This is a genomic window from uncultured Stenotrophomonas sp. (genome assembly GCF_913778665.1).
GTDB lineage: Bacteria > Pseudomonadota > Gammaproteobacteria > Xanthomonadales > Xanthomonadaceae > Stenotrophomonas.
This window is the reverse complement of sequence record NZ_CAJYVQ010000011.1, coordinates 393,353-451,023: the sequence shown is the minus strand read 5'-3', so window position 1 is coordinate 451,023 and position 57,671 is coordinate 393,353. Positions and strand designations below refer to the sequence as shown.

Sequence of the window (57,671 nt, the reverse complement as noted above, 5' to 3'; positions counted from 1 at the left end):
GGTGCGCTTCCGTAACTCGCTGTCCCTGGGGTTCCCGGCCACCGAACTGGCGGCCGACGGCGAGGTGTACTCGCTCAAGGGCGAGCGCCTGCAGGGCCACGAGGCGATCGAGCAGGCGCTGCACGGCGAGGAGCTGGCCGAAGTCCATCTGACCCCGCAGTTCATGGGCCTGCTGGGTACCGCCGGTGCATTGCCGCTGCACTACACCGAAACCCTGCAGCTGCGTGAGCTGTACCAGCGCGACCGCACCGCACGCGCCTTCCTGGACATCTTCTCGACCCGCGCGGTGTCGTTGCACTACGCCGCATGGAAGAAGCACCGCCTGGCGCTGCAGTACGAGCTGGATCGTCGCGAGCGCTTCCTGCCGCTGGTGCTGTCGCTGCTCGGCATGGGCATGAGCGAGCTGCGCGATCGCCTGCACGAGGGCGAGGGAGAGATCTTCGATCAGGCCGTGGCCTACTACGCCGGCGCGGTGCGCCAGCGTCCGGTCTCGGCCATGCTGATGCAGCGGGTGCTTTCCGATTACTTCCAGGTTCCGCTGCATCTGGAGCAGTTCGTCGGTGCGTGGTATCGCGTTCCCACGGGGCAGGCGACCCGCCTGGGCCAGGCCAACGCCGTACTGGGCGCCAGCGCGCTGGCCGGTGACAGGGTCTGGCAGCGCGACCTGCGCCTGCGCCTGCGCATCGGACCGCTGCGCCGCGATCAGTTCGATGCGTTCCTGCCCGGTGGCAGTGCCGCCGAGGCGCTTGCCAAATGGCTGTCGCTGTTGACCGGCGGCATCCTTGAATACGAAGTGCGCCTGGTCCTGCGCGCCGAAGATGTGCAGGGCAGCGCACTTGGCGGCGGTGGCGGCGTCCGCCTCGGCTGGGACAGCTACCTGTGCACCCAGGCGCAGACCACCTCGCGTGAGGACACCACCTATGGCATCCACACGTTGCAATGACACAGCGCCGATGGCGTCCGCGCCGCCGGCCCCCGAACGGTTCCAGCAAGGAGTGCGCGTTTCCGCATGAGCATCAACCTCAAGACCCTGATCAGCAAACTGGACGACACCTGCCGGCTGGCCGCCGAACGGGCAGCGAACCTGTGCATGGCGCGTGGCAACTACGAGGTGGACCTGGAGCACCTGTTCCTGGCCCTGCTTGAGCAGCCGCAGAGTGATTTCGTGCTGATCGCGCGGCGCAGCGGGATCCTGCCCGAATCGCTGGAGCGCGACCTCAACGACGAGATCAGCCAGTTCAAGACCGGCAACAGCCGCACGCCGGTGTTCTCCCAGCACATTCCCAAGCTGTTCGAGCATGCCTGGCTGATCGCCTCGCTGGATTCGGAGACCACCCGCATCCGCAGTGGTCACCTGCTGCTGGCGCTGCTGACCGAACCAGACCTGTCGCAGCTGGCGTATCGCGGGTCGAAGCTGTTCGTGCGCTTCAAGCGCGACGAGCTCAAGCACGACTTCGCCAAGCTCACCGAGGGCTCGCAGGAAGCGGTGCAGACCGTGCGCTTCGCCGACGCATCGGCGTCGGGCGAGGGCGATCAGGAGCAGGGCGCGGTGCCCGGTGAGGCCAAGGGCGGCCTGTCGAAGACGCCGGCGCTGGACCAGTTCACCACCAACCTGACCCAGCGGGCACGCGACGGCAAGATCGACCCGGTGATCGGCCGCGATGGCGAGATCCGCCAGGTGATCGACATCCTGATGCGTCGCCGCCAGAACAATCCGATCCTCACCGGCGAGGCCGGCGTCGGCAAGACCGCCGTGGTCGAAGGGCTTGCCCGCCGAATCGCCGACAAGGATGTCCCCGACGTGCTGCAGGGCGTCGAGCTGCACACCCTGGACATGGGGCTGCTGCAGGCCGGTGCCAGCGTCAAGGGCGAATTCGAGAATCGCCTGAAGAACGTGATCGACGAGGTCAAGAAGAGCCCGCATCCGATCATCCTGTTCATCGATGAGGCGCACACGATGATCGGCGCCGGCGGCACCGCCGGCCAGAACGATGCGGCCAACCTGCTGAAGCCGGCGCTGGCGCGCGGCGAGCTGCGCACCATCGCCGCCACTACCTGGGGTGAGTACAAGAAGTACTTCGAGAAGGACGCGGCGCTGGCCCGGCGCTTCCAGGTCGTCAAGGTCGAAGAGCCCAGCGAAGCGCTGGCCGCAGCGATGCTGCGCGGCATGGTCGGGCTGATGGAATCGCACTTCAACATCCGCGTGCTGGATGAGGCGGTGACCGAGGCGGTGCGTCTGTCGCACCGCTACATCAGCGGTCGCCAGCTGCCGGACAAGGCGGTGAGCGTGCTCGATACCGCGTGCGCCAAGGTGGCATTGGGGCAGAGTGCGACGCCGGCCATCATCGAAGACACCCGCAAGCACCTGGATCGCCTGCAGGCGGAGATCGGTGCACTGCAGCGCGAGACCGCTGGCGGCAGTGACCAGCATGGGGAACGCCTGGCCGAACTGCATGCGCAGCAGGCCGAAGCGCAGGCCGTGCTGGCCAGCAACGAAGAGCGCCTGGGCCGCGAACGTGACCTGGCCAGCCGCATCGCCACCCTGCGCCAGCAGATGGAGCAAGGCGAAGCCGTGCCGGGCGAGGCCGAGCCGGCCAGTGACGAAGGCGATGGTGATGTCGCCGTGGCCAAGCCGGCCGCCAAGCGTGGCAAGGCGAAACCGGAACTGTCGCCGCAGCACGCCGAACTGGCGCGGTTGCAGGCCGAGCTGCGCGAGCTGCAGGGCGAGACACCGATGGTGCCGCTGCAGGTGGATGGCACCGTCGTGGCCGAGATCGTTTCGGCCTGGACCGGCGTGCCGCTGGGCCGCATGGTCAAGGACGAAATCCGCACCGTGCGCACCCTGGGTACGCTGCTGGTCGAACGCGTGATCGGCCAGGACTATGCGCTCGACGCGATCGCCCAGCGCGTGCGCACCGCGACCGCCAAGCTGGAAGACCCGAACAAGCCGCGCGGCGTGTTCATGTTCGTCGGCCCGTCCGGCGTCGGCAAGACCGAGACCGCGCTGGCGCTGGCCGACATCCTGTACGGCGGCGAGCGCAAGCTGGTCACCATCAACATGAGCGAGTACCAGGAAGCGCACAGCGTGTCGGGCTTGAAGGGCTCGCCGCCGGGTTATGTAGGCTACGGCGAAGGTGGCGTGCTGACCGAAGCGGTGCGCCGCAACCCGTACAGCGTGGTGCTGCTGGACGAGGTCGAGAAGGCCCATCCGGACGTGCTGGAGATGTTCTTCCAGGTGTTCGACAAGGGCATGATGGATGACGCCGAAGGCCGTGAGATCGACTTCCGCAACACGCTGATCATCCTCACCTCCAACATCGGCTCCTCGCAGATCATGCAGGCCTGCCTGAACAAGCCGGCCGATGAAATTCCCGGTGCCGAGGCGCTGTCCGAAGCGCTGCGCCCGGTGCTGATGCGCACCTTCAAGCCGGCCTTCCTCGGCCGCCTGAAAGTGGTGCCGTACTACCCCATCAACGATGACGTGCTGGCGCAGATCATCATGCTCAAGCTCGGCCGCATCCGCGACCGCGTCATCGCCAACCACAAGGCCACCTTCAGCTGGGACGACAGCCTGGTGGAGGCCGTGCTTGCACGTTGCACCGAAGTGGACTCGGGTGCGCGCAACGTTGACCACATCCTCAATGGAACCCTGCTGCCGGAAATCGCCGAGAGCGTGCTGGCGGCAATGGCCGAAGGGAATCGGATCAACGCCATCAAGGTCACCGCCGGCAAGAAGGGTGACTTCAAATACAAAGTGTCATGACACTGAGCAGAAGGAGAACGCTGATGGAATTCTATGGATTTGACCGCGACGCGGCCCTCAACCACTGCGACAGCCTGGAACTGGGCCTGGGTCGCGAACTGGACCGCGTGCGTGCCTGGAACCGGCTGCGCCCGGAGCATGTGATCGAACTGCTGGATACCGCCGTACCGGCGGCCCGCCAGGACGCCCGCAACATCGCCGCACAGATCAGCCGCGGTTCCTGGCGCATCCACATGGACGCCCCGGTGGTCGGCAAGCCGCAGCTGGTGAGCAACGTGCGCGAACTGCAGATCACGGCCGGTGGTCGCGACTACCGCCTGAAGATCAGCGAGGGCGTGCGCCTGCAGCTGGAAGAGATCGTCCAGGCCGCCTGATGGCCGTGCGTGCCTGTCGCCCCTGCCGGGGCGCAGGCCGCGTGGAAGCGGGAAGCGGAGGCAACCGATGCGCACGTCGCATGCAGACCACCTTGAAGTAGGGGACGTCGGGAAAACACCATGGACCTGGTAAACAACCTGCGGGCAGCCTTGGCCGGCCCCTCGCACGCACAGCGCTTCCTGCGGCTGCACACGTCGCTGGGAAGCGACGTGCTGGTCGCCGAAACCCTCGATGGCGTCGAGCAGATCGACGGCCCCGGATTCCAGTGGACGATCACCGCCCTGTCGCTGGACGCCGGCCTGCAGCTGGCACCGCTGATCGGGCAGGGCGCGCTGCTGCAACTGCAGCAGGCCGATGGCAGCGTGCGCCCGCTGCATGGCCGCATCACCGCCGCCGAGCGGCTGGGCAGCAATGGCGGCCTGGCCCGCTACCGGCTGCGCCTGCAACCGTGGCTGGCGTTCCTGTCACAGCGGGTGGACAGCTACGTCTTCCACGACAAGACCGTGGTCGAGATCGTCGAGGACCTGTTCGCCGACTACAGCGGGCTGGCCCCGGCCTGGCGGTGGTCGCTGGGGGACGCCAGCCAGTACGCACGACGCAGCCTGACCACCCAGTACCAGGAGAGCGACCTGGCCTTCGTCCAGCGCCTGCTGGCTGAAGAGGGCATCTATTACTGGTTCGAGCATGCCGGCGAGCCCGGTGGCACGGACTTCGGCGCGCACACGCTGGTGCTGGCCGACCACAGCCACGACACCGCCGAGCTGGGCAGCGTGCGCTTCCATCGCCGCGACGAAAGCGAGCGCAGCGACAGCGTGCAGCAGTGGTCCACCTCGCACCGCTGGCGACCGGGCAAGGTCGAGCGTGCGACCTGGGATTACCGCACCCTGGAGCGGCGCCAGGCCAGCGCCGAGGCCGCGCAGAACAACGACCTGGGCATCGTCGACCGCGACACCTGCGGGCCCTATGGCTGGCAGGACAACGCCCGCGGCCAGCGCCGCGCGCAGCAGCACCTGGATGCGCTGCGCGTGCGCGCGCATACCATCGACGGTGCCGGCCAATGGCGGGCACTGGCGCCGGGCGCGCGCTTCGGCCTGTCGCAGCATCCGCAGGTGGGCGAGGACGCGCAGTTCCTGTGCCTGTCGGTACACCACCAGGCACGCAACAACCTCGATGCCGACGTGTTCGATGCCTTGGAGCAGGCCCTGGGTCCGTCCAGCGTGACCGCGCCGGACCTGCCGGGCGCGCTGTCCGGTCTGGCCAATGGGCAGGCGTCGGGCGAAGTATCCACCGCGTTCTACGACAACCGCTTCGTCGCCATTCCGGCCGAGGTGAGCTATCGCCCGCAGACCGAAGACGGCCACGGCGCGCACCTGCATCCGCGCCCGACCATCACCGGCACGCTCAGCGCGATCGTGGTCAGCGACGGCGAGCCGCTGCTGTCCGACCGCGACCACCGCATCAAGGTGCAGTTCCCGTGGCAGCGCGGCGGCAACGCCAGCAGCGGCCTGGCCCATCCCGGTGGCGACGACAACGCCCCTGCCAACGGCGGCGCCTGGACCTGGGTGCGGGTGATGACCCCCTGGGCCGGCGACAACTGGGGCGGCGTGGTGCTGCCGCGGCGCGGGCAGGAAGTGCTGGTGGCGTTTCTGGAAGGCGACATCGACCGCCCGGTGGTGGTCGGTGCGGTCTACAACGGCCGTGGCCAGCAGGACGCGCAGCACAACCAGATCAACGGCGGCGGCGCCAGCGCCACCGGCAACGCCGCGGCCTGGTTCGAGGGCAATGACCACGCCGCGGTGTATACCGGCTTCAAGAGCCAGGCGCTGGCCGACAGCCAGGGTGGCACCGGCGGCTACCAGCAGCTGCGCTTTGATGACACGCCCGGACAAGGCCGCGCGCAGCTGTCCACCACCCAGCACGAGACCACGCTGACCCTGGGCCATCTGAAGGGCGGCCAGGACAACGTGCGCGAGGGCGAGCGGGGCTTTGGCGTGGAACTGTCCACCCAGGCCCAGGGCGCACTGCGCGCCGGCCGCGGCCTGCTGCTGACCACCGAGCAGGGCACGCCGCAGATGGCCGCGCCGCAGGCACTGAGCCAGCTGCAGGAAAGCCAGCAGCTGCTGCAGCAGCTGGCAGAATCGGCCGCCAACCAGCAGGCGCAGTTGCCTGATGACCCGACCGAACTGCCGGTGGATGCCACGCTGACCGAGTTGCAGGAGGCGCTGCGCGCCACCCACAGCGGCAGTGCCGCCGGCAGCATCGCCGGCGGCGACGGCGAAGCGCCCGGCTGGAGCGCGCCGGTGCTGCTGGGCAGTGGCGTGGCCGGCGTGCTGAGCCTGACCCCGGCCGACCAGGTCTGGGTAAGCGGCACCCACACCACGCTGGCCAGCGGTGTGGCGCTGAACTGGATGACGCAGGGCTCACTGACGATGGCGGTGGCCGGCGGACTGGTGCTCTATACCGCCGGCGTGCAGCCCAGCGGTGAAAGCCCGAACCAGGAGCGCGGCATCGCGCTGCATGCCGCGCAGGGCAAGGTGAGTGCACGGGCGCACAAGAACCAGATGATCGTGGCGGCCAAGACCCAGGTGCGTATCGCCAGTACTGAAGCGGATGTGCAGCTGTCGGCACCGAGCAAGCATCTGCTGGCGACGGCGGCGGGTGCCTATATCCGGATCGAGGGCGACAACATCGAGCTGGGCGCGCCCGGCAAGGTGGAGTTCAAGGCGAGCCAGCGGGACTGGGTGGGGCCGGCGAGTGTGGCGGGGGAGGCGAAGGTGCCGAGTGCCACCCTCGACAAGTGCAACGAGGCAAGCGTAGACGCGGCAAAGGCAGGGGCTGCAAATGTCGCGCTATGACGACCGGTTCGACGTTCTGGTGGCGCTGCGTGACCAAATTGCAGCATCCGCGCAGCCGTGGTTTGTCTTGATCGACCCAATGTCGCGTACTGATCTGAGTTGCATTGACCAATTCAATAGGCAGAAGCACCTGGTCGATTTGACGAGCTATGGCCTTGACAGGGCACTCTGCCCCTATGTCGTCAGAGTTCTGGGAAGTCGAGACGAGCTCCTTGAAGAGACCGTGTCGCTGGCATGGGAGCGACGCCAGGATTGGCAGGAGCCGCAGCCCGTCTGCGGCTGGTTGTCTTCAGAGCTGTCTCCGGGTTCGATCGCTCTTTCCATCAAACAGATGGCCGTTACGCGCACGAGGGATGGGAATAGGAATCTGAAAAGATTCTACGATCCGAGAGTAGTCCAGCATGCATCTTTCTCAAAGTGCCCCGTCTATGCGCCAGATGGTTGGTTGCAATGGTTTCAGCTAGGCTTCGATGGAAACGCGCGCCTCGTTCCGCACAGGATGCCGGCTGCTGCTGATCGAGAGGGCATCATTTCAAGCGATTCAATCCATGAAGGGTGGGTGGTCCCCGCCGTTGCGGCGATCGCGCAACTGCAGCGTTTTGGTGAACGTCCATCTGCGTATGAACAACAACTGCAATTGGCAGTTCACTGTGGGATCGAGCTGGGGCTCCCGCCGGAGAATACGGCGGATGCCGTCAGTTTTCTCCTGCATAAAGTGCTGGTACATCCGGAAATTGAGCGGCATCCGACGGTTTGTATGTGGCTGAAGCAGGCAGCATCAGGAGAAGCGTCTTACGCGGATCAGAGCGCTGAAGCCTCGTCAAGTTGGTGGCGCGACGTGGAAAGCGGACAGTGGCAGAAGAACATCAAGGACGAATCGAGGGAGACGGGATATGGCTGATGGCGCCGCGATTGCGGGAAGTGTCAAGCGTTCGGTACAGAACACGGCACCCTTTGGCGACTGCAAGAAGTGCGACAAGGCAGGTTTTCCGATCCTGCCAATGCGCTTTGCCTACACACCGAAAGAAACGGTAGCCCAGACCCAGGCGGCGAGCCTCGATGGTCAAGACTACAGTCTGAGTGCTGGGGTGCTTGCATTACGCATGCTGAGCCAAGGCTACCTTTACATGCTGGATGAGCGTGGTGCGGGTACCTGGAGGTCGTTCGTAGTGGGCGCCGACGGCTCACTTTCTGAAATGACGTCGACAACAACCGCGGAACCAACCGAAGCGCAATGTGGAAGGACTGACCACAATGTGCGTTCGGCCGCATTCTCGATTCGGGATCCGAAGCAGGCTAAGCGAATCTGGCTGGCCTACTTCAGTGTCGTGCAGACCGAGCATCAGCTCGCAGTGTACGAAGCTGGGTTGCTAGGAAAGGCGATGCCTGAGCGAAGCTCGGAAGATCCCGACATCGATCCCACCTACGTGGAAAGGCGCTTTCAGGTCTACTCGGTTCCTGACTTGATGTCCGCCGCAAAAGCCGGATCGCTTGCGCATCCTCAGGCATGCCTTTTTGGAAAGGGCCTGGGAAAGTTGAGCGAGTATGCTGCTGAATTCACAGGGAAGCACCAGGTGTATGCCGAGAGCATTACGCCCGGAGCCGATTATTCTGGGCGAGCTTCAGCTATTGCCTCGCGAATGGCGGGAATGCACGAAGGTGGCGGTGTTGCGGTTTACCTGCACGATCCGATGGGTATTGCCATGGAAATTCGGCATTTTGCAAGCCTGCGGCGCCTGAGTATCGAAAGAATCAATCAGAAATACAGCAGGCAGATCGCAGTCAAGCGTTTGATCGAGCAGATTGGGGCCTCTTGGAAAGCTGGTGGCGCCGAAAAGGCCGAAGAGTGGGTCGAGGACTATCTGGACAAAATAGACTCGTCGAAGATTGAAAGCTTCGAGTCAAGTTTCAAGGCGGAGATTGGAAACCTTCCGGAACTGCTGGACGCACATGTCGAGGATTGCAGCTCCTTCGCGAACGGCTGGGCTTTGCAGACGTGCGTAAAGCATGACTTCGACGTGGCTGAACCCGAGAGCGTTCTGGAGATGGTCTGTCAGACTGCAGCTGTACTGGGCGGTGGCGCACTCTGCGAAGCCGATCGCAAGAACATGGTCAAGGAATTTGAGAAGCCCGCTGAAAATAATCTCTGGTATTGGGTGATCACTGGCGGTCAGAAGAGCTTGCTTGCAAATATTGCAGAGAACAAGGCTGCTGATGTTCAGGGCATCATTAAATCAAGTTATAGCGTATATCAGTCGTGGCTTGACGAGCACGCAGCATTCACCGCGCAACTTCAGTCCCACTTGGCAGGGAACCCGCCGGACCCGAAGTGGAAGCCCGGCCCGGTGCGTGTCGCGGCCTATCGAAATGCATTGGCAACGGATGAAGCAATTCGAAACATGATTACCGGTGCGCAGGGAATGCTCACTGATATCAAGTTTGCTGGGTTCAAGAATCTGCGGGTTTTTTCCATCGCGGGTGCTCTGTGGTTCCGTACTGCAGTGCAGCCTGTTCTGGAAGTGGTCACCGTTGCGGATTTCATTCGCGATAACAAGGAGAGTGCATGGGGGCACAAGCTAGAGGCCAGGTTGCAGCGATCGGTGGACCCAGAAGGTGTGCGCCGATCCTCAATCAACCTTGCCGATGTCACGGATGAACTGGGGGAGGCTGGGCGGAAGAAGATTCCACTACTGCGGATACAGTGGGGTGACGTCATTGAGCTGGAATCTCTAACTGGACAGCAAGCGCGTGAAGTGAGTCGTCAGGTCAATCGCAGGGTGCGCGCTCAGAGTAAAGCAGCCGCGGCAGCGAGTCGTGGGCGAAAGTTCACAAGAACGCCGCTCAGTTCGAGTATGGAGAAAATATATGAGCAACTTCGTAAGCAGGGGCTGATTGAGCAAGCCGCCCAGCGCGCTCAGCGCGAGCTGGCTGATGAAGCCGCCCGTGTGACGGCTGCTCGCGCAAGAAATGCATCCGTATCTGTGGTTGCCGCGCCTGCTGCTATGCAGTCACTGCCCCGAGCAACGTCAGGAGGATGGAGCACCCGTGCAATTGCCCTGCTGAAGAATGGTGGCGCAGCTGGGAGCTTGGCAGTGTGGGCCGCCGGATTTCAAACTGTTGCCTTTATGGCCTCGTTGAAGGAAGTGGAGGACAAGCCCTCGGTTGAAGCATATGCAAAGATGGCCGCGTCGATCCTTGGTTTTAGTGGGGCTGCTCTGGAAGTGGCTGGTGCGATGCTTACTCTGCGTGCGTACTTGGCATCGAGAGTCGCAGGGGTTGTCGCCGTGCGGGCAACTGCGATCGGCGGTGTCCTTGGAGGTGCGGCGGGCATCATCGCGGGCGTGATGACTCTATCTGATGCCGCCGGTCTGATTGGGGACAAGGACTACGATGCAGGCAGCCGAATGATGGCTGCAGGTATTTTGCTGACTGTCAGTGGTGCTGCGACGATCGGTGGTGGCGCGGTGAGTTTGGGCCTTATTTCGCTAGGAGGTCCAATTGTATGGGCTATCATCGCTGTGGGCGCCGCAATTGCAGGTCTTTACTTTCTGGTGTCAGCTGAGGACAAGCGTGACAATCCGTTGCAGGTTTGGTTGAGGTCTTGTGTCTTTGGCATAAAGACCAAATATCAGAATGCTGAGGAGGAGCGGGCTGTTCTTGAGAAATTATTCGTTATACCGTTCTCCGTAACTGCGGTTTGGCGGCACGGACAATCCATCATGGGCTTCCGATTTGGAGGGACCGTGGACGTGGTCATTGATGCTCCCGATGTGGTGCCTGGAAAGGGTTGGCTGAGCTATAGCATTTCGCTTGAGATGGAAGATGGGCGTCTGTTGGAGGCATCCTCTAATCGGCCCATTGGCTCGGATTTGCGCCAGGGTTTGGTCGATATGTATCGCATTTCGGAAGGGCTTGAGGCTCAGAATAGAGGTTTGGCATCGCCGACAACCGGCGGAGCTACGCTTAGGAGGAGCGAGGCAAATGGCGTGATGTGGAGGGTGGTTTACGTCACGAATCAATTGAAGAGAGTGCGAGTTACTGCTCGGATGTGGCCGGATAAAAATAATAGCCCAGAGATCGTGTTACCAAGCGCTGCAGGAATAGTTGAATCAGTTGTTGCTGCAGATTGAGGTTGAGAAAAAGAAATGCGGATTGGTGACTGAATGAAGATTGACGTGATGGATATGAATGGCGCCGTGCAGGGGCGTGGCGGAAAGATGTATCCGCTGCTCTTGCGTCGCACCGAGGATGGCGGTCCTGATTTTATCCTCGACGTAAACGAGGATGCTTTAGTTGTTGTTCCGGACGTCAATTCAATTTCAGCTGGTAAAGGCATCGCGGTCATTTTGTTGTTCGCGATTGTTCTGATAATTGGCGTTGTTCTTGGATTTTTGCCGATGCTCTTGGAGGATGCATCGAAGTTGGTTTTTCCTTTAATTATGGTTTTTCTGGTTGCCGTCCTGGGTGCTGCGGCGGCCGTATTTGTTTTCAGGGCGGTGCGCAATGGTGATCGCCTGGAACCGATTCTTTTTAATAGGCTGGACCAGACCGTTACCCATTACAGTGGCTCTGAAGGCGAGGTCTACAATTGGAGTTCGCTAAAACCATTTATTCGTATCATTCAGGTTGTGCATGCTGCGGGTGGCTCGGTTACGTACCAGTTGATACTGGCGGACGTTGAGGATGATACCGGTAAAGTGCGCTCGGAATTTGTCGCGGGCAAGGGTGATCTGATAGGCGCGGGTGCTCATAGATTTGGGTTCTTTCAGGTTTTCATGGAGGGTTCCCTTTCCGATCTTCCCAGGTTCCAGTTGGTTTCGTCGCGCATGGGCTGGCTTAAGCGGATGGCGGTGAGTATCTGGACCTTAGGTGCGACTCGTAAGTGCTTGCTGGGTCAGCAGCCTTGGACGCCCGCTATCACGTTAGTAAGTTTGCTTTGGACCGTGTTGCTGATGCCATTTCAGCTGTCAGAGCTGATCGCCGCTTGGATTTCCAAGGGGCCATTCGGAGTTAAGGAAACGGGCCCTTGGCCGTCGCGATTTGATGCGTTGAAGGACGACTCTGTCCTGAAGTCGAAGGCGGATCGCTATGGCGACGTTACCCCTATTTCAAGGATAATAATTGTTATTGCGCTCGCCTTGGGGGTCTTCGTCTGGATACTTCTCTTCGGTCTCTTCTATTTCGCCATCCAGCGTTGAGTTACTCGATGATATGGATGGTGGGAGTCAATTGGCGCGGCGGCAGGAGTCTGGGTGGTTGTCTGCCCGGGCAGGCTCAGCGCAATAGTTGCGAGCAAGATGGCCCGCTGCTTTTCGCTCGCGACTGCGCCGCGTCGAGCGTGGCGGCCCTGCTATCAGGAGAGGCGGGCGGTAATGGTTGAATTGGGAGATTGCGTTTCGCCGCAAGTCGAAGTTCTGGATATGAGCAGGCCCGTCCAAGGGCAGGGCGGGGCAATGTATCCGCTGCTTCTGAACAGGGTGGAGGCGGGTGGTCCCGATTTCGTTCTGGATATAAATGATGAAGTGTTGATTGCTGCGCCCGATGTCGCCTCGGTTTCCGCTGGTAAGGGGGTGGCGATAATTTTTCTTTTCTCGCTTGTTCCCATAGATGCTGCAATCCTAAAATTAATTCCGAAAATGGCTGCGGCAGGGCAGGCGAACTCGATCCCGGTGGCTGTAATGGTCTTGGCATTGCTGCTAAGTGTCGCTGTCGGTATTAATGTGTTTAACGCAGTTCGAAGTGGTAACCGGGCCGAGCCACTTTTGATGGATAGGATCGAGAGGATTGTCACGGTTTTCAGTAAGGCAGGCGCAAATACATACGACTGGCGTGCTCTCAAGCCATTCATTCGCATTGTTCAGATTGTCCATGCTGCGGGTGGTGCAGTCACATATCAGCTAATCCTCGCGGATGTTGACGAAGATACAGGCGTTGTCCGATCAGAATTCATCGCGGCGAAGGGTGACCTCATTGGCGCAGGAGCTCAGCGCTACGGCTTCTTCAAGCAATTTATGGATGGGCCGCATGATGGGCTTCCTAAGTTCCAAATTGTCTCGCCTCGTATGTGCTGGGCGAAGCAACTAGCGGTGAGCATATGGACGGGTGAAATGCTCCGCCAGCGATGGATGGGGGAAAAGTCATGGACGCCCTGGCTGGTTATTTGCAACATGCTGTGGATCATGTTGATTACGCCATTGCAAGTCACAGAGCTGATTGGGGCTTGGATATCCAAGGGGCCATTGGGCTTGAAGGAAACAGGACCATGGCCGGGCAGGTTCGAGAGTATGGAGAGCAACTCCCCGCTGAAAGCAAAAGGCCGGCGCTATGCCGAGGTCACGAACAAGAGTAAGAGTCTTTTGCAGGTTTCCATGACGCTTGGCGTAATCGCTTGGATGGTGCCCATTGGTCTTTTTCTTAAAGTCGCGTTCCTATAGCAGGATGCTGTCAAGTCTGGCTGAGATCAGGAGTATTGATGATCCAGTGCAATTGACCGTTTCAGGCGACGCCGGAGTTGGGATTGGCGGGACAATCCCAGACTTGGCTTCCTGGAGAAACCATGGCCGCTGATCTGTACCGCGCTTGGCGTTGGGGCGGGCCTCTACATCATCTACTCGATCGAGCGCTCGTTGGGATGAATGTTCATCAACACGGGATTGCTCACCGGGTACCGGCCCGGTGCAAGGTTGCTTTCACGAACATGGGAGATGGGCGATGAGCCAGTTCGCCGGCTGGCTGGCCCAGCGCTACCGCAACAATCGCCCCCTGTCCAAGTATGAAGAAGGCGCCGATATGCGCCAGTTCGACTCCTCCACGTTTACACCAATCGATAAGGGCATCATCGGAATGGATGCCGACTGCATGGAGTACGTGGATCGGCATTTCTTGTACCGGGGGTGGGCTCTGATGGGCGGCAGCGTCTTTGTGAGCCTGGGTGCGATCTTCATCATTGCGATGCTGCATGCGGCGATCACTACCGAGAACAAAGCGCAGTCACTTGATGCTATCTATGTCGCCGCCGGCGTGATTGCGCTTGTTCTCGCGTTTTTGGGATTTGTCTTCTGGATGCTGATACTGCGGGATGTTTTCAGGTATCAGTACTACCCGATCCGCTTTGATCGAACCGCGCGTCAGGTGCATGTCTTCACAGGCGGACGCAACAAGGTGATCTCTGCACCCTGGTCGGATGTCCGCTTCATCATTGGCAGGGACAAACCGATGGGGCCCGACGAGGGTTACACCTACGACCTGAGAGGCATGGTGATGCGCGGCGATCAGGTCGTGCACACCTTTGCAGTAGGCTCGGATTGCGGTTCGAACCCCGCCGTTGTGCTCGCACACTGGGAAATGATCCGGCGTTTCATGGAAGAGGGGCGTTTCGCGCTTCCGTTTCCGCCATTGCAGCTCTATACATCGGTAGTGCCGAGCTTCCGCAATGCGTTCATCATTCATGTCTCTTCTGCGGGCGCAGGGCTGATGTGGATTGCACTGCCGCTCACCTTGCCCTGGGCGCTGTTCCGCTTCCTGGCGATGAAGTTGTGCCGAAGGCCCGTCTGGCCGGCGGCCGTGGTCCGTCGCGGAGCATCTGAGGCCTCCAGTGTGCCGCCGCTCCGCGCGCCGGCGGTGTACGGGCGGGTCGATCATGCAGGAGGGCGTGCAGATGAGATGGAGCGCTTCTGGAAAGAATCGATAGCCGCATCGATGGCTCGCAATGATGAGGTGCGGCAACTGTTGAAGAAACGCACGGACGAGGCACGGTGACGGCGATGGCTGGATTCCAGGTGCTTCCAGAGCGGAATGGTTACTGGGGCCATTTCCTGGCGGACGCGGGTCTGCCGGGATGCGCACGTGTGGGCCCTGGTCGCGCGGTTCAGTGGATCGATGAGAACTGCCTGGTGTTTTCGACCTGGAGGCGGTCCTCGAACCGGGGCTTTCTATTTGTGCTCTCGCTGATGGCGCTGCTACCGCTGTTCAGCATGGCGATGAACGTGATGCTGAGCATCAAAGGCGGGGCGCAAGGCTGGCCGCATCTGATAGTGCTGGCAGCGCTGTTTTTTGCCGGCATGATCGGCTGCCTCGCGTTGGCCCTTCATCTCTATCGCAAACCTGCGGAGCCGCCGGTGGTGCTCAGTCGGCGGCTTCGAAAGTTCTACGCTTGGTTGGGCCCAAGCAGGGGCTGGCAAAGTCTGGACTACGATACCGTGGTGCCCATCAGCAGATCGGATTCGGTCCGCGGCAAGCATGTGTCCATGCCAGTTCAAGTGCTTGCCGTCGTTGCGCTGGCGCCAGGCGGTCGCCAGATCGATACGTTCCTGCCCCTGTCTGAGCCTGCGCTCAACGATGCCGGTCCCGAAGATCTATGGGAATTTCTTCGGCACTACATGAACGGCGACATGAGCACACTTCCTGCGAGCGCGGCCCCTCCGCCATGGGACGGGGTCCAGGCCGACCTGGTGCAGTTGGAGCGGCTCGTGTTCGATCCTCGGATTGATCGTGACCACCGCGTCAGCGGGCTTTCCGGATGGCTTCATATCCTGTTTCCGGGCAGCCTCGTGTTCTGGTTCGAACTGGCGGGATTCTGGCTGCTGCGCCGTGCCCCACGTGTTGCCTGGCCCGATGCGTTGGCCGGTGAGGTGGATGCTCTGACGATGAAGGCATCGCCCAACCCAGCGGCGCACCCGCAGCAGTGGACAGGCGCGCTATGGGTTCGCTGGTTGCTGCCGGCCCTGTTCAATGCAGTGATCGTGCTTGCGCCGATGGTTCTGCTGGCGCTTCTGCCGTGGACCACCGGCGGCTCCTGAGCCCCAGTCGGTGGGGACTGGATCGTGTGCTCGCCCTGCTAATGCGTCGTGACGTAGTACACGGTAAAAACGATCAGCGCCATGGAGCCCAGTAATGGGCTGATGGCGAGCCAGCGCTTGGACTTCGACTGCCAGCGTGAAAAGCGTGCGAGATAGTGGTACATCGAGTGCGAGGTCACGCAGAACACGCCAAGCACCAGCGCAATGTAGACGAGCCTGATCGGTTCGATCTTCACGGGTATCCGTCCCCGCAGCGTCGAGCACGGCTCGACCCCACAAAAGCAGTTCACATCGCCGGGCAGGCCGGGTCCTTGCCGCTCACCGCTGCACAGATCCTGCGGCGGCAATCGACGCCCTTCAACGATGCCGGGCTCGGGCAGGCGCGCAGCTGGGCCTGGATGTTCGATTCGGTCGAGGCGGACCTCTTGCTGGCCACGCGCTCGAAGGCGGCACGCTCGTCCTCGGTGCGCTTGCGCTGGTCGGCTTCGATCTGCGCGATCAGGTCATCCATGCTTTGCGGCTGGGTGCTGGCCTTCGCCTTGCCCTTGGCCTTGTCCTCTTCCTTGATGATGCCGAGCAGGGTGCCGAGCAGGTTCTCGTCCTGCTTGCCCTTGCTGCCGGCTGACGAAGCGGCAGGGGCACGGCTGCTGCGCGATGCCTGCGCGGCGCCGCGTGAAGACGCACCCGTCGCCGCCGCAGTACCGGCGGCAGCTGCTGCAGCGGTGGCCGCCGAAGCAGTTTCGGCCGGGGCCGCCGCAGTTTCCATCGGTGCCGGCGCGGGCGCGGGCAGGGCCGGTTCGCCCGTGGTAGCCGGCGCATCGACAATCATCGCTGCACCATCGCGCGGAGCGCTGGCCGGAAGATCCGGATGGCCGGTGGCGTGCACGGGTTCCGGCGCCAGTGAGTACTCACCGGGCTCGCGATAATCGCCGCTGCCGGACAGGCCCCACACGGTCAGGCCGGCAATGACCACCACGGTGCCCGCGATCGCGAGCCACAGGCCGAGGCGACGGTTGCCGCCGGAGGAAACGCGCGCAGCACGAGGCGACGCGGTTGCCTGCCGGCCCTCCATGTCTGCCAGAATACGGCCCGAACTCGGGGCCTGGCCCTTCGCCTGCGCTCCCCCTGAGAGCAGACTTGGCCGATTGATTCCGCCATTATTCAAGTGCATCCAGCCCTTGGTTTGAGTCGGCATCTGCCGAAGCGAATTTCCGCATTCTTAGTGAAAGGCGGTGGGGCGTCAACCAGATTACGTGTCAGGGAGGACCGGTGTTGCCAATCGTGGTTGCTGCCATTGCGGCGGTAGTGCTTGTAGCCGTGGTGTGCTGGGTGTTGTTGTTTCCCGAAACGGTGGAATCGCTGCGTGAAGCGCTGGCGCGCCGGCTGGGTGGATTCCGTCGCAGGGCGGGCCGGGTCGGCGATAAAGTCGGCCACGGTGTGACGCGGGTGCGCAGTGGGGTTCGTGAAGAAGCCGGCGCCGCGCACAGTGCGCTGCGGCGGCATTGGCCGATCATGGCGATTGCGGCCGCGGCGCTGTTGATTCCCCCAACTGTGATATTGGTCACACGTCAGACGGTGGTGCTCGACGATTTTCGCGGCGATGATCTTGCCGAGTCGAGTTCCATGGTCGCCCAGCTGTTGCGGGGCGAGCGCCTGGCCCCGCCGCCGCCGCCGCCACCGGAGGTGTTCACCACCGCCGAGGTGCGTCGCCTGCGGCCTGAAATCGTGACGGCGGACCGCAAGTGGGGTCAGATCGATGCTGATCTGCAGCAGCGCGTGCTGGCCATCTATGAAGTGATGCGCCGCCAGTACGGCTATGAAATGGTGCTGATTGAAGGCTATCGCAGCCCCGAGCGGCAGGCGGAGTTGATGGCCGGGGGCAAGGCGACACGCGCCGGCGCCTGGCAGAGCTGTCACCAGTACGGGCTGGGCGTGGACAGTGCGCCGATCCGCGACGGCAAGCTGCAGTGGGACATGAACGATGAGTGGACCAAGCGCGGTTATTTCCTCTACGGCGAGCTGGCTGAGCAGGCGGGCCTGGACTGGGGCGGAAACTGGCGCAGCATCAAGGATTATGTTCACGTGGAAATGACATCGCGTTGCCGCGCGGCCCGTGCAGCCAAGCGTGAAGAGCTGTCACGCCAAGGGTGATAACCCCATGGCGGTGCTGGTATGGTTAACACTGATGATCTGGGTCGCCACGGAACGGGCGATGGAGTGCCAGATCACACAGGATCAAGGAGCATGATGGATGGCACGACCGTTTATCGTTGTCGGTGACAAGCTCAGCCACGGCGGCAGCGTGGTGGCAGGCACCGGCCAGACCGACATCAATGGCAAGGCGGTGGCCCGGGTGGGCGACCGTGCCGTGTGCGCGGTGCATGGCGCCACCACGATCGTCAGTGGCGACGCCACGGTAATGGTCGATGGCCAGCCGGTAGCGCGCGACGGCGACCGCACGGCCTGCGGGGCGACATTGATGGCCTCGCAGGCCATCACTGGCCTGCGCTGAACGACGCGGTCGACGGGAGCAGCGCATGGAGCAGGGCAACTGATGGCAGGATGGCTGGGCAAGGCAGCGTCGGTGGTGATGGTGTTCATCGCCACCTGGGGCGCGACGATTCTCTATTGGCGCAACAGCGGCACGGTACCGACCGGCATGCAGATGCTGGCCTACTTGGGCCTGCTGCCTGTTGGGCTGAGCAGCGCAGGCTTCATGCTGCGCGGTGCTGTGCGCCGTGGCGCGGAATCGGCACTGGACAAGGCCACGTCTGATGACGGCAAGGCGGGAGCTGCAAAGCAGGATGCGGCCGATCCGCAGTCCGCTGCGCCGCCTTCGGTCGCGCTGCTTGCCGGCACCCTCCGGTTGGGCGTCGATCTGGATGCGCCGGCGCTGCTGGCGACGGCTGCTGCGCCACCGCGACCTTCGCTGGATGGGCGCTTCCGTGACAATTACAACCTGCCGGTGCGGATGAGCGCGGCCCAGGGCCTGGACGAGTTCGAGGTCGTGCAGGCGCGCCAGGATGGCATCGACACGGCGGCGCATGAACGCCGCGCGTTGGCGTTGCTGCGACCGGTGCTGGAAGAGCTGCTGGAAACCGTGTTCACGGCGCTGCCGGAGATCGTGGCCTCTGAGGAGGTGGTGGTGGCTGGGCTGCGTCGTCGCGACGAACAGCGCGTGGAGAACGTACTCAGCATCGACCTTCTAGTGCCCGGCAGCTGGTCCGATCCGCTGCGCCACTGGGCACAGGACTGGCTGCTTGAGCAGGCGCGACTGGCAGGCCTGGATGCGCGCCGCTTCGATGTGCGCGTCACCACGCTCGATGGCGCCCGCGAAGTCTGGCCGCATCTGCAGCGGGTGATCGATGCGCTGCACGCGTCGTCCACGCCGCGCTGGCACTTGCTGCTGGCTTCGTCGTCGAGCATTGATGCCAACATCATTTCGGCGTGGCAGACGGCCGGCGTGCTGGCCACGGCCAAGGACCCCGACGGCCGCGTGCCGGGCGAGGGCGCGGCGGGCGTGCTGCTGGCCAGCGCGAGTGCGGCGCGTGAAGGCGCCGGTCGTGTGTGGCGCCCGCAGCTGGTGCGCGCCGAACAGATTGAAGGCCAACGCCCGGCCGAGCAGCGTCGTCAACTGGCCGCGCTGGCCACGCAGTGGCATGCTGCGCTGGGCGCTGACAGCGGCCAGGCCCAGTTCGTGCTGCACGACGCCGATCATCGGGGCGACCTGATGGTGGACGCCGCCGCCATCGCGGCGACGCTCGCCCCCGATCTCGACTTCAGTCCGCAGAGCCTGGCGCTGGCGGTCAGCGCCGGCGAGCTGGGCCCGGTGCTGCCGGTGGCCCAGCTGGCGCTGGCCCACGTACAACTGCAACGCCAGAGTGAACCGGTACTGCTGCTCGGCGTCGCCGACAACCAGCAGCGCCTGTTCGGCCTGGTTGACCCGCTTCCTTCCCCGACGCTGGCGGCCGATGCGCCGTCGGCCTCCTGACCCCTTGGATCCCTGCATGAGTTTGAGCAATTTCAGCTACTACCTGCGCGATTACCGCCTGTGGATGGTGATCGGCCTGGTCGGTGCCGCTGCGCTGGCCCACTACGGTGAGGCAGAGGCGCGGCAGATCGGCATCTGGGTGGCCGTTGTGCTGGCCGGCCTGCTGGTGCTGGCGCTGCTGGTCTGGATCATCAAGCGGATCCTGGCCCGGCGCGCGGCCAAGCGCGTGGAAGCGATGGTCAAGGACGAGGCGGACAAGGCGGTGGCCGGGGCGCAGCCGGCGCAGCGTGCCGACACCGAGGCGCTGCGCTCGCGGATGATGGATGCAGTCAAGCAGATCAAGTCGTCGCGGATGGGCGTGCTGAAGGGCAATGCCGCGCTCTATGAACTGCCGTGGTACGTGATCATCGGCAACCCGGCGGCGGGCAAGAGCACCGCGATCCTCAATTCCGGGCTGCAGTTCCCGTTCGAGGACAACCGCGGCAACGTGGTGCAGGGCATCGGCGGCACCCGCAACTGCGACTGGTACTTCACCACCAACGGCATCGTGCTCGACACCGCAGGCCGCTACTCGGTCAGCGTCGAGGACCGCATGGAGTGGCTGACCTTCCTCGGCCTGCTGAAGAAGAACCGCCCGCGTGCACCGATCAACGGCGTGATCATCGCCGCCAGCCTGGCCGAACTGTCCGGCAGCAAGCCGGAATTCGCCATCGAGCTGGCCAAGAACCTGCGCCAGCGCGTGCAGGAGATAACCGAGCGCCTGGAAGTGTTCGCGCCGGTGTATGTGCTGTTCACCAAGGCCGACCTGATCGCCGGTTTCAGCGAGTTCTTCCGCAACCTCGACCCGGGCGAGCGCGAGCATGTGTGGGGTGCCACGCTGCCGTTCGACGTGCAGCAGCAGGGTGACGCACTGGCCGCGTTCGACAGCCATTTCGATGAGCTGGCCGAAGGCATCAAGGAAATGAGCCTGACCCACATGGCGATGCAGCGCGGGCGCGAAGTGTCGCCGGGGCTGCTGTCGCTGCCGCTGGAGTTCGTCGGCATCAAGCCGGCGCTGCGCACCTTCATCGCCACCCTGTTCGAAGACAACCCCTACCAGTTCAAGCCGGTGTTCCGTGGCTTCTACTTCTCCAGCGCGCTGCAGGAAGGGCGCTCGGTGCATCACGCCTCCGAGCGCGTCGGCCGCCAGTTCAACCTGGAACGCGGCTCGAACGTGGACGAGGCACCGACCGGGCATACCGCGTTCTTCCTGAAGGACCTGTTCCGCAAGGTGATCTTCGCCGACAAGGAACTGGTGCGGCAGTACTCCAGCCCGCACCAGAACCGCCTGCGCTATGGCGTTTTCCTTGGCGCGGTCGGCGTGCTGGCGCTGGCGCTGGGCCTGTGGACGTGGTCCTACACCACCAACGCGCAGCTGGTGGCCAATGCCACCAAGGATCTGGACCAGGCCGTGCGCGTGCAGAAGGACCGCATGGACCTGAAATCACGCATCGATGCGTTGCTGCTGCTTCAGGACCGCATGGAACAGCTGGACCGCTATGGCCAGGACGGTGGCATCACGACCCGGCTGGGCCTGTACCAGGGTACGGCGATCCGCGAGAAGCTGCTGCGCGAGTACAACCACGGCATGCAGCAGGTGATGCTGGCGCCGACCGTGGCCAACCTGGAGAACTACCTGGGCCAGGTGGTGGCCGAGCGTGACAAGCTGGGCCAGGGCAACAGTGCTGCCGCCGAGAGCGAAGTGCTGTACCAGAATGCCTCGCCGACCAGCACCAACGACGCCTACAACGCGCTCAAGACCTACCTGATGCTGGGCAACCCCAAGTACGTGGAGGGCGCGCACCTGTCGCAGCAGCTGACGCTGTTCTGGCGGACCTGGCTGGAGGCCAACCGTGGCCAGATGAGCCGCGAGGAAATGGTCCGCGCTGCCGAGAAGCTGATGACCTTCTACGTGGCGCAGGCCGGCGCTCCGAGCTGGCCGCAGGTGCAGAACAAGGTGACCCTGGTCTCCGACACGCGCCAGGCACTGGGCCAGGTGATGAAGGGGCAGCCGGCGATGGAGCGCGTGTATGCGCAGATCAAGGCGCGCGCCGGTGCCCGCTTTGGCACGACCACGGTCGACAACCTGGTCGGCGTGGAGCGCAACGGGCGCATGATCAATGGCAGCTACGCGATCTCCGGCGCGTTCTCGCGCAAGGCGTGGGAAGACTACGTGCAGGACGCGATCAAGGAAGCGGCCAACACCCAGCTCAGCACCACCGACTGGGTGCTGGGCACCACCGAGCAGAGCGATCTGTCGCTGGCCGGCAGCCCGGAGCATGTCTCGCGCGAGCTGGTCAACCTGTACAAGAACGACTACGCGCGCGAGTGGAGCAAGTTCGTGCAGGGCCTGAGCGTGGCCGAGTTCAGCACGTTCGATGAAGCCGTGGCACGCATCAACAAGCTGGGCGATGCCAGCAATTCGCCGCTGCGCATCCTGCTGGAGCGTATCAACGAAGAGACGGTGTGGGACAACCCGCCGGCACTGGCGCGCTCGAGCAAGGCACGCAAGGGCTTCGTGGCCTGGTTCCAGCGCACCATCCTGCGCAAGGACCCGGCGGCGACGGCCGCAGCGCAGGGCGTTGGCCCGATCGGCAAGGCCTTTGAAGGCATTGCCCGACTGACCACCGAGCGCGGTGACCAGCCGGCCGTCATCACGGCCTACTTCGAAACGCTGGCCAAGCTGCGCGCGCGCCTGAACGCGATCAAGAGCCAGGGCGAGATCGGCGTGGGCACCCGCAAGCTGATGCAGGACACCTTCAGCAATGAAGGCTCCGAGCTGAGCGTGGGCCTGGCGCTGGTCGACGAGCAGGTGCTGACCGGGCTGGACGAGAAGCAGCGCGAGGCCCTGCGTCCACTACTGCTGCGCCCGCTGACCCAGACCTTCAGTGCGCTGATTCCGCCCACCGAGGAGGAGGTCAACAAGACCTGGAAGGCGCAGGTCTACGACCCGTTCAAGGCGCGCATCGGCCAGCAGTATCCGTTCAACCTGAACTCCGACGTTGATGCCGCACCGAGTGACATCGCCGGCATCTTCGGCGCCAGCGGCAGCATCGCCGCCTTCAACAAGGAGGCACTGGGCACGCTGGTCATCCAGCGCGGTCCGCTGCTGGAGACCCGTCGCTGGGCCGGGCAGGGCGTGAACCTGTCGGCTGACCTGGTCGCCAACTACGGCAACTGGGTGAGCGGCTCGGCAGCCGGTGCGGCGCAGGACACCACGATCTTCGAGATCCTGCCGGCGCCGGCGGCCGGTGCCCTGGAATACACCATCGAGATTGATGGCCAGGTGCTGCGTTATCGCAATACGCCGCCGCAATGGACGACCATGCAGTACCCGAATGTGGGCCAGGTGCCCGGTGTGAAGATCACCGCCGTGACTGGCGACGGTCGCACCGTGGAGGTGTTCAGTGCGCCCGGCTCCAATGGCTTCAATCGCCTGATGGCCGAGGGTGAGTACGAGCGCCTGGATGATTCCAGCCGCATCACCTGGAATGGCAATGGCGTCGGGGTGACCGTGGAGATGCGTATCGTGCGCCGCGCCGGCGGGGGCGGAGGCGAAGGTGGTGGTGACTGGCAGCGCGGGCTGCAGCTGCCTGAGCGTGTGGCCGGTGGAACGCCGGTTACGCCGGTCGCGCCGGCGACAGGCACGACGGCTGCACCGGCACCGGCGGCAGGAGGTGCACGATGAGCCGGGTGGTCAGTGCAGGCGTGTCGTACTTCGGCAAGGTGCCCTCACGCGGAGATTTCGTCCGCGCCGCCGACAACCACCAGTTGCTGGGCTGGCTCGATCGCTGGGCCGGCGAGAGCCTGGAGTTGCTGAGCCAGAGTCCGGACTGGAAGCAGCGTTACGACGAAGCGCCGGAGATCCACTACGCCTTCCTCGGCTCACGCAGCAAGATGGTGCTGTGCGGCCACTTCCTGGCCAGCCGTGATGCGTCCGAACGACGCTTCCCGCTGCTGTCGGCGCTGCGCCTGGATGCACCGGAACCGCTGACGTTCATTGGCCGCAGCCCGTTGGCCATGTCCAACGCCTGGTCGGGCCTGGCCCGGCTGGCGCGCCAGGCCTACCAGGCCGGCGACGCGGCGCAGGCGCTGGCCCAGCTGGCCGACGCGCGCTTCACCATCAGCACCGACCCGGGCGATTACAACGGCAGCTTCCAGGACTTCCTGGAAAGCACCACGGTGGCCGACCTCGAACAGCGCCTGCGCGATTCCGGGCATGGCGACGTGGCGCTGCGTCAGGTGCTGCCGGCATTGGGCCTGCTGCTGCAGCCGGTGCTCGGCGGCGGCGACGTCAACATCGACAAGGCGCTGGTGTTCCCGCTGGTGCGAGATCCGGCCTACCGGCCGTTGGTGGCGGCGTTCTGGCTCGACCTGCTGTCCAGCTTCGTCGCCCGCGGTGATTTCGAACTGGCGGTGCTGATCCGCAACGATGCCGCGCCGAGCATGATCGTCGGCTTCAACGGCGCCGATCGTCAGGTGTTGCGTGCGGTGCTGGACCCGGCCGAAGCCGGTGACTTCCTGATCCGCATCCAGCACTCGGAGTGGGTGGACGACTACCTGCGCGGCGACTACAACCTCAACCGCTTCGGCAGCTTCCTCGACCGTGACGACCTGGCGCTGGCCACCGCACGCAAGCTGTTCGGCGAGACTTTCCTGGGAACCTGACGATGCGCCTGTGCAATCCTTTCCATCTCATGTGGCCGCTGCTGCTGGCGGCCGCACCGCTTGCCGCGCAGAATGGGCCGGCTGCGGCCGCCGGTGAACGGCCGGTGGTCATCGAAGGCGTGGTGCCCGATCAGGCCACCAAGGCCAAGCTGCTCAACAATCTGCGCGCGGTGTACGGCGCCGAGCGCGTGGTTGACCGCATCCAGGTGGAAACCATCGCGACGCCACCGAACTGGGGAGACTATGTCGCGGGCATGATCAATCCGGGCTTGAAGCGGGTGTCACCGGGCAAGCTGGAGGTGAATGGCCAGGCCGTGCGCATCACGGGTGAGGTGGGCAACGAGGCGCTGCGCCAGCAGGTTGCCAGTGACCTCAGTCTGGCCAGCAACACCAGTTATACGGTCACCAATGCACTGAAGGTCGGCTCGCAGCAGAACGTGCTGGACCAGACCCTGGCCAACCGCATCATCGAGTTCCAGAGTGGCAGCGCACGCCTGACGCCCTTCGGCATGAGCATCCTCGACGAGATGGTGGCCAAGATGGCGCAGATGCCGGACAGCCGCTTCCTGGTCATCGGCCATACCGACAATGTGGGCCAGCGCGAATCCAACCTGACGCTGAGCCATGCGCGCGCGTTGGCGGTCAAGAACTACATGATGTCCAAGGGCATCCCGGGCAGTCACATGGACGTGCTGGGCAAGGGGCCTGACGAGCCGGTGGCGGACAATACCAGCGACGAGGGCCGCGCGCGCAACCGTCGTATCGAGTTCAAGATCCAGTAGGTGCAAGGGAGAGCGGGCCGGGCCCGCTCTCCCTGCTGAAGCGACAGCCGGTTCAATCTTCCGGATTGACGTCCAGCATTTCTTCCATCTGCTCCAGCGTGCTGTTGTCCTTGATGACCCGCTTGAGCCAGACATGCAGCGGCATCTCGCCCCAGCGTGCCGCCTTCTCGGCCAGATAGGCCACCGGGCTGTGCGGCTCGGTGCGACGGAAGAACTCGGCGACCTGGCGCAGTTGCTGCAGTGCTTCCTTGCGCGAGCCCGGAGCACCGGCCGGCCCACGCGGGGCGGCGCTGACCGGCGCCGGGTCGAATGCCGGGGCATCCGCGGCGAAGTCAGTGCCGCTGAACGTGTCCTCTGCCGGCCCGGTCTCGCCATCGAGCAGCACGCCCGCCTCGCGCGCGAAGCGCAGCACGGTGCGCTGCAGGTGTTCCAGCTGCTCTCGCACCGCACTGAAACTCGGGCCATCCAGGCCGAGCCGGTTGTCGACCGCAGCCTGCAGTTCGGCCAGGGCCTGGCTGCACTCGGGCAGGTCATCGGCCAGTTGCCGGTAGAACCCGTGCTGGGTATCGCGACGGGCTGCATTGAGCATCTCCAGTCCTGGCCGACCGTCATCTTCCTCGCCACTGGCCGCGCGGGCATGGGCGTGTTCGAAATCGGCCAGGCTGAAGCGGCCCTGCGGTGCGACGATGATCGGCACCGAACGCAACCATTGCAGTGAATTGGTCAGCAGCCAGCTCAGGTTGCCGATGCGTTCCTCGAAGTCGCCATCCGGCGCCTGCGGGTGAACCTCGTCCCAGTAGCGGTCACACAGGCCGGCAGTGACCCGGTAGCCGCTGGCCAGGCCCTGGAACCCGTCCAGCTGGGTGGCCGCTTCGGTGAGCCAGCCGGCGACGCGCAGGTCCTTGGTGCGTGACTGCAGCAGGTCGTTGGATTCGCGCAGCACGCTGGTCCAATCGGCATACTTGATGTCGGTCTGCCACGCACCCTGGTCCAGGGTGGGGTCGTCGGCACGACGGTTTTCGATGATCCGATCAAACTCCGCCGAGAACGACAGGTCTTCACCGGTCGGGGCGTGGTCCGAAATCGGGGCCAGCAGGGCTTCCTGATCCAGCATGGCAGGTCTCGTTGGGGACTGCGGTCGATTCTAGCGGTTGAATGTGAACGCGGTTGCGGGAAGTGAGAAAGTCGCCAAGACTGAATGCGCCATTCCGCCAATTATGTGACGGAGAGCGCAGTTCATCGCCACATTCTGCGCCGTGATTTTGACGAACACCACAATCTGGTAGATTCAAAGGCTGGAAACCGGCGCCGTACAGACTCGATCTGGCGCCTTCACTCTGGAAATGGCATGGATCAGCTGAATTACCTGATGACGCAGGCCGCCGGTCTTGGCGATGCCCAGCGTCTCTATCGTCTGCAGTCCGAGGCATTCACGGCATGCACCGTGGAGCGCTGGCGTGGGCGCGACGCGCTGGGCGAAGATGCGTGGACCGAGGTCGATGTACTCACCACCGACGCTGGTATTGAACTGGCATCGTTGCCGGCCACGCGCGCGACCTTGATCACGCAGCTTGCCGACGGCGGGCAATGGCAACGCAGTGGCCTGGTTGCCGATGCCGCCAGGCTCGGAGGCGATGGCGGGCTGGTGCGCTACCGGCTGCGGCTGGTGTCGTGGACCTGGTGGTTGCAGCATGCGCGCCACAGCCGCGTTTTCCAGGAACAGGGCCTTCGTGCCATCGTCGATGCGGTCCTCGCTGGACACGGCGACATCGCACGCTGGCGTTGGGCCGAGGGCGTCGATGCCTTCCTGGGCGCGCGCGTACGCAGTTACTGCGTGCAGTACCGCGAGAGTGACGCTGATTTCCTGCAGCGGCTGCTGGCCGAAGAGGGGTTGGGCTGGCGGCTGTACGCCGACGAGGAAGCGCCCTGCGGCAACGGCATGGAGATCTTTGCCGACAGTGTCGCGCTGCCGGAAGATGCCACCAGTGCCGGCACCGGCGTGCGCTTCCATCGCAGCGATGCCACCGAAGCCAGTGACAGCGTGCAGGCCATCGGCCTGTGCCGGCGTCTGGCCAGCACGACGGTCAGCCTGCAGAGTGATGATTACCGTCAGGTGCGTGCGCTGGCGGGCCAGTCGCCGATGGACGGCGGTGGCAGTGCGTCGGCGCGCGAAGATTTCGATGCCGTGGGCGCCTATGCCTTCAGTGACAGTGCTGCCGCGTCGCGCCAGGCCCGGCTGCTGGCACAGGCGCGCGAAGCGCACAGCCGCCGCTGGCAGGGGCACGGTACGGTGCGTGGCCTGCACTCGGGCAACTGGCTGCGACTGCAGCAGGCTCCCGGCACGACGCCGCCCGAGCTGCTGCTGGTGGCCGTCGACCATGCGGGCATCAACAACCTGCCCACCGACCTGCGGCGCAGTCTCGAGGATGCGCTGGGTGTTGCACCCGGCGTGTCCGAGGACGCAGCACTGTGGCAACAGGCGGACGCGGTCGGCTACGGCAATCGCTTCGACGCGGTGCCGCGCGCCACGCCCTGGCGCCCGCTGCTGGTGGATGGCACCGGTGCGCGGCTCAATCCCCGCCCGACCGTGCCCGGCTATCAGACCGCGGTGGTGGTGGCCGGCCAGGGCAGCACCGGCAAGGACCTGCATGCCGACAGTCACGGCCGCGTGCGCGTGCGTTTTCATTTCCAGAACGGGCAGGGCGATGGTGCCCATGACAGCGCGTGGCTGCGTGTAGCGCAGCGCTATGCGGGCCCGGGTGTCGGCAGTCAGTTCCTGCCGCGCATCGGCCAGGAAGTGCTGGTGGGCTTCCTCGATGCGGATATCGATCGGCCGCTGGTGCTGGGCGCGCTGTACAACGGCCGCGGCGAAGCCGGCGTGGCCCCCACCACCGCCGGTGCCAATGGAGAGAGCGACCTGTCGGCCTATGGCCAGGCCGGTGATGCGCGCAACAGTGCGCAGGCCAATCTCAGTGGTGGCCAGGCGCCGGCGTGGCACGCGGCCGGTGCCGGTGACCAGGCCCATCGCCACGGCGGCGCGCTCTGGGGCATCCGCTCGCGCGAGTGGGACGGCGGTGACGGCAGCAACCATCTGTTGTTCGACGATTCCAACCAACAGCTGCGTGCGCAGCTGGCCAGCAGCCAGCAGGCATCGCAGCTGACGCTGGGGCACCTGCGGCACCAGGCCGACAACTACGTCGGCAGCCTGCGTGGTACCGGCTTCGAGCTGCGCAGCGATGCATGGGGCGCAGTGCGTGCGCCGGCAGGCGCATGGTTCTCGGCCTATGGCCGCCGTCCGACGGCGCCTGCGGGTGAAGCAGTGCAGCCTTCCGCGCTGCTGGCGCAGCTGCAGACGCTGGGCGAGCGTTTCACCCAGGCCGCGCGCAAGCACGTGACCAGCCCGCTGGCGATGCAGGAGGGGGCGGGGGCGAAGCAGCGCTCGGTCCTGATGACCGGCCAGTCGCCGCTGCCAGGCATCCTCAAGAGCGTGCGCACCACCTTGACCGGCGAAGGCTTCGATGCGGCGACCGAGCAGGCCCGCGAGCGCGACGCCTCGCCCGGTGACAAACGCGTGCCGCACAGCGGGGATCCCTTGCTGGGCGTGGCCGCGCCCGAGGGTGTGGTGCACGTCGCCGGGCAAACGCTGCAGTGGTCCAGTGGCGAGGGCGTGCTGCTGTCCAGTGGCAGCCATAGCGACCTGGCCGTGATGGGGCAGGCGCGGCTTCATGCATCGCAGGCGCTGGGCATGCTGGCCGCGGCCAGTTCCGGTGCGGGTGCGGGCGGTCCCACGCTGGTTGCGGTGGCAGGCACCGGTGTGGTGGACGTGCAGGCGCAGGCCGATGCCATCCATGTGCAGGCCCGGCAACCGCTGCGTGCGAGCAGCGCGCAGGGGGTGGTTGAAGTCGAGGCAGGGAAGGTTGTGCACATCGCCACCAGCGGTGGTGCCAGCATCACCGTTGAGGGCGGCAACATCACCTTCGCGTGCCCGGGTGTCATCACCGTCCATGCCGGAACAAAGTCGTTCCTGGGTCCGGCGCAGTTCAAGACCGAGCTGCCGAACTGGAGCCAGAGCGACACCTCCAGCTGGAGGTTGACCGGATTCTCGGGGTGATGGAAACGCATGCCCCGGATCCATACCGGGGTTCTTCGAAAAGGCACGGAACCATGAATCAGAGCAAGCCCGTCAATCGTCACGCGTCCGGTGTGCTGCGCCCGATCCTTCTGCTCAGCCTGCTGTTGCCGCTGGCGGCGTGCGGACAGGCAACACCCCAGGATGCCGAACAGCCCGCCGCTGCCCGCTCCGCGCAGGCTGCGGTGGACGCGCAGATCGCCGCCGACGCGCATGCCGCGCAGGGCGAGCCGCCGCTGGCGGGCGATCCGGACAGCACTGCAACGCTCTTTGACGGACTGCTCGATTGCCAGCCGAAGGGCTGGTATCTCAATGCCGAATCAGGCCGCCCCGCCAATCCCTACCTGGCCCGCCACACACCGGAGCCGTGCGAGCGCGATGAGGAATTCGGCATTGCCTACTTCTGCGTCAATGCTGATTTCCATGGCCTGCCGGTGTCCAGAGTGGTTGCCCACCTCGGAACCGCGCCCACCCCGATCGGCATCCTGATCGATCTGCCGCTGGATCAGGCACGCATACATGCGCGCAGGTCGCTGGGGTCTGATTTTCCCGATGATGCACGCAGCCAGCGCGGCGAAAGGCCGAAGCTCGTTCCGCAGGGTGACAACGCGCAGAAATCGCAATTGATATGCACGCCCGATTGGGCTTGATCAAGGATAGAGAACAGCACGATGCCGACGTATAACCCTGGCCCGCCGTTCCGGGTAAGCAGCAACTGGTCGCAGGCCCGCAAACATCCAACGCTGGGCACGGTGAAGCGCCACGAAGGACAGGACTGGGCCGCGCCCGCGGGCACGCCGATTCCGGCGGCGGCCGACGGCCATGTGGTCTACACCGGTTGGATGAACGGGTACGGCAACACGATTGCCATCGAGCACATGATCCGCGGCCAGGTGGTGCATACGATGTATGCGCACATGTCGGCTGCGTCGCCGCTGAAGGTGAAGGACAAGGTCAAGAAGGGCGATCCGCTCGGGCCGGTGGGGATGACAGGCGGGGTGAGTTCGGGCAATCACCTGCATTTCGAGGTGCATCCGTTCGCCGAGTCCGGGAAGCTGGTGCTGCACAAGACGGTTGATCCGGCGACCTTCGATTTCCCCGATGGCGAGGCCGTCTCCGGCGCGTTCGGGTATCCGTTCCTGCTCAAGGACGGCGAGCAGGCGCGCAGCCTGGCGGCGTACATGCATGCCATGCGCGGTGCCGAAGACGGGTTCTATCCGGTCGGCGGCAACAGTCTTTGGCACGGCGGCATTCATTTCGGCGATGGAACCGCGAACGAGCTGGCGCAGGGCCCGACACAGCTGGGCGAGAAGAGTGGCGTGCGCTGCATCGCCGATGGCGAGGTGGTGGCCTACAAACTTGACTCCACCTATCCGGCGGTGCAGTTCCGCGAGAACCAGCTCAAGGCGCTGTACTCCACCGGTTTCACGCTGGTAAGGCATACCCTGGTGCTGCCTGAAAGCACCCAGCTGAAGGCCTGCCAGCCTGAAAGCGAGACGGCCGACCTTGAAGAGCAGACCCGCTCCGCGCAGATGCGCTCGGCGATCGCGGTGAAGATGCAGGCCGAGGACAAGAAGGCTGCCGCGGACGCCAAGGAGGCGCAGAAAGCGGCGGCAGCCGAGGCGGCCAAGGACAAGAAGAAGGGCATAAAAACCGAAGTGCCCAAGGTCGAAGCGACGCCCGAACGGACAGAAAGCAAGCCGGAAACCCTGGTCCTGTTCAGTCTCTATATGCACCTGATGGATTGGCGTGGCTATCGGCAGGACGAGAAGATTCCGCGTGCGAAGTACTGGAAAGGCGACAGCACCTACCGTGTAACCGCCTCTGCCGCCGAAGACACGCAGAAGGTGCCACCTCCGCCCCCGCCGCCGCCGCAGGAAGCGCCGGCGGTCGATCCCTTCGCGCTGCCACGCTCTCCGTTTTCCAGCGACCGCGGCTTCGGCCTGGGCCAGTCGCCGCTGGGTGGCGGCTGGGGCCAGGCTCCGGTCGGCGATCAGGCCAGCATCGGGCAGCGCGGTTTCGGTCTGGAAGCCGCTGCGGAGCAGGCGACGCCACAGCGGGTGCCGTACGGCAGCTTGCCGACACCGGGTGCCTCGGTTGCCACGACGGCCCCTGAGGCTGCCAGCGCGACGGCGGCGAGCACACCCGTGGCACCCGTCATCAAGGGGCGCAAAGGCCTGAACATCCGCTCCGAACCGAATGGAAAGCTGCTGGGCATGCTGGCGCAGGGTGCCCGCGTACGCTTCACCGAAACAAAGGCGGTGGGCAAGGGCGTCTGGGGCCACATCGGTGAGCTGCTGGAAGGCGAGATCATCGCCGCTGAAGCCGTTGATGGGCAGGTCAAGCCCGGAGCCGAAACCGGCTGGGTCTATCTATCGCGCATGGAAGCGGTGTTCGACAAGGCCGACCCGGTGGATCAGGTGGTGGTGCTGGACAAGCCGTTCCCGGTGAAGGCCGGCGACATCATCGGACAGATCGGCGAATACCAGACGTTTGCGGTAGCGCGCGCCTCGCCGTCGCCGGGAATGCGCAGCATGCTGCACCTGGAAATGTTCAGCGGCGGCGATGTGCCCGGCTTCATCGGGCGCAGCCGTGCGTATGCGGCCACCCGGCCCGAGAACGAGCGCAACATGCTGGTGCTGGAGGTCGGGGTGAAGCTGGTCACGCCGGCGGCCAGCGACGCCACGCTCGCGGCGGGTTCGATGGTCGTGGTGGCTGCTGACAGCCCGAAGGGACCGTGGGCGAAAGTGCACAAGTGCGTCGTCCGCCAGGCCTCACGCAAGGCGTTGGGAAAATTCAACGAGAAGACCCGGCGCTATGCCGGAGGCGAGCAGTTCACCGGGTGGTACATCAGCGGCAAGGGCGAGCGCACCCAGGATGCCAAGACGGGCGCAAGCTGGCCTGATCGCGAGGTGCTGGTTCAGCTTGCCGACGAGCTGTGGGCCGAGCGTGCGCGCCTGGCCACGGCGCCGGCGGGAACCGCATTGCCGGCCGATGTCCCGGCATGGAATGCCTATCCCCTGCGGATCGACAACCTGACCACCGCGCCGAGCAGGCTGGCCCGTGTGATGGCGCGTGTCGAGCTGGATGCGCTGGAAAGCAAGTCGGTGGCAACCGACAGCAAGGGCGTCCGTTGGTGGTGGGTTTCCACCGACCAGGCGAGCGGCTGGGTCTGCCAGAAGGACCACCCGTTGACGCGATGGGAGTCTCCGTGGGCGTGGCCCTGCTTTGAATATGTCGAGGAAGGGCAGCTGACGCCGATGGACCTGATGGCGTGGAAGCTGTTCCAGATGGCGCGCTCGCAGCCTGCCGAAAAGGCCGATCACAAGATGCGCGCCGACCGCGTAAGGGGCAGCTCGCTGCATCGCAAGATCTACCAGTTGCTGGACGCCAACAACGATGGCGACCTGAGTCCGGCAGAACTGAAACAGGCGCAGCAGAATCCATTGCTGGCCCGCTACCTGCAGCGGCTGATCGCGCGCTACGAAAGCGAGTGGGGCGGCGGCATGCAGAAGTGGGACGAACTGGACGCCATGATGCTGCGTGCGCAGGGCAATGAATGGGCTGGCGAGAAGGTCCGCATCCGCAACCTGCAATGGTGGGATGCGCTCAAGGGCGTGAAGGACTTCCCGACCTCGCTGGAGGTGTTCCATTTCCACCCGCTGGCGATGATCAGCAACTTCATGGGGCTGGGCATCAAGGTCAGTGGCGGCGACTTCATCCGCCGGCTGGGCGACATCATTGCCCACGGTGAGGGTGGCTACGAGTCGTACAACACCGGTACCAAGAATGTACCGGGTGACAAGGTCGGTTTCAGCTTCGTGCATGCCCCGGCGGGCACGGTGACCGGCAAGACCATCGATCAGATCCTCGCGACCGATGCGCTGGACGGCACCGATCGCAACCGCATGTTCGCCACCGGCAAATACCAGACCATCATCAAGACACTGCGTGCGGCCAAGGAGGCGATGGGCCTGACCGGTGCGGAAAAATATGATGCGGAGCTGCAGGAGCGGGTGTTCGCCGAGTACCTGCTCGGCAAGGCGGGCGGTGGCGCGCTGGCGAACTTCGTGCGCAATGGCACCGGCAGCGTCGACGATGCACAGTACGCGGCCGCCAAGGAGTGGGCATCGATTGCGGCACCCAAGGGTTACAAGACCAAGAAGGACAACGTGTCCGACGGCAACCTGTCCTACCATGAGGGTGCGGCCAACAGTGCCAACGCCGGTTCGACACGTGGACTGAGGGAACTACTGATGGAAATTGCGGAGAGTCGGAAGTGACGCGTGTGAAGATTGCCAGGAGCGTACTTGTGGCCGCCTGCTCGGGGGTCCTTTGCCTGTCCGTAGCCTGTACCGGGTCCGGCGCGTCCAGCGCGGCACCCGCGCCGGCTGCACCGGCCTCCGACACGGCACCCGAAGCTGCACCCGCACCGGCACCTGCTGCGACCCACAACGCGCCCTACGCAGGCGTTGTGATGAGCTATCCGCACTCCGGCTGCTCATACGAATACAGCCCGGTGGACTTCTGTGATGCGCAGCATCGCGCGCAGATCGACCAGGCCATCCTTACCCAGGCGCCGAACTTCAACCGGCATTACATCCTGGCCCAGCTGGATGAGCGCAAGGAGTATTTCCAGCGCTCCATCGTCCTTATCGACAGTCGCGACGGTACCGTGTATCCGTTGCCCATCGATGCGTTCTCGGGCCCGCTGGTGGGCAAGGACGGCGCGCGCACCTATGGCACGGTGGAGACATCCGCTGCGCGTGATACGTTCTGCGTGAGCGGCGCACTGCTCGTCTACCGGGCATTCGAAGAGGGGCGTTTCTGCTTCGGATTCGACGGTGTCAGGTTCACCGGCCACACGACGCAGTACATGCAGTAGCCGCAGCGTTCAGGCGCGATCGATGGACCCGGCTGAACGAGCCGGGCTGCTCGACGTGGCGACCGCTCCATCTTCATGGCATCCTCACGAAACTGATTGGCCTGACGCCATCGATGGATGAACGAGATGCAGAACTGGATCGGACGCGCCACCTGTGGGCTGGCGTTGGCTCTCTGCCTGGCCGCACCGCTGGCACAGGCCGCCGAACCGGCCTTTGGCGGCTGGCGCAACCTGGGCTCCCGCGATGGTGCCGAGCCCGCCTTGCGCGACGTCCCGTTCGCACTGCTGCCGACGCCGGTGGCGCGCGATGCGCGTTTCTCGATCTACGACCGCGAGAGCAAGCGGCTGGTGTGCTGCCTGCAGGTGGCCAGCGCCGAACTGGATGACACGGCGCTGCGCAAGGTCTATCAGTTGCCCGAGCAGTGGGTGACCGACCTGCGCAACGGCCGCAGCACGGCCCGCCCCTGGCCGACGCGGGTGTACGAGATGCGCCGCGTCGGCGAACTGGTCGACTATGGGTTCAGCGATGCGCCGGAGGCCTACAGCGATCTGGGAGGCCTGCTGCTGCCTGCCGACGCACGCCTGCTGCCCGATGGCAGCGTGCAGGCCGGGGCAACTTATCGCCTGCAGTTCCGCAGTACGCCGCTGGGCGATGACAGCAGTGCGCTGGACCGCTTCACCCTGCAACAAGTACAGGGCACGGGCAAGCCGGTGATCGTCGAAGTGTCCTACGGAACCTATTGATCCGGAACGTTAATCCGGTGTGACGGCGGTCGCGTGCGCTGCCGTTTTCCATCTGCTACCGTCAGCCTACAGGGGAAGGACCTGCCTGCCGCATCGCGGAGGGCAGCAACGGTAGGAACGCCATGGAAGCGATTCGCAACCTCATGGTGCAGGCGGCAGCGCTTGATGCCGGCAGCCGCCTGTATCGGTTGGATCTACCCGGCATGCCGGCGGTCGTGGTCGACCAGTGGCACGGGCGTGATGCCCTGTCGCAGGGGCGGCATCTGCAGATCGATGTTCTCGCGCTGGACGCCACGTTGCCATTGGCTGACTGGCTGGGGCAGCCCGCCTGCCTGCATGTGCGACTGGCCGATGGCCAGGATTGGCCGCGTCACGGCGTGATCGCCGATGCGCAGTGCGTGGGCGCTGACGGCGGGTTGGCGCGCTATCGCGTCACGCTGCGTGACTGGACCTGGTGGCTCGACCAGGCCCGCTGCAGCCGCGTGTTCCAGGAACAGAGCGTGCGGGAGATCGTGGACGCGGTGTTCCAGAGGCATTCGCAGCATGCGCATTGGCGCTGGAGCGATGAGGTCGACGGGATGCTGGCCGCATCCCGGCCGCGCAGCTATTGCGTGCAGTACCGCGAGACCGATCTGGCCTTCGTGCAGCGCTTGCTGGCCGAAGAAGGGCTGGGCTGGTGCGTGCAGGAGACCGGAGAGGCAACGGCCGGGCACAGCGTGCTGCTGTTCGCCGATTCGACGCTGCTTCCCGAGTCCGCAGAGTCGCAGGCGGGCGGCGGAATCCGCTTCCATCGCGCCGATGCCAGCGAACATTGCGATGGCGTGCAGCAGCTCGGGCAACATCGCCGGCTGCACAGTACACGCGTGCAGTTGCACAGCAGCGATTACCGCAGCGTCCGGTCGTTGATGGGGCAGCTGCCGGTGCAGGGCGGTGGCGAAGCGCCGCGCGAGGACTACGATGCCACCGGCGCGTACGCGTTCGCCGACGCCGACGCATTGCAGCATCACGCCCACCTGGTCGCCGAGGCGATGGAGGCGCAGGCGTTGCAATGGCAAGGCCGGGGCAGCGTGCGCAGCGCCGATGCCGGCCAGGCCTGGGTGTTGACCGGTCTGCCGGGCGAGCTGCCGGCGGAATTGTTGCTGGTCAGCATCGAGCATGTCGGCGTCAACACTCTGCCGGTCGACCTGCGCCAGGCGATGGCCGCGCTCGAAACCCTCCACGCCGCCGACGACACACTACAGGCCGAGGCGCGAGCGCACGGCTACAGCAACCTGTTCACCGCGCTCGCACGCGATCGGCGCTGGCGGCCGGTGCTGGAGGATGGCACCGGTGTACGGCGCAATCCGCGGCCTTTGGCGCCCGGTTATCAGACCGCGATCGTGGTGGCCGGTCAGGGCGCCGGCAGTGACGAGCTGCATGCCGACACACTCGGACGGATACGCGTGCGTTTCCATTTCCAGCAAGCGGCGGAAGGCGCGGACAGCGCCTGGTTGCGGGTGGCGCAGCGCTACGCCGGGCCAGGGGTGGGCAGCCAGTTCCTGCCGCGCATCGGCCAGGAGGTGCTGGTCGGCTTCCTGGAAGGGGACATCGATCGCCCGGTGGTGCTGGGTGCGCTGTACAACGGGCGCGGCGAAGCCGGTGTGGCGCCGAGCCCGGCAGGCGTCAGTACCGAATCGGATACCACCGCATATGCGCAGGCCCGCGATGGCGCCGGCAGTGCCCAGGCCAACCTCGGCGGCGGCCAGGCGCCGGCGTGGCACGCGGCCGCCGGTGGCGAACAGGCGCATCGGCATGCCGGTGCGTTGTGGGGCGTGCAGTCGCGCGAATGGCAGGGCGAAGGCTGGAACCGTCTGCAGTTCGACGACAGCGATCAGCAGCTGCGGGCGCAGCTGGCCAGCAGCCAGCAAGGCTCGGCGTTGAGCCTGGGGCACCTGCGGCACCAGGCCGACAACCATCGTGGAAGCCTGCGCGGCACCGGTTTTGAACTGCGCAGCGACGCGTGGGGCAGTGTGCGCGGGCAACGCGGGCTGTGGCTGGATGCGTATGCGCACCGCGACCATGAGCCGGCCGGTGCCGCACCGCAATCGGCGGCATTGCTGAAACAGCTGGCGGCGCTGGCGCAACGCCAGGCTGCGGCGGCGCACAGCCATCTGACGGTGCAGCCGGCATCGCATCTGGGCGTGCAGTCGCCTCAGCGCTCGTCACTCGACGGCGCGCGCGCGCCGTTGCCGGTGCTGTTGGCCAGCGTAGGCAGCACGGTGCCCGGCGCGGCGCTGCAGGAGGCCGCAGGTGCGGCCCCGCAGCGCAGCAGCGACGCCGCCGACGGCCGCGTACCGCATACCGGTGACGCGCTGCTGGGCCTGTCCGCGCCGGCAGGGGCGGTGATCGTAGCGGGGCAGGGCCTGCACTGGACGCCGGGCGAAACGCTGGTGCTGGGCAGTGGGCAGCACAGCGATGCGACGGTGATGGGACAGGCGCGCTGGCATGGCCGGCAGGCGATCGGTGTGCTGGCCGCGAGCATGGCCGGCGTCGATACCCGGCTGCCGACGCTGACACTGGCCAGCGCGACGCAGGTGCTGGACATCAAGGCGCAGCAGGATCAGGTCGGCGTGCAGGCCCGGCAATCGCTGCACGCCGCCAGTGCACAGGCGGCCATCGAGATCGGGGCCGGCCGCACCGTCCAGGTGGCGACCGCAGCCGGTGCCAGCATCACCATCAGCGACGGCAACATCGTTTTCAATGCGCCGGGGCGGATCACCGTGCACGCCGGGCGCAAGTCGTTCCTGCCCGGTGGCGGCGGTCGCTACCCGCTGCCGATGTTCCCCCAGTCGGTGTGCAAGGAGTGCCTGTTGCTGGCGGCACAGCGGGCCGCACCGTTGACGCCGAAGGGAGGTTGAGCGTGCGCCAGGACTGGCAGTTTCCTCCACTTGTGCTGCCGCCACTGGACGCGGACGCGCAGCGTTTCGTGCTGCTGGATGGCGCGCAGTGCGAGCAGCCGCTGCAGCTGCTGCGCGCGCTGCCGTGGACGCCGCTGCGGCTGTTTGACGGCCTGCTGGCCGACGGCACCGATGATGCCAGCGTGTTCCTGGCGCGGCTGCCGGCCGGCATCGACATCGACCGCTTCCTGCAGCGCGCCGCCGCGCAGGCACGTTCGCCGGGTCTGCTCAGCGTGATCGAGACGACGCTGGGCGCCGAGGCGCTGCTGCAGCGCCTGCAGCGGCGGCTGGACGCGAGCTTCCCCAACGGCAAGGAGTTCCTGGCGCGCTTCTTCGATGCACGCGTATTGCCGTGGTGGGTGCAGGTACTGGACGAAACCCAGTGCCGCGCTTTCCTGTCGCTGGGAGAGCGTTGGTGGTACCTGCGCCACGATCTGCGCTGGGCGCAGCTGGAACTGCAGGACAGCGTGCAGGATCCGCATGATGCGCCCTGGGTGCTGGAGGCCGCGCAGCGCCGCGCGCTGATCGACGCCAGCTATCCCTACACGTTGATCGACCACTTCCAGCTGACCGACCCGGAACTGTTGGCACGGCTGCCACGCGAGCGCTGGTACACCGTGTTGCGGCGCGCGGTGGCGACGGCCGCCACGGCCGGTATCGAAGACAGCCGCCGCGTGGTGATGGTGGCCACCTGGACGCTGTTGGCCGGTGTGGATCTTGGCGAGGACCCGGCCTGGCGGCAGCGACTGCAGGATTTCGCCAGCGGGCGGCGCAGTGCGGCCGATATCGGTGACGAAGTCTGGCCCTTGGAAGAAAGCTGGGATTGAACGGAGCGAGACCGCGATGATGAGCAACAAGTACCTGTGGTGGAGCGCGCTGGCGGTGATCGCGCTGCTGGTGATGGGCGTTGGCTGCAGCCGGGCGATGGCGCGCGGCAAGACGCCGATCATGTCGCTGTTCGCGTTCAACTACAGCCCGTACTACCTGGCCGATGTGCGGGTCGATGGGCAGTTTCTGGGAGGGGTGAGCGGTTACACCAACGGCGGCTCCGGGATGGGGCCGCGCGCGCCGCGCGGCAAGGGGCCGGACAGCGTGCGGGTGCGCTGGATCGAGGCCAACCGCTACGATCTGGCCACCAACCGCTACCTGAGCGAGGGGCACCGCGTGCCGCGCGAAGCGGTGGTGCCGCTGAAGACGCCGTACCCGCCCAACCCGGCCACGCTGCTGCTGCATTTCTATACCGACGGCCATGTCGAGGCCGAGCTGCTGGACAAGGGCGTGAACAAATGGGACGTGCGACGCATGCCGGTGCCGAAGGAGCACAAGGACCATGACCAGTACTGATCCGACCGCGATTCCGGGCCAGGTGGATCTCGAACCCGGTACCCCTGATCCGATCGCGCAGGCCGAGGGCACGGCGCGCACCGCGCGGCTGGCCCGTGGCACGCGTCCGTTGAGCGATGCCGAGCGTCGCCGTCGCCAGGAAGCGATGTGCCGCACGGTGCCCGACAAGGAAGCAGCCACCACCGGTTGTACCCAGAGCCTGCACCTGAGCGTGTTCTTCGACGGTACCGGCAACAATCGCGATGAAGAGCTGGCCAAGGGGGAGGACGAGCGCGCTCTGTCGAACATCGCCCGGCTGTTCATTTCGCACAAGGACGATACGCGGAACATCAAGCGCCAGTATCTGGCCGGCGTCGGTACGCCCTGCCCGGAAGTGGGGGACAGCGGCGGCCTGCTCGGTTTGTCGATCGGCAAGGGTGGGCGCGAGCGCATCGACTTCGCGCTGCAGGCACTGGATGAGTTGATCGACAGCCAGCCCGAGCCGATGCGTATCCTGGTGGTCAGCGTGTCGGTGCTGGGCTTCTCGCGCGGCGCGGCATCGGCACGCGCGTTCGCCCGCGACCTGGCCGCGCGCTGCCGGCGCCAGGCCGATGGCACCTGGCTGTACCGCGAACGCATCCCGCTGCGGATCGGCTTCATGGGCGTGTTCGATACGGTGTGCTCGGTGTGGCCCAGCCTGGCGGCTGCGGCGGTGAACTACCGCAACGGACACACCGGCTGGGCCGAAGGCATGGCGGTTCCGGAAATCGTGGAGCAGTCGGTGCACATGACCGCTGCCCATGAGCTGCGCGGCCAGTTCCCGCTGGATTCGACGCGGGAACACGCGGTTTACCCGGCCAATACGGTGGAAATCTGGTTCCCGGGTGTGCACTCGGATGTGGGCGGCGGCTATGACCCGCAACACCAGGGGCGCCAGAACAGCATTGCGCGCTTTGCCCTCAACGAGATGTACGACATGGCGCAGGCCGGTGGCGTGCTGCTCCATCCGGTGAGTGAACTGGAGCCGTTCCTGAAGGCCGAGTTCGACAAGCAGGACCCGGAGCTGCAGGCCGTGTTCAACGCCTACCTGCAGGCGGTGCGGGTCAAGCGCGGGCGGATGGAGGATGTGCAGGCATCGCACATGGAGCTGCTGTACCGCTGGCTGCGGGTACGCGTGGCGCGCGGTGACAGACTGCCGTCGATGCAGCGGCTCGCGGCCCGCGAAGAAGCACTGCGCGAGCAGGTGCGGACCCTGCGCCGGCGCCAGTCGCAGCTGCCGTCGCCGTGGGGCAACGACAACCTGCATCTGGCCGACCAGGGCAATGCGGACAAGACGGCCGAATGGAATCGGGTTTCCGACGAACTGAAGGCGCGCGGCGATGAGCTTTCGGCGGTGAGCAAGCAACGCCGGGGCCTGGAGAAGGAAAACGATACGATGCTGGGCAAGATCGTCAGCCTGCGCCGCCGCCGCGAGCGTGGCGCGACGCTGACGATGGCCGAGCGGGTGACCCTGGAGTCGTGGGACAACACCACGCTGTTGCCGCCGGAGGTGGAGGCCTTCTTCGACGGCTACGGTCACGACTCGGTGGCGCACTGGTTCATCGGCAACCTGAGCCAGTGGCGGGTGCTTTACTTCGGCGCCACCAAGTATACGCCGGGCAAGGTGGAGGAGAAGGCCGAAGCCGCCGAGGCGGTGCCTGGTTGAGAGGGCGGGCTACACTACGCGCCGCGGCCGTTGGCCGAGCCATTGATGTGAATGCCGTGCCCCGTCTGCCGTTGCTGTTGTCCCTGTCCTTTTCAGTGCTGGCGGGCTGTGCCAGTGCGCCACCGCCACCGGCGCATTCCGACGCGCTGTGGCGGCTGATCGAACGCGACTGCCGTGGCGCCGAGGGACCTCGCGGTGACTGCCTGCGGGTGGAAAGCGCGGCGGACCGGCGCGATGTGCTGGTCAAGGACGCGCATGGCAATTACCAGTTCCTGCTGATGCCGCTGGACAAGGTCAGTGGGATCGAGAACCGCCGCCTGTACCAGCGCGGCGCGCCGAACTACTTCGCCGCGGCCTGGCAGGCGCGCCGCCATACCGAACAGGCACTGGGCCGGCCGCTGCCGCGTGCGGTGGCCAGCCTGGCGCTGAACTCGCCGCACGGCCGGTCCCAGCACCAGCTGCATATCCATGTCGACTGCCTGCGCGCGGATGTGCTGCAGGCCCTGGACGCCCACAGCGATGCGCTTGGCACGCAGTGGGCGCCGCTGCCGGTGCCGCTGCGTGGGCACGCCTACCAGACGCGGTTGCTGCCCGGGGCGGAGCTGACCGCCAATCCGCTCAATCTGCTGGCCTACGGCCTCAGCGGGGTGGACGATGTCGGCCAGTGGAGCCTGGTGGTGGCCGGTCGCGACAATGTGCAGGGTGCCCCGGGCTTCATCCTGCTCGCTACCCGTGTGGATGCAGGCAGCGGCAACGAGGCCAGCGGCGAAGAGCTGCAGGACCATGCCTGCGCGGTGCTGACCGGCGCAGGTGATGCGCTGGAGCGGGTACGCTAGCCGATCCGCTGTTGGCCGTTGCGCCACGCGGGGGCAGTGAGCGCCAGCAACTGACGGTCGTGCCATCCCTCCACATCCAGGTGGTAATCGCGCAGGATGCCTTCATGGGTAAAGCCCTGGCGCTGCAGGGCCTGGGCGAAGGGCGTGGTGCAGCCCGGCGGCAGCAGTACAAAGATGCGGTGCAGGCCAACATTGTCGAACAGGAACGGGCACAGTGCCTGCAGGGCCTGCTGCGGATAGACGTGCTGGTGGTGCAGCGACTGCAGTTCGGCACAGCGCGAGTGCAGTGATTGCAGGCGCACATGCAGCTGGTCGATCAGGGCGCCCTGCGCATCGTCGAACACGCCCAGTACCAGCTTGTCGTTGTCCTGCTCCAGCCGGGAGCGATGGATGCTGGCAAGGAACCGCGCTTCCTCGTCAATGCCGGGATGACGCTGCTGGGTGCGTTGGCGGCGGTCGTCGAAGACGCGCCAGCGCGGCAAATCGTTGCGCTGGAAGGAGCGCAGGGTGACCGGTGCGGCCGCCAGATGCAGCAGATGTCGGCGCAGGACCGGACGCAACGGGTTGAGGTGGGTGTGGCAGGTCGTGTCGTTCATCCCGGCACGATGCGAGTCGTCGGCGCGCGGAACCATTCAATTCGTTGCAAAAGCGTGCGGGCGGGGCAGGGAACGACTGATTCGGTTCAGGCATAAGCCCATCAGGGCTGATCATTTCCGTTGAAACCATCCGTTCAGGACACTTTCGTTACGGGATCGTTATGCGCCGCACAGGTCGCTGGCCCCGTACCACCCGCCCAACTCCCCCAGGAAGCCCATGTCCGCCTCTTTCCAGGCGCTGCGCCCGCGTCCGCTGGTGCTCGCGCTGTCGTCCCTGATGCTGGTCTCGCTGCCGGCCTTCGCGCAGGAAAGCGCACCCACGTCACTGCAGGAAGTAAAGGTCACCGGCTCGCGCATACCGCGCGCCAGCATCGAGGGACCGTCGCCGGTGACGGTGATCAGCCGTGAACAGATCGATGCGCAGGGCTATCGCAATGCCTTCGATGCGTTGAGCGCGCTGACCGAGAACACCGGCAACGTGCAGGGCGAGGACTTCGGCAATACCTTCACGCCGGCCGCCAACACCATCAACCTGCGCGGCCTCGGCCCGAATCGCACGCTGGTGCTGGTCAATGGCCGCCGCCAGGCCGACTACCCGCTGGCCTACGAAGGTTCGGTCAACGTGGTCAACCTGGCCAACATCCCAAGTGCGCTGATCGAGCGGATCGAGGTGCTGGCCGCGGGTGCATCGGCGGTGTATGGCTCCGACGCCATCGCTGGCGTGGTCAACATCATCCTCAAGGACCGCTTCGACGGCGTCGACGTCAACGTGCGTGCAGGCGGTACCCAGCAGGGCGGAGGCGACAATCAGCGCGTGCAGGTGGTCGGTGGCAGTTCTGGCGAACGCTGGGAGGCCCTGTTCGGCTTCGAGTTCGACGTGCGCAAGGCGATCCACGCGCGCCAGCGCGACTTCATGGATTCGCTGGATGATGATCCCAGCGGCAAGGCGCCGCAGGCGACGGCGATCGCCTACCGGCGCAATGCCGCCACCGGGCGCAACATCGACCCGGGCGTGAGCGGATGCGATGCTGCGGCGGACATCTATGGCGGCAGCGTGTTCCGCGCCAACAACCCGCGCCAGGGCTGGTACTGCGGCAGCAACGAAGCGGCGGCGAGCTACTGGACCGTACAGACCCAGAAGCGCAACCTCAACGGGTATGGCCTGGCGACCTTCCATCTGGACGAGCACACCGACCTGTTCGCCGACGTCGCCGTGGGCAGTGCGCGCATCACCAACAACACCCGTGCCCCGACCTGGACCTCGGCGCGCAACTACTTCTATAACCAGACCACCGGCAACCTGGAAAGCTGGTACCGCCGCTTCGCGCCGGAGGAAATCGGCGGCCTACCGCGCAATGCCAACCGCTTCCTGGAAAATTCGTGGTCGTTCAACGTCGGTGCACGCGGCCAGATCGGCGACAGCGGCTGGGATTACGAAGCGGTCTACAGCCGTTCCCGCTATGAAAACCGCACCCGTCGCCCGGTGCTGCTGGCCGGCATCAACGAGTACCTGCTCGGCCCGAAGCTGGGCGTGCGCTACGGCGTGGAGGTCTATGCGCCTGACCCGGCGCGCCTGTTCCAGCCGCTGACGCCGAACGAGTACGAAGGCCTGACCGGGTACCAGGAAAGCCACAATGCGGCATGGCTGCAGACCTTCAGCGCCAGCATCAACGGCCGCCTGTTTGCGCTGCCCGGCGGCGACGCCGCGCTGGCGGCGGTGATCGAGTCCGGCAGCCAGGGTTACCGCAACCGCCCGGACCCGCGCCTGGGCACCGGCGAGTTCTGGAACACCAGCGCCGGGATCGGTGCGGGTGGTGACCGCGATCGCTACGCGGCGGGCGTTGAACTTCAGCTGCCGTTGCTGCAGTCGTTGACCACCACCCTGGCCGGTCGCTACGACCAGTATCGAGCCGGCGGCGAACACATCGGCAAGGCGACCTGGAGTGTCGGCGTCGAGTTCCGGCCGATCGAGAGCCTGCTGATCCGCGGCTCCGCGGCGACCAGCTTCCGCGCACCGGACATGAACTACGTGTTCGCCACCGAGACCCGCGGCTACAACCCGGGCATGACCGACTACTGGCGCTGCCGCACCGCTGGCCAGGCGTACGCCAACTGCGACTACAGCGGCCTGTCGATCGACTACAGCAACCGTGCCAATCCGCAGCTGCAACCGGAAAGTGCCAAATCCTACGGCTTCGGCGTGGTCTGGTCACCGCTGGCCGGGCTGGATTTCAGTGCTGACTACTACGACATCCGCATCGACAACGAGGTCACCAGCCTCGACACCAGCCGCATCCTGCGTGATGAGGCCGACTGCCGGCTGGGCCGTACCCTCGGCGGCGAAGCGCGCGAAATCGGTTCGCCGCTGTGCCAGGACGCGCTGTCGCGGGTGATCCGCAATCCGTCCAATGCCACGGTGCAGCCGGACCAGGTGACCCGCGTGCTGATCAACCCGATCAACGCGGCATCCGAATCGGTGCGCGGCCTGGACCTGAAGGGCAACTGGCGTTTCGATGCCGGCCGCTATGGCCGCTTCACCACCCGCCTGGCCTACACCGTGGTGCTGGAGCACACTTACAAGCAGTTCTCCGACGACCCCGAGCGCGACATCCGCAACTCGCTGGATGACTACCAGTGGCGCAGCAAGGCCAACGGCAGCATCACCTGGAACCAGGGCGACTGGACCACCACCCTGTACGGCAATCGTTTCGGCTCGCTGCCGAAGACCGATGGCAGTGGCCGCATCGCGCCGTACATGACGTACAACGCGAGCGTGTTCCGTCAGTTCGGCGAGAACCTGTCGGTGGGCGTGATCGTCAACAACCTGCGTGACAGCCGCCCGCCGGCGGACAGGAATGGCGGCGGCTGGCCGTTCTATCCGGTCGGCAACTACGACCCGTATGGTCGCCAGTACTGGCTGCAGCTGGACTACCGGTTCCGCTGATCCGGCTGGCAAACAGAAGGGCCGGCAATGCCGGGCCTTCTGCTGTGTCGATATCCGCCGTGATGGCGCGCGCCGGTCGCCTAGGGCAGTGCCTGTTGCAGGTACGACTCGATGACGTAGCTGAAGGGCTGCTGCTGGCGATCGCGCAGCAGGGCGCGCACTTCCAGGATCACGCCGTGGTCGCCTTCGCCACGCGGTGGCCAGAAGGCCTGGTCGGCCAGTGTCTGGCGCTGGAAGCCGAGCGGGCCGACCACGCGGCCAAAGGGTTCGTCAGTGCTGTCCAGCACCTGGTTCATCGCCGGGCTGAGATGGTCCGGCAGGTACCAGTTGTCTGCCTCGGAGAGCACGCGGCTGCCGCAGACCAGTTGCACGCGGCGATAGCGCAGGGCGGTGCCAGGCTGCGTTGCGCCCAGTGCCTGCAGCACGTCGGCCGGCGCAGGCTTGTCCTGGCCGTGCATACGCACCGCGCGCACCCGCGCCTGTTGGGCCAGGCCGTGTTCGGCGCACCAGTATTCCAGGGTGGCGGTGGCGCTTTGCCCGGACAGCACACGCTGGTGCAGCCGCTCGACCAGCGCAGCCGATGCAATGCGCTGTTGGCCAGGCGGCGCCTGCAGCGGCGCGGTGGCGGCCGCATCCGTGGCAGATAGGCTGGCCATCGGGGCAGCAGCAAGCAGGGACGCGGCCTGCCAGCGGCGGAGACGATCGTGGCGGTCGGACGGGCCCATGCGGCATCACAACGGAAACAGGCGCCTATGGTACCCGTTCAGCGGTGTGCACGGCGTGGCTGCGACCGGCTGACGCAGATGCATTCATCGTGCTGGTGAATGCGTGGCATCCAGATATTTCGTTGGCCGATGGCCATGCCGAGGCGCACGATGGCTGCATGACACGGCTTTGCGGGAGTTTCCGATGACGCTTCAGTTCGTTCACGGCGGCGTGGATCGCGCCGGCGCGTCGCTGCATTTCCATATCCGTGACGGCCGCATCAGCGGCCTCAATGGCGATGCCCAGGCGGCCGAAGGTGCGAAAAGCGTCGATCTGACCGGCTTTACCGTCCTGCCTGGTCTGGTCGACGGCCACATCCATCTCGACAAGAGTTTCGTTGGCGACGGCTGGCACCCTCACCAGCCGGTCAACAGCCTGCGCGAGCGGCTGGCGGTGGAGAAGGCCGCACTGGCCACCGCCGCACCCATGGCCGATCGCGCCGAAGCCCTGATCCGTCAGTGCAGCGGTTTCGGCACGGTGGCCATGCGCTGTCACGTCGATGTCGATGCAAGCACCGGCCTGCACCATCTGCAGGCGGTGCGCGAGGCGGCATTGCGCTGCGCCGACATCATGCGCATCCAGCTGGTGGCGTTCCCGCAGGCAGGCGTGATGTCCCGCGCGGGTACGGCGGCCGTACTGGAACAGGCGCTGGCGGCGGGCGTGGAAGTGCTCGGTGGCATCGACCCGACCACGCTGGACGGCGACGCGGAAGGCCAGCTGGCACTGCTGTTCGGACTGGCCCAGCGCTATGGGGTGCAGTTGGACATCCATCTGCACGAGCCTGGCGAAACCGGCCTGGCCCAGCTGCTGCGGATTGCCGCGCGCACCCGTGCCGCCGGCCTGCAGGGGCGGGTCGCGGTCAGCCACGCATACGCGTTGGGAGAAGTGCCGCTGGCCCGCGCGCTGCAGGTGGGCGAGGCACTGGCCACGGCCGGTGTGGCGATCATGAGCAATGCCCCGGGCGACCATCCGTTCCCGCCGTTGCGCGCGCTGCACGAGGCGGGCGTGCGCGTGTTTGCCGGCAACGACAACATCCGCGACTGCTGGTGGCCATATGGCAATGGCGATCTGCTGCAGCGGGCGATGCTGCTCGGCTACCGTTCCGGCTTCTACACCGACGCCGACCTGATGCTGGCGCTGGAGATGGTCAGCACGCACGCGGCGCAGGTGGTCGGGCTGCCGCGCTACGGCATCGCCGAAGGCCTGCCGGCGACCTTTGTAGCGGTACGCGCCGATCATGGCCCGGCGGCGGTGGCCGCCGTACCTGCGCAACGCCGCGTGGTGGTCGACGGCCGCTGGCTGTAGATCCACGCCATGCGTGGACGAGCATGGTCGCAGGATGGCTGCATCCGCCCATGGCGTCGACCTGCCGTGCACAGGCCAGGCCCGGCACGCGCTGGGCCAGGGTATCGCCGAACGCCACCCCCAGCGCTTTCCAGCCATCGCTGTCGGTGCGATCGATCAGTCCTGCATCGACCACGCGCTGCAGCGTGCTGGGCTCCAGCGGCCGCTGCACGGGTGATCAATGCGCCAGTCCCGTACGGTTCGATCAGTCCGGTTCGCGCTGCACTTGGCGCCAGAGTTCACTGGCCAGCGCGCGCAGCGCGTCATCGGCGTCGGCGCGGTGCAGCAGGCCGATCTCATAGTTGTCGATCACTGGCAGGTTGCGCTCGCCATCGATGATGCGGTGTTCGCGATTGACCGCGCGGCGCGGCAGCAGGCTGATGCCGATGCCATCGGCCACGGCTCCCTGGATGCCGCTGAGCGAGGAGCTGGTGAAGGCGATGCGCCAGCGCAGGCCCAGCGCTTCCACGGCGTGGATCATCTCGTCGCGGTACAGCCCGCGCGGCGGGAAGGTGACCAGCGGCAGCGGGTCGTGCTGCAGGCTGCTGCTGCGCAGGCTGTCGATCCAGTGCATCGGCTCGCGCCGGCAGTGCACGGCCTGGCGGCTGTTGCGCCGCTGCTTGACCAGCACCAGGTCCAGCTCGCCGTGGTCGAAGCCGTGTGCTAGGTCACGGCTCAGCCCGCTGCTGATCTCCAGCTTCACCTGCGGGTGGCGGCGGCTGAAGGCCGCCAGCATGCGTGTGGTCTGTGCGTTGACGAAGTCCTCCGGCACGCCGATGCGCACGGCGGTTTCCACCGTGGCCCCGGCCAGCGCCTGTGCCATTTCCTCGTTCAGGTCGAGCATGCGCCGCGCGTAGCCGAGCAGGGTGTGGCCGGCGTCAGTGGGGTGCACGTCGCGGTGGCCGCGTTCGAGCAGGCGGTGCCCGGCCAGCTCTTCCAGCCGTCGCACCTTCTGGCTGACCGTGGACTGGGTTGAATGCAGGCGCGTAGCCGCCGTGGTGAAGCTGCCGCAGTCGGCCACCATCACCAGCGCCCGAAGCAGGTCCAGCTCGAACAGGGTTCTATTCGATTTGGCACTGTCTTGCATTTGAACATTTCACTTCTGGATACCCGGGGCGACTTCTACCATGCAGGGCAGAGGCCGGCAATGCCCGGCCGTTGCTACCGTCACGCGGCGTTCCGTGGCGACGGACATGAGGAGACACTGCCATGCGCTTCCGTCGTTCCCTTCGCTGGCCCGCACCTATGGCGCGCATGCTGCTGCTATGCCTTCTGGCCACGGTCACCCCTGCCTGCACTGCGACCCCCAAGGCTGACGGGGGCGCGCGCCTGCGCGATGCCGCCAGCCGCGGCGATGCCGAGGCCGTGCGCGAGGCGATCGCACAGGGCGCCGATCTGGAGGCACGTGACGGAAAAGGCCGCACCGCGCTGCTGCTGGCCACCCATGCCAACAACGTGGATGCCGCGCGCGAGTTGATCGAGGCCGGTGCCGACGTCAATGCCAAGGATGCCCTGCAGGACAGCGCCTACCTGTACGCCGGTGCGCGTGGCCTCGATGAAATCCTGGCGATGACCTTGGCGCACGGCGCCGACCTGCGCAGCACCAACCGCTATGGCGGCACCGCGCTGATTCCTGCCGCCGAGCGTGGCCACGTCGCCACCGTGCGCACGCTGCTGCGCGCAGGTGTGGCGGTGGACCACGTCAACCGCCTGCACTGGACGGCACTGCTGGAAGCGATCCTGCTCGGCGATGGCGGGCCGCGTCACGTGCAGATCGTGCAGCTGCTGCTGGACGCCGGCGCCGATCCCGAGCTGGCCGATGGCGAGGGCGTTACACCGCTGGCCCACGCCCGTCAGCGCGGCTACTCCGCCATCGAAACCCTGCTGCGTCAGCACGGCGCGGCGCGCTGAAGCCTGACCCCTTCCACCCCGCACGTTGCGCGTGCCCACCAGGATGCTGTCCATGTTCCGTTCCCGCCCACTGTTCTTCGCCATTCTTCTTGCCGCTGCACCGCTGTTGGCCGCGGCGGCGGAGCGTGCCGACCTGCTGATCCGCAACGCCACCGTGGTCGATGTCGAGCACGCCCGCAGCCTGGCGGGGCAGAGCGTGGTGATCCGTGGCGAGGACATCGTTGCGGTCGGTCCGGATGCGCAGCTGCGCAGCCAGTGGAACACCGACCGCCAGATCGATGCCAACGGCAAGTACCTGATCCCGGGGTTGTGGGACATGCACGTGCACTTCGGCGGTGGCCCGGCGCTGATCGAAGAGAACAAGGCACTGCTGCCGCTCTACATCGCGCACGGCATCACCACCGTGCGTGACTGCTCCGGCGACCTTCCCGAGCAGGTGCTGCAGTGGCGCGGCGATATTGCCAAGGGCACCCTGTTCGGCCCGCGCCTGCTCAGCTCGGGCGCGAAGATCGAAGGCATCAAGCCGGTATGGAAGGGCACCATCGAGGTGGGCAGCAAGGCCGACGTCGACCAGGCGATCACTCGCCTGCGGCACGACAAGGTAGATTTCGTGAAGATCACCGACAGCACGCTGAAGCCCGAGCTTTTCCTGTACTCGGCCAGCGCCGCGCGCAAGGCCGGCTTCAAGGCCTCGGGCCATATTCCGATGGCGCTGACCGTGCAGCAGGCGGTCGATGCCGGCTTGGCGTCGATCGAGCATCTGGACTATGCGTTCAAGGCCGGCAGCAAGGACGAAGCGAAGATCGCCGCCGACTTCGGTGCCGGGCGCATCGACCGCGCCGAAGCCAACCGCCGCCTCAACGCCAGCTTCGACCGTGACACGGCGATGCATGCCTACCGTGATTTCGCCAAGCGTGGCGTGTTCGTGACGCCGACCCTCAACGGTGGCCGCATCCTCGACTTCCTTGACCAGGATGACCACGCCAACGACCCGTACCTGGCCTACATCGGCCCCGGCCTGCGCGCGACCTACCAGTGGCGCGTGGACCGCGCGGCGAAGGCGACGCCGGCGCAGATCGAAGCGCGCCACGCGCAGTACCACCAAGTAGCTGCAGTGCTGCCGATGCTGCAGGAGGCCGGCGTGACCATCATTGCCGGCACCGATGCGGGCTTCCTCAATTCGTTCAACTTCCCGGGGATCGCCCTGCACCAGGAACTGCAGCTGTTCGTGAAGGAGGGCCTGAGCGCGCCGCAGGCGTTGTCGGCCGCAACCCGTTCCGGCCCGGCCTGGTTCGGGCAGATGGACCGTTACGGTGGTGTCGCGCAGGGCAAGGCCGCCGACCTGGTGCTGCTGACCGCCAACCCACTGCAGGACATCGCCGCCACCGAGAAGATCGACAGCGTGATCCTGCGCGGCAACGTGTATGACCGCTCCGCGCTGGACAAGATGCTGGCCGATGCAAAGGCCAAGGTCGCGGCGTGGAACGCGGAGGCGGCGAAAGCTGACTGATTGCGGGGTTGGACGGAATCCACGCATGGCGTGGATCTACCTGCACCCCCAAAGTGATCCACGCCGATGTGGCCGGCGCCCTAGCGAGGCGCCGGCCGCATGCCGTGCAGCTGCGGCAGTGCGGCCTTCATCGCATCGATGAAGGCGCGCAGCCGCGGCGGCTGCTGGCGCGCCGCAGGAAATACCACGTGTACTGGCAGTGCTGGAGCCTGCCAGTCCGGCAACAGCTGCACCAGCCGCCCCTGTGCGAGGTCGTCGGCCACCAGCCAGGCCGAGACCACCGCTGCGCCCAGCCCGGCGCGTGCAGCCTGCTGTACCACGAACAGGTTGTCGCTGAGCAGGCGTGGGCTGATTGACAGCGTATGCGCCCGGCCCTGCGCGTCATGCAGCAGCAGGCGTTCGCGGTAATAGGTCACCAGCGAGATCCAGGGCAGTGACTGGGCCTGCTCTGGCGTGCTGATCGCCTTGGCATCCACCAGCGACGGCGCCGCTACGACGATGCGCGGCACCTCGGCCAGCGGCAGTGCGACCATGCGCGGCTCGTCCACGGGGCCCACTCGCACCGCACAATCGATGCCCTCGGCAATGAAGTCCGGGCGACGATCTTCCAGGATCCACTCCAGGCTCAGCTGTGGGTGCTGGGCGAGGAACGCGAGCATGGTCGGCAGCAGCTGCGCCTGGCCGAAGGCGTGCGGCACCATCACCCGCAGGCGCCCGCGCAGCGTTTCCGGTTCGCCGTTCAGTTCGGCCTGCAGCGACTCCCATTCGTCAACCACGCGCTGCGCGTGACGCTGGCAGCGCAGGCCGTCCTCGGTCAGTTGCAGACCGTGGGTGGAGCGCTGCAGCAGGCGCAGGCCGAGCTGTCGCTCCAGTGCCTGCAGGCGGCGGCTGACCGTTGGCTGGGTGGTGCCCAGCTGCGCAGCGGCGGCAGACAGGCTGCCAGCATCGACGATCCGCAGGAAGGTGCGCAGTAGATCCAGGCGATCGGCGCCAGCGGCAAGGTTGGTCATGCGTATGGCGTATGAATGATATGTAGTTCAGCCTACTACAGGCGCAAGACGAATATCGGCAGGATACGTCCACTTTCTTCCGTGGACGCCCCCATGTCGACTCCCTCGCTTTCCGCTGCCACCGCACCGGAGACCTTGCCCTCTACCCCGCTGGTGCTGGCAATGGCGGCCGGCGCCGGTTTCTCGGTCGCCTCGCTGTACTACAGCCAGCCGATGCTGGGCCTGATCGCCCAGGACCTTGGCGCCGGTGAGCGCGCCGTCGGCCTGGTGCCGACCCTGACCCAGCTCGGCTATGCGCTGGGCATCCTGCTGCTGGCACCGCTGGGTGACCGCTTCGACCGCCGCCATCTGATCCTGTTGAAGTCCGCGCTGCTGACGCTGGCACTGGGCGCCGCCGCCATGGCCGGGCACCTGCCGGGCCTGCTGATGGCCAGCCTGCTGGTCGGGCTGATGGCAACGCTGGCACAGGACATCGTGCCCGCCGCCGCGGCGCTGGCACCGGATGCGCAGCGCGGGCAGATCGTCGGCCGGGTGATGACCGGCCTGCTGCTGGGCATCCTGTTGTCGCGGGTGGTCAGTGGCGTAGTAGCTGAAGCGTGGGGCTGGCGCACGCAGTTCGTGCTTGCCGGGGTATCGGTGGCGTTGATGGGTACGCTGATGGCACGCGCACTGCCGCGTTTCACGCCGACCAGCACCCTGCGCTATCCCGCGCTGCTGGGCTCGCTGCTGGCGCTGTGGCGCGAGCAGCCGCAGCTGCGTCGTGCGGTGGCCAGCCAGTCGCTGCTCGCAGTCGGTTTCAGTGCGTTCTGGTCGACCCTTGCACTGATGCTGCATGCACGCCTCGGCCTGGGCAGTGCGGCAGCCGGTGCATTCGGTATTGCCGGTGCGGCCGGTGCATTGGCCGCGCCGTTCGCGGGCCGTTTCGCTGATCGACTGGGGTGCCATGCGGTGGCACGGCTGGCGATTGCGGTGGCGCTGCTGGGCTTCGGCCTGCTGCTGGGCGAAACCTGGTTGCCGGACGCTGCGCTGTTGCCGCTGCTGGTGGTGAGTGCGCTGTTGTTCGACTTCGGCTTCCAGTCGGCGCTGGTGGCGCACCAGACCTTGGTCTACGGCCTGGTGCCGCCGGCGCGAAGCCGCCTCAATGCGTTGCTGTTCACGGGCATGTTCATCGGCATGGCCGCCGGCGGAGCGCTGGGCAGCTTGGCGCTGGCGCAGTGGGGGTGGCACGGCGTGGCCTGGCTGGCGGTGATGTGTGCCGGCGGCAGCCTGCTGCTGCGTTTGAAGTAGGGGTTGTTCGGCAGGGCTGCAAGCCCTGCCGAACAACCCCCTAATCGTGACCGCTGTCGTCCAGGCTGATGATGCCGCGCCGCAGTGCCTGAGTGACGGCATGGGTGCGGTCGCCGACGCCTAGCTTGTCCATCAAACTCTTCATGTGCGCCTTCACCGTCTGCTCGGAGATCTGCATGCGCTCGCCGATTCGCTTGTTCGACAGTCCGCCTGCCACGTGCCGCAGGACCTCGGTCTCGCGCGGTGACAGGCGGTCTTCCACCACGTGCGCGGCGATGCTGGCAGCCACCGCTGGAGGAATCGGCGCGCGACGACCGCCGGCCACCATGCGGATGGTGTCGATCAGCTCGTGGCGCAGCATGTCCTTCAGCAGGTAGGCGCTCGCACCGGCCTGCAGCGCACGCACCGCGCGCACGTCGCCGCGGTAGGTTGTCAGCACGATGATGCGCGCGCGCGGGTCGAGTGCACGGATCCGCACGATCGCTTCCACGCCATCCAGGCGCGGCATCTGCAGGTCCATCAGCACCACATCGGGCTGCAGCTGCTGGTACCGCGCGATGGCTTCCTCGCCATCGGCGGCTTCGCCCAGCAGGCGCAGGTCAGGCTGGGCGCCGAGCAGCGCGGCCAAGCCATCACGCAGCAGTGGGTGATCGTCGACTACCAGCACGCCGATCGGGGTAGGGGACTCAGTCATGGTTGGGTCTGCTCCAAGGCCAGCGCCAGCGCGACGGACGGCGGTGATACAGGCGCCGGGCAGGGACCGCCAGCGCCACTTCGGTACCCAGGCCTGGGCGGGTCCACAGCTGCAGCTCCGCGCCAAGCCGTTGCGCCCGCTCGCGCATGCCCTGCAGGCCCCAATGCCCGTGGCCGGCATTCTCGTCTGCGATGCCGACGCCATCGTCGCGCACGTGCAGCAGGAAACAGCGCGCGCCGTAGGACAGTTCCACTTCGATGGCGCGCGCATCGGCATGGCGCAATGCGTTTCGTATCGCCTCGCGGCCGATCAGGAATACCTCTTCGGCGGCGTCGACCTGCAGCGGTGGCGCCGCGCCCTCGACGGTCAGGCGCAGGGGGTTGATGCCGTGGCCAGCGTACTCGGCATGCACGTCGGCCAGTGCCGAGGCCAAGTCGCGCCCTGCGAACGGACCGTCGCGCAGCGCGTTGACCCGCTCGCGGCCCTCGGCCAGGTTGCGTTCGGCCAGTTGCATGGCCGCCTCCAGCTGGCTGCGCACCGGCTCCGGGGTCTGGGGTGACTGGCTGATCGCATGCAGGCGCAGGATCAGGCCCTGGCTGCCCTGCAGCAGCGTGTCATGCAGGTCGCGCGCGATGCGTTCGCGCTCACCATTGCGTTCCTGCAGGCGCGCGCGGAACAGTGCCGCCAGCTGGCCACTGCGGATGCGCACCGCCATCATCAGCAGCGCGAGTATCGCGGCGGCGCACAGTAGCTTGAACCACACGGTCTGCATGAAGGTGGGAGCGATGCGGAAGCTGCGGCTGGCCGGGGAGGTGCTCCAGATGCCGTCCTCGTTGGCCGCTTCCACCTCGAACCGGTAATTGCCCGGTGCGAGGTTGGTGTAATACGCGCGGGTGCTGCTGCCCGCATCCTGCCAGCCGTCGTCGACGCCGGAGAGGCGATAGCGGTAGCGGTTGCGCTCCGGGCGTGCCAGTGACAAGGCCACGTAGTCGATCTGCAGTTGGCTGGTACCGGCGGGAAGGCGCAGGCCATCGCGCAGCGGCTCGTGCTTGCTGCCATACAGCACCTCGCCGATGCGCACGCTGGGGGCCATCGTATTGACGTGCGAATGGGTGGTGTCCAGCCAGGCCAGGCCCTGGTTGGTGGCCAGCCACAGCAGGCCATCGTCGGCCAGGGCGGCGGTGGCGATGGGCCCGCTCTGCAGGGCGATTCCCGGCATGCCGTCGATCGCGTCGAACAGGCGCGGCGTGACCGGCAGGCCGGTACGCAGGGCACGGCGCAGCAGCCCGCTTTCCATCCGCACCAGGCCACGGCTGCCGTTGAGCCACAGGTGGCCATTGGCATCGGCGACCATGCCAGTGATGCCTTCCAGGACGCCGGCCATGTCGGTGCGCACCGGAACGAATCGTCCATTGCCCAGTCGCGCAGCCAGCCCGGCTTCGCCGGCGACCAGCAGAATGTCCTGGTGATGCAGCATCGCGGTGATCGGCCCCACCGACAGGCCCTGGCTGGCATCGAAGCTCTCGATGCGGTCCGCACTCATCCGGCGCAGGCGGCCGTCTGCATAGCCAAGCAGCAGCTGGCCATGGGCATCCAGTGCCAGCGATGAGCAGGCCTGCTCTGGCAGGCGAACCTCGCGCTGCCATTGCCCATGCAGGTAATGAAGGACGCCACGCTCACCCGTACACACCCAGGCCTGCTCGTCGTCGGGGAACAGCAGCGCATGCAGCGGTTGCCCGGTAAACGGGGCCGGCAGTGGGATCAACGATGTGCGGCCGCCAACTGTGCGCGCAAGATTGACCCAGTCGAACTGCCAGATCGGCGTAGGTGCCTGGCGTGCGGCGGCCTGCAGTTGCGTGGCGCTGCTGTCCAGCAGCGTGCGTCGCAGATCGTAGGGCTTGAGGTCTTCGCCATAGCCATACACGCGGCCATCGCTGGCCCGCACCAGCGAGCGGTAGGGATCGCTCGGGCCCACCGCCAAGGTGTGCACGCTGCGTGCGCGAAAGCGGTTGAGGCCGAGATTGGTGCCGACCCAGAGATTGCCTTCGCGATCGACGATGATCGGCACCGCCGAGGTGGCGGTCAGCCCGTGCGGTGAATCGAAGCGTTCCATGCGCACGGCCCGGGTGCCGTCGAAGGTGATGCGGGCCATGCCGCCGTGCGGGCTCATCGTGGCCCACAGCGCGCCATCGGCAGTGAACTGCAGACGAGCGGCGACCAGCTCTGGAAGCCGCCGCGCTTCACGTTCGCTTGCCGCCAACAGACCCTGCGCGTTGGCCAGCGGCGAGGTGCCGCGCACCCGGTCGGCCAGCCACACTTCACCTTGTGGGCTTTCGGCCAGTGTCGCCATCTGCGAGACCGCAATGCCGGTGTCTTCGAACGTGGTCTGGCCGGTCGCACGCATCCAGATCTTCAGGTCGGCCAGCACCCAGAACGTACCCCGGCTATCGTGCAGCACCCACTGCACGCGGCGCTCCGGCAGCCCGGCATTTGCCAGCAGTGGCTGCCAGCGCTGTCCGTCAAAGCGGCGCAGCCCGCCGTTGATCGCCGCCCACAGCTGGCCCTGGCGATCGTGGCTGAAGCGCGGGACCACGCCGACCGGCACCCCTTGCTCGCGGCCGTAGTTGCGCAGCTGTCCCTGTGCGAACCGGCTGATGCCCGCCTGGAAGTAACCGATCCACAGAGCACCATCGCGGCCCGGTGCCAGCGTGACCATGTTGGTGGACGGAAAATGGCTGCCGACGGGCGCCGCTTGCCGTTCGAAACGACGGCCATCGAAGCGGTACAGGCCTGAGCCCGTGGCCAGCCACAACAGACCGTCGCGGTCCTGGACAATGTCCCAGATGTCGCCGGGCGCCCCCTGGCCGACGCGCCAGGCCGTGTGCTCGTAATCGGGCAGTCCGCCGCTCACCGGCGGGCGCTGCACGGCAAGAGCGGGCAGGGCAGTCAACAGCAGCAGGCACGTCAGCAGCGTCGGCAAACGACACCGGAACGGGAAGGGGCGGCCACGCATGGCGCGCATTCTGGCAGGTGTGGGGCAACCGAGGGTGACCCGAACGGGGTAGGCGGCCGGCGCCACCGTCGGATATCACGCCGGCATGTTCCCCGGAGCCCGGCCATGCAGCGCCTGTTCGTGATGTTCCCCGACCGCGGTCCAGGCCTGGGTCTGCTGTGGCTGCGGCTGTGCCTGGCCGCTGCGCTGTGCATGCCTGGCACGCACGCAGGCGGGTGGTCGGTGCTGTGCCTGCTGGCGGTGGCGATGCTCGTGCTGGGCGCGCTGACCCCGCTGGCCGTCGCGCTGGCCGCCGTCAGCCTGCACGCACAGACCGTACCCTGGCCGCTGGCGCTGCTGCCGCTGTCCCTGCTGGTGCTGGGTCCAGGGGCCTATTCGCTGGACGCACGCTGGTTCGGACGCCGCGTGATCGGCCGCCGGCCTCCCCCATTCGGGTAGGCGCTGGCCTCGACCGACGGGGGTAGGGCATCGCGCGCACGCGCCGCACCATGGGCTACCCCCTCGCGGCGTCCTCGATGGCCACCGTCCTTCCGCATGCCCCGCCCGCCGCGTCGTTGGCACCGCATCAGGCCGCCGCGTTGCAGCGGGCGCTGCGCTATGTCGATGAACACCTGTCACAGCCGCTGCGGGTAACCCAGCTGGCGGAGGCTGCCTGTGTCAGCCGTTTCCATCTGGTGCGCCTGTTCCGCACCGGTACCGGCGCCAGTCCGCTGCGCTATGTCCGCCGGCGCCGTATCGAACGTGCGCGCCAGCTGTTGTCGGCCCAGC

General features: G+C 65.9%; 42 protein-coding genes and 1 pseudogene (2 of these 43 running past the window's edge). 33 read left to right on the top strand and 10 right to left on the bottom strand.

Annotated elements, in window-relative coordinates; all coding sequences use genetic code 11:
• From tssG to QZ853_RS17270, 10 genes are all read left to right on the top strand, one after another.
• Positions 1-943: the 3' portion of a type VI secretion system baseplate subunit TssG gene (gene tssG / locus QZ853_RS17315; RefSeq protein WP_295575838.1), read on the top strand. 149 nt of this gene lie to the left of the window's left edge; 943 of the gene's 1,092 nt are visible here — the last part of the coding sequence; its start codon lies off the left edge, out of view; the stop codon is at positions 941-943.
• Positions 944-1,009: 66 nt separating this feature from the next.
• Positions 1,010-3,763, top strand: coding sequence for a type VI secretion system ATPase TssH (gene tssH / locus QZ853_RS17310; RefSeq protein ID WP_295575836.1), 2,754 nt, complete (start codon positions 1,010-1,012; stop codon positions 3,761-3,763).
• 23 nt (positions 3,764-3,786) lie between these two features.
• Positions 3,787-4,137 (top strand): hypothetical protein, encoded by a 351-nt coding sequence (locus tag QZ853_RS17305; RefSeq protein WP_295575834.1) that lies wholly within the window; start codon positions 3,787-3,789, stop codon positions 4,135-4,137.
• A 120-nt stretch (positions 4,138-4,257) separates the two neighbouring features.
• Positions 4,258-6,993, top strand: coding sequence for a type VI secretion system Vgr family protein (gene tssI / locus QZ853_RS17300; protein WP_295575831.1), 2,736 nt, complete (start codon positions 4,258-4,260; stop codon positions 6,991-6,993).
• Complete coding sequence (locus tag QZ853_RS17295; protein WP_295575828.1) at positions 6,980-7,894, top strand: DUF4123 domain-containing protein; 915 nt, start codon at positions 6,980-6,982, stop codon at positions 7,892-7,894. The genes tssI and QZ853_RS17295 overlap by 14 nt, the downstream gene beginning before the upstream one ends.
• Positions 7,887-11,123: a toxin VasX gene (locus tag QZ853_RS17290; protein ID WP_295575826.1), complete on the top strand. Its 3,237-nt coding sequence runs from the start codon at positions 7,887-7,889 to the stop codon at positions 11,121-11,123. The genes QZ853_RS17295 and QZ853_RS17290 overlap by 8 nt, the downstream gene beginning before the upstream one ends.
• 33 nt (positions 11,124-11,156) lie before the next feature.
• On the top strand, positions 11,157-12,191 hold the full coding sequence (locus QZ853_RS17285) for a hypothetical protein (RefSeq protein ID WP_295575824.1): 1,035 nt from the start codon (positions 11,157-11,159) through the stop codon (positions 12,189-12,191).
• Between the two features lie 174 nt (positions 12,192-12,365).
• Positions 12,366-13,427: a hypothetical protein gene (locus tag QZ853_RS17280; protein ID WP_295575822.1), complete on the top strand. Its 1,062-nt coding sequence runs from the start codon at positions 12,366-12,368 to the stop codon at positions 13,425-13,427.
• 277 nt (positions 13,428-13,704) lie between these two features.
• Positions 13,705-14,751: a DUF6708 domain-containing protein gene (locus QZ853_RS17275; protein WP_295575819.1), complete on the top strand. Its 1,047-nt coding sequence runs from the start codon at positions 13,705-13,707 to the stop codon at positions 14,749-14,751.
• A 5-nt stretch (positions 14,752-14,756) separates the two neighbouring features.
• Positions 14,757-15,791, top strand: a complete 1,035-nt coding sequence (locus QZ853_RS17270; RefSeq protein ID WP_295575817.1) for a hypothetical protein — start codon at positions 14,757-14,759, stop codon at positions 15,789-15,791.
• 38 nt (positions 15,792-15,829) lie between these two features.
• Here the strand turns inward: QZ853_RS17270 and QZ853_RS17265 are convergent, their stop codons facing one another.
• Both QZ853_RS17265 and QZ853_RS17260 read right to left on the bottom strand, forming a co-directional pair.
• The gene (locus QZ853_RS17265) at positions 15,830-16,027 is read right to left on the bottom strand and encodes a hypothetical protein (protein WP_295575813.1); all 198 of its coding nucleotides are present in this window, start codon (positions 16,025-16,027) and stop codon (positions 15,830-15,832) included.
• A gap of 50 nt (positions 16,028-16,077) precedes the next feature.
• Positions 16,078-16,863: a hypothetical protein gene (locus tag QZ853_RS17260; RefSeq protein WP_295575810.1), complete on the bottom strand. Its 786-nt coding sequence runs from the start codon at positions 16,861-16,863 to the stop codon at positions 16,078-16,080.
• 197 nt (positions 16,864-17,060) lie between these two features.
• Between QZ853_RS17260 and QZ853_RS17255 the strand changes: the two genes are divergently transcribed.
• The 6 genes from QZ853_RS17255 (at position 17,061) to QZ853_RS17230 (ending at position 25,271) form a co-directional block, all read left to right on the top strand.
• On the top strand, positions 17,061-17,942 hold the full coding sequence (locus QZ853_RS17255) for a M15 family metallopeptidase (RefSeq protein ID WP_295575807.1): 882 nt from the start codon (positions 17,061-17,063) through the stop codon (positions 17,940-17,942).
• Between the two features lie 100 nt (positions 17,943-18,042).
• The gene (locus QZ853_RS17250; RefSeq protein ID WP_295575804.1) at positions 18,043-18,303 is read left to right on the top strand and encodes a PAAR domain-containing protein; all 261 of its coding nucleotides are present in this window, start codon (positions 18,043-18,045) and stop codon (positions 18,301-18,303) included.
• A gap of 42 nt (positions 18,304-18,345) precedes the next feature.
• Positions 18,346-19,782 (top strand): hypothetical protein, encoded by a 1,437-nt coding sequence (locus tag QZ853_RS17245; RefSeq protein ID WP_295575801.1) that lies wholly within the window; start codon positions 18,346-18,348, stop codon positions 19,780-19,782.
• Positions 19,783-19,798: 16 nt separating this feature from the next.
• Positions 19,799-23,509, top strand: a complete 3,711-nt coding sequence (gene tssM, locus QZ853_RS17240) for a type VI secretion system membrane subunit TssM (protein WP_295575796.1) — start codon at positions 19,799-19,801, stop codon at positions 23,507-23,509.
• Positions 23,506-24,489: a type VI secretion system-associated protein TagF gene (gene tagF / locus QZ853_RS17235; protein WP_295575790.1), complete on the top strand. Its 984-nt coding sequence runs from the start codon at positions 23,506-23,508 to the stop codon at positions 24,487-24,489. The genes tssM and tagF overlap by 4 nt, the downstream gene beginning before the upstream one ends.
• 2 nt (positions 24,490-24,491) lie before the next feature.
• A complete protein-coding gene (locus tag QZ853_RS17230) occupies positions 24,492-25,271 on the top strand; it encodes an OmpA family protein (RefSeq protein ID WP_295575785.1) in 780 nt (259 codons plus the stop codon).
• Between the two features lie 52 nt (positions 25,272-25,323).
• On the opposite strand, the gene tssA is transcribed toward QZ853_RS17230, so the two are convergent.
• The gene (gene tssA, locus QZ853_RS17225; RefSeq protein WP_295575782.1) at positions 25,324-26,385 is read right to left on the bottom strand and encodes a type VI secretion system protein TssA; all 1,062 of its coding nucleotides are present in this window, start codon (positions 26,383-26,385) and stop codon (positions 25,324-25,326) included.
• 234 nt (positions 26,386-26,619) lie between these two features.
• Between tssA and QZ853_RS17220 the strand changes: the two genes are divergently transcribed.
• From QZ853_RS17220 to QZ853_RS17175, 10 genes are all read left to right on the top strand, one after another.
• Entirely contained in the window at positions 26,620-29,382 is a 2,763-nt protein-coding gene (locus QZ853_RS17220; RefSeq protein ID WP_295575778.1) for a type VI secretion system Vgr family protein, read from the top strand.
• A gap of 53 nt (positions 29,383-29,435) precedes the next feature.
• Positions 29,436-30,050 carry a hypothetical protein gene (locus QZ853_RS17215; protein ID WP_295575776.1) on the top strand — a complete coding sequence of 205 codons (615 nt, stop codon included), beginning with the start codon at positions 29,436-29,438 and terminating at the stop codon, positions 30,048-30,050.
• 21 nt (positions 30,051-30,071) lie between these two features.
• Positions 30,072-33,683 (top strand): M23 family metallopeptidase, encoded by a 3,612-nt coding sequence (locus QZ853_RS17210; RefSeq protein ID WP_295575772.1) that lies wholly within the window; start codon positions 30,072-30,074, stop codon positions 33,681-33,683.
• A gap of 194 nt (positions 33,684-33,877) precedes the next feature.
• Positions 33,878-34,285, top strand: coding sequence for a hypothetical protein (locus tag QZ853_RS17205; protein WP_345777914.1), 408 nt, complete (start codon positions 33,878-33,880; stop codon positions 34,283-34,285).
• A 126-nt stretch (positions 34,286-34,411) separates the two neighbouring features.
• On the top strand, positions 34,412-35,029 hold the full coding sequence (locus QZ853_RS17200) for a decarboxylase (protein WP_295575769.1): 618 nt from the start codon (positions 34,412-34,414) through the stop codon (positions 35,027-35,029).
• Between the two features lie 122 nt (positions 35,030-35,151).
• Positions 35,152-37,926 (top strand): type VI secretion system Vgr family protein, encoded by a 2,775-nt coding sequence (locus QZ853_RS17195; RefSeq protein WP_295575765.1) that lies wholly within the window; start codon positions 35,152-35,154, stop codon positions 37,924-37,926.
• 2 nt (positions 37,927-37,928) lie between these two features.
• Entirely contained in the window at positions 37,929-38,792 is an 864-nt protein-coding gene (locus QZ853_RS17190; protein ID WP_295575762.1) for a DUF4123 domain-containing protein, read from the top strand.
• Between the two features lie 19 nt (positions 38,793-38,811).
• A complete protein-coding gene (locus tag QZ853_RS17185) occupies positions 38,812-39,309 on the top strand; it encodes a hypothetical protein (RefSeq protein WP_295575759.1) in 498 nt (165 codons plus the stop codon).
• The gene (locus tag QZ853_RS17180) at positions 39,296-40,993 is read left to right on the top strand and encodes a DUF2235 domain-containing protein (RefSeq protein ID WP_295575756.1); all 1,698 of its coding nucleotides are present in this window, start codon (positions 39,296-39,298) and stop codon (positions 40,991-40,993) included. The genes QZ853_RS17185 and QZ853_RS17180 overlap by 14 nt, the downstream gene beginning before the upstream one ends.
• 56 nt (positions 40,994-41,049) lie before the next feature.
• Complete coding sequence (locus QZ853_RS17175) at positions 41,050-41,829, top strand: CDP-diacylglycerol diphosphatase (protein ID WP_295575753.1); 780 nt, start codon at positions 41,050-41,052, stop codon at positions 41,827-41,829.
• Here QZ853_RS17175 and QZ853_RS17170 read toward each other — a convergent pair.
• The gene (locus QZ853_RS17170) at positions 41,826-42,425 is read right to left on the bottom strand and encodes a GNAT family protein (protein ID WP_295575751.1); all 600 of its coding nucleotides are present in this window, start codon (positions 42,423-42,425) and stop codon (positions 41,826-41,828) included. The two genes, QZ853_RS17175 and QZ853_RS17170, sit on opposite strands and share 4 nt — an antisense overlap.
• A gap of 217 nt (positions 42,426-42,642) precedes the next feature.
• Between QZ853_RS17170 and QZ853_RS17165 the strand changes: the two genes are divergently transcribed.
• Positions 42,643-45,369 carry a TonB-dependent receptor gene (locus QZ853_RS17165; RefSeq protein ID WP_295575749.1) on the top strand — a complete coding sequence of 909 codons (2,727 nt, stop codon included), beginning with the start codon at positions 42,643-42,645 and terminating at the stop codon, positions 45,367-45,369.
• An 80-nt stretch (positions 45,370-45,449) separates the two neighbouring features.
• Here the strand turns inward: QZ853_RS17165 and QZ853_RS17160 are convergent, their stop codons facing one another.
• Positions 45,450-46,094, bottom strand: a complete 645-nt coding sequence (locus QZ853_RS17160) for a hypothetical protein (protein WP_345777913.1) — start codon at positions 46,092-46,094, stop codon at positions 45,450-45,452.
• Positions 46,095-46,278: 184 nt separating this feature from the next.
• Between QZ853_RS17160 and QZ853_RS17155 the strand changes: the two genes are divergently transcribed.
• The gene (locus QZ853_RS17155) at positions 46,279-47,439 is read left to right on the top strand and encodes an amidohydrolase family protein (RefSeq protein WP_295575745.1); all 1,161 of its coding nucleotides are present in this window, start codon (positions 46,279-46,281) and stop codon (positions 47,437-47,439) included.
• A gap of 73 nt (positions 47,440-47,512) precedes the next feature.
• On the opposite strand, the pseudogene QZ853_RS20595 reads toward QZ853_RS17155, so the two are convergent.
• Together QZ853_RS20595 and QZ853_RS17145 are read right to left on the bottom strand one after the other, a co-directional pair.
• Positions 47,513-47,653, bottom strand: a pseudogene (locus QZ853_RS20595) (DUF3806 domain-containing protein); the annotation flags it as partial.
• 30 nt (positions 47,654-47,683) lie between these two features.
• Positions 47,684-48,565 carry a LysR substrate-binding domain-containing protein gene (locus QZ853_RS17145; RefSeq protein ID WP_295575743.1) on the bottom strand — a complete coding sequence of 294 codons (882 nt, stop codon included), beginning with the start codon at positions 48,563-48,565 and terminating at the stop codon, positions 47,684-47,686.
• Between the two features lie 122 nt (positions 48,566-48,687).
• On the opposite strand from QZ853_RS17145, the gene QZ853_RS17140 reads away from it, so the two are divergent.
• Both QZ853_RS17140 and QZ853_RS17135 read left to right on the top strand, forming a co-directional pair.
• Positions 48,688-49,389, top strand: a complete 702-nt coding sequence (locus QZ853_RS17140; protein WP_345777912.1) for an ankyrin repeat domain-containing protein — start codon at positions 48,688-48,690, stop codon at positions 49,387-49,389.
• 52 nt (positions 49,390-49,441) lie between these two features.
• Positions 49,442-50,899 (top strand): amidohydrolase family protein, encoded by a 1,458-nt coding sequence (locus QZ853_RS17135; RefSeq protein WP_295575739.1) that lies wholly within the window; start codon positions 49,442-49,444, stop codon positions 50,897-50,899.
• An 80-nt stretch (positions 50,900-50,979) separates the two neighbouring features.
• Here the strand turns inward: QZ853_RS17135 and QZ853_RS17130 are convergent, their stop codons facing one another.
• On the bottom strand, positions 50,980-51,909 hold the full coding sequence (locus QZ853_RS17130; RefSeq protein ID WP_295575737.1) for a LysR family transcriptional regulator: 930 nt from the start codon (positions 51,907-51,909) through the stop codon (positions 50,980-50,982).
• A gap of 93 nt (positions 51,910-52,002) precedes the next feature.
• Between QZ853_RS17130 and QZ853_RS17125 the strand changes: the two genes are divergently transcribed.
• A complete protein-coding gene (locus QZ853_RS17125; protein ID WP_295575735.1) occupies positions 52,003-53,196 on the top strand; it encodes an MFS transporter in 1,194 nt (397 codons plus the stop codon).
• Positions 53,197-53,236: 40 nt separating this feature from the next.
• On the opposite strand, the gene QZ853_RS17120 is transcribed toward QZ853_RS17125, so the two are convergent.
• The gene (locus QZ853_RS17120; protein WP_295575733.1) at positions 53,237-53,890 is read right to left on the bottom strand and encodes a response regulator transcription factor; all 654 of its coding nucleotides are present in this window, start codon (positions 53,888-53,890) and stop codon (positions 53,237-53,239) included.
• Positions 53,883-56,912, bottom strand: coding sequence for a sensor histidine kinase (locus QZ853_RS17115; RefSeq protein WP_295575730.1), 3,030 nt, complete (start codon positions 56,910-56,912; stop codon positions 53,883-53,885). Before QZ853_RS17115 ends, QZ853_RS17120 begins: the two co-directional genes overlap by 8 nt.
• A 96-nt stretch (positions 56,913-57,008) precedes the next feature.
• Between QZ853_RS17115 and QZ853_RS17110 the strand changes: the two genes are divergently transcribed.
• Together QZ853_RS17110 and QZ853_RS17105 are read left to right on the top strand one after the other, a co-directional pair.
• Complete coding sequence (locus QZ853_RS17110) at positions 57,009-57,341, top strand: hypothetical protein (RefSeq protein WP_295575728.1); 333 nt, start codon at positions 57,009-57,011, stop codon at positions 57,339-57,341.
• A 50-nt stretch (positions 57,342-57,391) separates the two neighbouring features.
• Positions 57,392-57,671, top strand: the 5' portion of a protein-coding gene (locus tag QZ853_RS17105; RefSeq protein WP_295575726.1) for an AraC family transcriptional regulator. The gene runs 164 nt beyond the window's last position; 280 of the gene's 444 nt are visible here — the first part of the coding sequence; it begins with the start codon at positions 57,392-57,394; the stop codon falls past the right edge of the window.

Bases quoted from the DNA above. Each gene is read 5' to 3' on its own strand.
- QZ853_RS17125 (WP_295575735.1), top strand. From the start codon at position 52,003: ATGTCGACTCCCTCGCTTTCCGCTGCCACCGCACCGGAGACCTTGCCC.
- QZ853_RS17200 (WP_295575769.1), top strand. From the start codon at position 34,412: ATGCAGAACTGGATCGGACGCGCCACCTGTGGGCTGGCGTTGGCTCTC.
- QZ853_RS17205 (WP_345777914.1), top strand. From the start codon at position 33,878: ATGAGCTATCCGCACTCCGGCTGCTCATACGAATACAGCCCGGTGGAC.
- QZ853_RS17295 (WP_295575828.1), top strand. From the start codon at position 6,980: ATGTCGCGCTATGACGACCGGTTCGACGTTCTGGTGGCGCTGCGTGAC.
- QZ853_RS17230 (WP_295575785.1), top strand. From the start codon at position 24,492: ATGCGCCTGTGCAATCCTTTCCATCTCATGTGGCCGCTGCTGCTGGCG.
- tssI (WP_295575831.1), top strand. From the start codon at position 4,258: ATGGACCTGGTAAACAACCTGCGGGCAGCCTTGGCCGGCCCCTCGCAC.
- QZ853_RS17145 (WP_295575743.1), bottom strand. From the start codon at position 48,565: ATGCAAGACAGTGCCAAATCGAATAGAACCCTGTTCGAGCTGGACCTG.
- QZ853_RS17165 (WP_295575749.1), top strand. From the start codon at position 42,643: ATGTCCGCCTCTTTCCAGGCGCTGCGCCCGCGTCCGCTGGTGCTCGCG.
- QZ853_RS17110 (WP_295575728.1), top strand. From the start codon at position 57,009: ATGCAGCGCCTGTTCGTGATGTTCCCCGACCGCGGTCCAGGCCTGGGT.
- QZ853_RS17155 (WP_295575745.1), top strand. From the start codon at position 46,279: ATGACGCTTCAGTTCGTTCACGGCGGCGTGGATCGCGCCGGCGCGTCG.
- QZ853_RS17195 (WP_295575765.1), top strand. From the start codon at position 35,152: ATGGAAGCGATTCGCAACCTCATGGTGCAGGCGGCAGCGCTTGATGCC.
- QZ853_RS17180 (WP_295575756.1), top strand. From the start codon at position 39,296: ATGACCAGTACTGATCCGACCGCGATTCCGGGCCAGGTGGATCTCGAA.
- QZ853_RS17130 (WP_295575737.1), bottom strand. From the start codon at position 51,909: ATGACCAACCTTGCCGCTGGCGCCGATCGCCTGGATCTACTGCGCACC.
- QZ853_RS17275 (WP_295575819.1), top strand. From the start codon at position 13,705: ATGAGCCAGTTCGCCGGCTGGCTGGCCCAGCGCTACCGCAACAATCGC.
- tssH (WP_295575836.1), top strand. From the start codon at position 1,010: ATGAGCATCAACCTCAAGACCCTGATCAGCAAACTGGACGACACCTGC.
- QZ853_RS17260 (WP_295575810.1), bottom strand. From the start codon at position 16,863: ATGGAGGGCCGGCAGGCAACCGCGTCGCCTCGTGCTGCGCGCGTTTCC.
- QZ853_RS17285 (WP_295575824.1), top strand. From the start codon at position 11,157: ATGAAGATTGACGTGATGGATATGAATGGCGCCGTGCAGGGGCGTGGC.
- QZ853_RS17120 (WP_295575733.1), bottom strand. From the start codon at position 53,890: ATGACTGAGTCCCCTACCCCGATCGGCGTGCTGGTAGTCGACGATCAC.
- QZ853_RS17245 (WP_295575801.1), top strand. From the start codon at position 18,346: ATGGCAGGATGGCTGGGCAAGGCAGCGTCGGTGGTGATGGTGTTCATC.
- QZ853_RS17160 (WP_345777913.1), bottom strand. From the start codon at position 46,094: ATGGGCCCGTCCGACCGCCACGATCGTCTCCGCCGCTGGCAGGCCGCG.
- QZ853_RS17290 (WP_295575826.1), top strand. From the start codon at position 7,887: ATGGCTGATGGCGCCGCGATTGCGGGAAGTGTCAAGCGTTCGGTACAG.
- QZ853_RS17115 (WP_295575730.1), bottom strand. From the start codon at position 56,912: ATGCGCGCCATGCGTGGCCGCCCCTTCCCGTTCCGGTGTCGTTTGCCG.
- QZ853_RS17170 (WP_295575751.1), bottom strand. From the start codon at position 42,425: ATGAACGACACGACCTGCCACACCCACCTCAACCCGTTGCGTCCGGTC.
- QZ853_RS17280 (WP_295575822.1), top strand. From the start codon at position 12,366: ATGGTTGAATTGGGAGATTGCGTTTCGCCGCAAGTCGAAGTTCTGGAT.
- QZ853_RS17220 (WP_295575778.1), top strand. From the start codon at position 26,620: ATGGATCAGCTGAATTACCTGATGACGCAGGCCGCCGGTCTTGGCGAT.
- tssA (WP_295575782.1), bottom strand. From the start codon at position 26,385: ATGCTGGATCAGGAAGCCCTGCTGGCCCCGATTTCGGACCACGCCCCG.
- QZ853_RS17140 (WP_345777912.1), top strand. From the start codon at position 48,688: ATGCGCTTCCGTCGTTCCCTTCGCTGGCCCGCACCTATGGCGCGCATG.
- QZ853_RS17305 (WP_295575834.1), top strand. From the start codon at position 3,787: ATGGAATTCTATGGATTTGACCGCGACGCGGCCCTCAACCACTGCGAC.
- QZ853_RS17185 (WP_295575759.1), top strand. From the start codon at position 38,812: ATGAGCAACAAGTACCTGTGGTGGAGCGCGCTGGCGGTGATCGCGCTG.
- tssM (WP_295575796.1), top strand. From the start codon at position 19,799: ATGAGTTTGAGCAATTTCAGCTACTACCTGCGCGATTACCGCCTGTGG.
- QZ853_RS17270 (WP_295575817.1), top strand. From the start codon at position 14,757: ATGGCTGGATTCCAGGTGCTTCCAGAGCGGAATGGTTACTGGGGCCAT.
- QZ853_RS17215 (WP_295575776.1), top strand. From the start codon at position 29,436: ATGAATCAGAGCAAGCCCGTCAATCGTCACGCGTCCGGTGTGCTGCGC.
- QZ853_RS17210 (WP_295575772.1), top strand. From the start codon at position 30,072: ATGCCGACGTATAACCCTGGCCCGCCGTTCCGGGTAAGCAGCAACTGG.
- QZ853_RS17250 (WP_295575804.1), top strand. From the start codon at position 18,043: ATGGCACGACCGTTTATCGTTGTCGGTGACAAGCTCAGCCACGGCGGC.
- tagF (WP_295575790.1), top strand. From the start codon at position 23,506: ATGAGCCGGGTGGTCAGTGCAGGCGTGTCGTACTTCGGCAAGGTGCCC.
- QZ853_RS17135 (WP_295575739.1), top strand. From the start codon at position 49,442: ATGTTCCGTTCCCGCCCACTGTTCTTCGCCATTCTTCTTGCCGCTGCA.